We start from the raw sequence: 57,671 nt of genomic DNA, 5'->3' as shown, positions 1-57,671 counted from the left end.
GTTCTGGAATTTCGCGGTGCTGATTTCTCATCCACTGCAAGCCCGTCCAATGGCGTCTTTCGTGTGGATACGGACGGGGACGGTGTGGGCGATGGCACAGCGCTTGGCAATGCGCTGCAAAACTTCGTGGCAGGGATCGAAGGAACCGGCAGCACGCTGGATCTGACATTAACCACAAGCCTCAATTCGGGTGATGAGGATTTTGCAGCTGACAATCTCAGCGTGATTGGAACGTCGGGCGGCGCAGCAACACCTGCTGTAATTGCCGAGGCGGGCGACGGGATCAGTGTTGCCGAGGCAGGTGCGACCCTTGACAGCTTTACCTTGTCTTTAACGACAGAACCCACTGCAGCTGTGACCGTCACTGTAACGGCCCCTGATGCGCAGTCGTTGGTAAGCGTGGACGGTATAACCTTCGCCGCATCGGTGGATGTTATTCTAAATGATACAGCCCCGGCAACCATCAGCGTTCAGGCCGTTGACGATAGCGACGACGAGGCAAACCCACATCTAGGTGCGCTCAGCTTTACAATCAGCAGTGACGACCCCGAATATGCCGGGCTAAGCGTCAATGATCTTAGTGTGAGCATTGCGGATGACGATTTCAGTGTCTCGCTAATATCGGACATTCAGGGCGCAGGCGATGCATCTGAACTTGTTGGGGAGGAAGCAACGGTTGAGGCTGTTGTGACCGGTCTAATCACCGGCAGCAATGGTGCGGTATCCGGCTATTTTCTGCAGGAAGAAGATGCCGACCAAGACGGCGATACTGCGACATCAGAAGGGATATTTGTGTTCGCGCCTGGGGCAACCGTTTCCGTCGGCGACACGTTACGTGTCACGGGTGAGGTGTCTGAATTCAACGGTCAGACACAGTTGAGCAATATCTCTGCAACGGAAATGCTGTCCACAGGTACGCCGCTGCCGACCGTAACGCAGATCACTATCGGTATGAGTGAAAACTTCGAAGCTTATGAAAGCATGCGGGTTGAGCTTGTCACAGGCTCTGATGATCCGTTGACAGTGGTGACAAATTTCAACCTTGATCGCTTTGGTGAGGTTCAGGTCGCCGAGGGCAATCTGACGCAACCAACACAGCTTTTCGATGCGCAGACCCAAGCGGATGAAATCGCGGCTTTGACCGCACAAAATGCCGCGGCGCGCCTGACGATTGATGACGGAACAACGGCACAGAACCCGGACAGTTATCGTTTGATTGACAGCGGTGACGGCACACCTTTGGAGGTGGGTGACCCGATCACAGAAACAGGCCCAACCCTACGGTTGGGAAGCGAGATAACCTCTGTCACAGGTGTTCTGGATGAACGCTTTGGTGGATACCGTCTGCAGGCGGATGGCCCTCTTGATACAGTCGATGCCAACCCTCGTCCGCAAGAGGCGCCTGATGTTGGGGGTGATCTGAAAGTTGCCAGTTTCAATGTACTGAACTATTTCACCACGCTTTCAGGTGGTACGGGGCCTGATGGAACCCTTGACGTGCGCGGTGCGAGCACACCAGAAGACCTTGCCCGTCAGACGGACAAGATCGTAGCGGCCCTGACCGAAATTGATGCAGATGTTATTGCCCTGCAAGAAGTGGAAAACAACGGCTTTGGGGAAGGCAGCGCGATTGCAGCTCTTGTTGATGCACTCAATGCCGCAACGGCCCCCGGCACATACGCATTCGTTGATCCCGGTGTGGATTTTGTGGGGACTGATGCGATCACGGCAGGCTTAATCTACAAGACGGACGCGGTGTCGGTAAGCGGTTCATCGATCCTGACCTACGCAGAAACTTCCGCTGATACGACTTTTGCCACAGCGCAAGAGATTGCGGATGCGATCGAGGCGGCGCAGGGCAGCTACACATCCCCTGTGGGTGATTTTCAACGCAACCGTCCAGCCGTGACAGCCACGTTCGAAGATGCAGACGGGAATGAGCTGACAGTGACAGCGAACCATTTCAAATCAAAAGGCCCAAGCGGTTTGACCGAACTGATAGAAGACGCCGAAGCCGCCGGTGTCGATACTACGCTGATCGATGCTTTGCGCAATGATCCGAACTTTGATCTGGGTGATGGTCAAGCGTTCTGGAATCAGGTCCGTGCCGATGCTGCTGCCGAATTAACGGATTGGCTGGCGACAAACCCAACCGGGGCAGGGGACACAAGTAATTCTTTGATCCTTGGGGACCTGAATGCCTACGCACAAGAAGATCCGATCCAAACAATCGAGGAAGACGGATTTACCGATCTGGCCGAAACCCTAATCGGTGAGGATGCGTATAGCTTCGTGTTTGACGGACAACGCGGCACGCTAGATTATGGTTTGGCAAGCGACGGCTTGCTCGACAACATCACCGGGGCCGCCGAATGGCATATCAATGCGGATGAGCCTGATCTGTTAAGCTACAACTCTCGTTTTACGGATCCGAGCTTTTTCAACGCCGACGCGTTTGCGGCATCAGACCATGATCCGCTGATCGTTGGCATTAGCTTTGATGCGCCGGTTGCGACCGTTACTGCCCGGCTGGATTTTGAGGAACGTCCGGGTCGGGATGCGCTGACCTATTCGCTGGAGGGTGAACTCCAAGGTAGCCAGAGGCTTGGGTTTGTCCAAAGTCAGATACAGGTGGCTGATGCGGGCATCACAATCGATGGCGATGATGGGGAATTGTTCAGCCCGGATTATCTGACCACGGCAGGTAATGGTTTGGGTATCTGGTCCTTCTTCAAGGATAGCTTCTTCTCGGGGGAAACGCGCCGTGTGGATGACGCTGAAACGCTGACATTTGCCCTTGAAGATACTGATGGACTGGGGGCCGCGCTTGAGGTCGGGTTCGAATTCGCAACCCTCCGAGGAGATGGTCAGGTGTCTTTGTCTTTCTATTCAGACGATGAGCTGATCGAGACAGTCCTTTTGGATATCACCGATAATGCGGTGTCATATGATCTTGCCGGTGATGCAAGCTTTGACCACGTCGAATTGGGCGTTACGGACGATTTGGAATTTACACTTGATGCCGCAGAGTTCGTGCGGATCGAAGATGATATGTCAATTGTCTAGAAACCTTTAGGCCCCTCGCAAGGGGGGCTTGCTTAACCGCGCGGAATAATCGCGCCTTTTGTCCCGACGACGATCCGGGCCATATCGTGTCCGGCTTGCATGGCTTTTTGTTGGTCCTGATCTTGCAGGTAGGATGCCAAATACCCGCCGTTAAAACTGTCCCCTGCGGCGGTTGTATCGACGACATGGGCAGCACTTGCGTAAGAGTCATTGATAGGCATCCCCAAAGACGCAGGCCCTTGCGCCCCACGTTTTAACGCGCCCTCACGTATGCCGTAATTGCTAAACCGATTCAGTACGGCGGCTTCATCTTTATCGCCGAAAACGGCGATTTCATCATCGACAGAGGGTAAAGCAATATCTGTAAGCGCCCACATCCGCGCTATGGTATCTTGAGCTTCACGGGGACTGGCCCAAAGTGCAGGACGGTAATTGCTGTCAAACACGACCTTACCTTGGTAGTTGGGCAACCAGTCCAGAAGCCCCTCGCGGGCGGGCTGGGATAAGATGGCAAGGGTGATTGCAGAAAAATACAGGACGTCAAACTGTGCGAGCGGTACGAAGTCCTGAGCATGACCTGCACCAAACAGCTCCCGCGCAGCAGAACTGTCGCGCCAATATGCAAAAGATCGCTCGCCTTTGGCATCGGTTGAAATCGCATAGAGGCCGGGGCGCCGAGTCTCGCTGTGCCCGATTATATCGGTTTCCAAGCCCTCGCCAGCTATAAACGCGACCATCCTGTCCGAAAATGCATCACGCCCAAGGCGCGTGATATAAGACACATCAATATCAGGGGCGCAGCGTTTCAGATAAACGGCAGTGTTAAGTGTATCACCCGCAAAACGCACAGTCGCCTGATCCGATGGTGCAGGTTCTAGGGACAGCTCGACCATCGCTTCGCCGATACATGCAACTTTCATTGATGGCCCTCTTTCGTGTGTATGCCCCCGATCAAAGAGTTTGTCGCGCCGGCCACCCTAAACCGTCAATATCGCACAAATTTTGGGCTGTCACAGGGTAATGGCGTGGAATGGAAAGCGCAAAGAAATGCCCATGATAGCTGTCATGTCTTCGGTTATTCCGTATCTTCAATTTCAAGCTCAAACTCCATTTCGATCAAAGCAAGGCTGATAAGCTTGGCACGGATAATGCCGTCAATTGGGTGCAGTTGAACGCCACCGCCATGCATGGAAGATAGGCCATTAAGTCCTTCGCTTCCATCGGGCTGCAATTCTACAAGCCGACCACAATGGGGTAAACCCAAGTCGCTATTTTCAGGGACGGTGCATGTCTCTGGCGTTCGGTTGTCCGACGTGCCGAGTTCAAACCCAAAGCTTATCATCTTGGGCGTGTTTGTTTCGACGGTTATCAAATGCTCACCACCGGGTTGTAGCACGATTTTATTAACCTGCTCTGACGCGGAGTCTTCTTTGCAACTAACAAGTGCGAGCATCGCCAGCGTTGATATGACGGTGGTTTTCATCAATGTAGCCCTTTGAAAGTAATCCCTTTCCAAAGACTATTGCATGGTCGGTCTGTGAAAAGCAATTCTATGGTATTCAACCGACTGCCGTGTTTATCCCTGCAACGCCCTCACCCCTATATCTCCTTCAACGCGTTCGCGCATCGCCAAGGCGGCGGCATGTGATGCAGCGGCTGTCGTGAAATAAGGGATTTTGTCATAAAGTGCGACGGCGCGAATGCTCCTGCTATCCTCGACAGCAGCTGCGCCCTCGGTTGTGTTGAAGACCAACGAAATCAGTTTGTCTTTTAACTGATCCACCACATTGGGGCGACCTTCATACACCTTATTTACCGTCTCGCAAGCGATCCCTTGATCCGTTAGCCATTTCGCGGTGCCTCTTGTGGCGATCAGCGGGTGGCCGAGCGCGGTGATGATCTGCGCGGCTTCCAGCATCATCGGTGTTTTGTCAGCGTCCCGGATAGAGAGAAAGACCTTTCCTTCGCCGTTCTCTGGCAGGGTTGTTCCGGCACCCATCTGTGCCTTCAGGAAGGCGCGGGCGAAGTTGCGGTCCCACCCCATGACCTCGCCGGTGGAACGCATCTCGGGGCCAAGAATCGTATCGACACCGGGGAAGCGGGCGAAAGGCAGTACAGCCTCTTTCACGGAAAACCACGGGGTTTTCGGGTCGGCAAGGGTGAACGGATTGCCCAAAGGCAAGACGTCCATCGGGTTGTCCGAAGGCGCGTAGGGCTCTCGCAATGGGAAATTGCTAAGGGGTTCGCCCGCCATCAGGCGCGCAGCGATAGCGGCGACAGCAGAATCTGTTGCCTTGGCGACGAATGGGACAGTACGTGACGCGCGTGGGTTGACCTCGATCAGAAAAATCTCACCTGCTTTGACGGCAAATTGCACGTTCATCAGGCCAATGACATTCAAACCTTTTGCCAGGGCAACGGTCTGGGTTTTCAATTGGGAAATAATGTCGTCAGGCAATGAATGTGGCGGGAGCGAGCAGGCCGAGTCCCCTGAATGAACACCTGCTTCTTCAATATGCTGCATGATGCCCGCGACATGCACATCCTTGCCGTCTGATAGGGCATCCACATCAACTTCGATCGCACCGGCCAGATAGCTGTCGAGCAAAACGGGACTGTCCCCCGACACGACAACCGCATCGGAAATATAGCGTTCCAGCTGTGCCTGATCTCGCACGATTTCCATTGCGCGACCGCCAAGGACATAAGAGGGACGAATAACCAGTGGGAAGCCAATTTCTTTTGCAACCTCAAGGGCTTCCGCATCAGAATGAGCAAGTGCGTTATGGGGCTGTTTGAGATTGAGTTTCTGGACAAGCTGTTGGAAGCGCTCACGATCCTCTGCCAGATCAATCGCATCCGGTGAGGTGCCAAGGATCGGAATGCCAGCATCATTCAGCGCGTTTGCCAGTTTCAATGGCGTCTGACCGCCAAATTGCACGATAACACCATGGAGCGATCCGTTTTCCTGTTCCACGCGCAGGATTTCCATCACATGCTCGAAAGTTAGCGGTTCGAAATAGAGCCGGTCGGACGTGTCATAGTCGGTGCTCACCGTTTCCGGGTTGCAGTTGATCATGATCGTTTCATAGCCTTGCTCGGTCAGCGCGTAGCAGGCGTGGCAGCAGCAATAGTCGAACTCTATACCTTGGCCAATACGATTGGGGCCGCCGCCAAGAATGACCACCTTTTTGGCATCTGTTGGGCGGGCTTCACACTCGACCTCGCCCATCATTGGGGTCTCATATGTGGAATACATGTAGGGCGTCTGCGCCTCGAATTCGGCGGCGCAAGTATCGATGCGTTTGAAACAAGCCGTGACGCCAAGGTTGTGGCGGGCGTTGCGTACTTGCGACTCCTCGCGTCCTGTTAATTTGGCGAGTCGGGCATCTGTGAAGCCCATCATTTTAAGTGCGCGAAGCTGTTCTTCTTTAACGGGTAGGCCGTTTTTACGAATGTCAGCCTCTGTCTCTATGATATCGCGGATCCGGGCAAGAAACCACGGGTCAAAACTTGTGACTGCGTTGATTTCGTCATCCGACAACCCGTGGCGCATGGCTTGTGCGATAACTCGCAGCCGGTCAGGGGTCTGCTTAGCAAGCGCTTTGGTCATCGCAGCTTTTTCAGGCGCGCCTGATATTTCAATCTCATCGAAACCGGTTAATCCTGTTTCCATCGACGCCAACGCTTTTTGCAAGCTTTCATGGATCGTGCGGCCAATTGCCATCGCCTCGCCAACGGATTTCATCGCCGTGGTCAGATAGGGCTCAGAGCCTGCGAATTTTTCAAAAGCAAAGCGGGGGATTTTGGTGACAACATAATCAATCGTCGGTTCAAAGCTGGCAGGCGTGACCTTTGTGATGTCATTGTCCAATTCGTCCAGCGTATAGCCTACGGCAAGCTTCGCGGCGATTTTGGCAATAGGGAAGCCAGTGGCTTTGGACGCCAGAGCTGATGAGCGTGATACACGCGGGTTCATCTCGATCACGACCATGCGGCCGTCGGTGGGGTTTACCGCCCACTGCACGTTGGAGCCGCCGGTTTCGACGCCAATCTCACGCAGCACCGCGATCGAGCGGTTGCGCATGATCTGGTATTCCTTGTCGGTGAGCGTCAGCGCGGGAGCCACAGTGATTGAGTCACCAGTATGGACGCCCATTGGGTCCACGTTTTCGATGGAGCAAACGATGATGGCGTTGTCGGCTTTGTCCCGGACAACCTCCATCTCATATTCTTTCCAGCCCAGAAGGCTTTCGTCGATCAGGATCTGATTGACAGGGGAAGCGTCGAGACCGGATTTGCAAAAGTGTTCATAATCGTCACGGTTGTAAGCCACGCCGCCGCCGGTGCCGCCAAGTGTAAAGGCGGGCCGGATAATCGCTGGAAGGCCAATCGTTTCAAGGGCTTCCATGCATTCTTCGATGGTATTGGCGATGGTGGCTCTTGGATTTTCGATGCCCAGACGATCCATCGCTTCGCGGAAGAGTTTGCGATCCTCTGCCATTTCAATGGCATCGCGTTTGGCGCCGATCATCTCGACATTGAATTTATCGAGTATGCCCATCTCTTCCAACGCCAGTGAGGTGTTCAGCCCAGTCTGCCCGCCCATTGTTGGCAAAAGCGCATCAGGGCGTTCCTTCTCGATGATTTTGGCGACGACTTCCGGTGTGATCGGCTCGATATAGGTCGCATCAGCGAGGCCTGGATCGGTCATGATCGTTGCGGGGTTGGAGTTCACCAAGATCACCCGGTAGCCCTCTTCCCGGAGGGCTTTACAGGCTTGCGCGCCGGAATAATCAAACTCGCAGGCTTGCCCTATGACAATAGGACCCGCGCCAATGATCATGATCGACTTTATGTCGGTTCTTTTTGGCATGGCAGCGCCCCCGGTAATTTGCAAATTGTCGTGGGTTTAAGGGCGCGCGCGGATAGGTGCAAGGGGTGTTAGGCTTGTTCTTTGTTTTCTTTAGGCATCATTATAATAAATATACCGAAGAGAAGAACCGTCGCCGATCCAATGGCCGAGCTAAGTGGTGGTGAGTGAAAGGTTTTTATCACATAAATCATGAGCGGAATTGAGTTCAACGACAAAACTAAAAAGAAGGCGAAGGTTCCCCAGTGTGCCCATCCCATTCGTAATAGGGCGGGTGCAAAAGCTAGAGCAGTTAGAAAATGATAAGACCAACTCATAGGACTGAGGAATGATACAGAAATTATCCATAATGGCCAAATCTTTTGGTATAATGTTGTTTTTGTAGATCGATACGCAGTAATCATCATTATTATAGTTACAACTAGTAAGCATATTTTATTGATTGTATCAATCCAATTAGGTAATTTTTGAAAAGCTACTGCGGCAGTTTGGGGCGTATTTAGTGACCCCATACTATTTAGTAGAACTGATAAGTTATAACTTACATGAGAGGTTAGAATACTACTAGATATTAGGGATATTTGGTTTAGGAAAGCTTGATGTAACGGCCACCCTGCTAGGTAGATTGAAGTTAAAAAAATACTAAAAATTGTGAAGCCAAAAGATATGACAGATTTCCAATCTTTTCGCGCCACCCAGATTAGCACAAACAGAATAGGGTATATTTTGATAGATACAGCCAAGGCTAAAGAGATACCAGCTAGTATAGCTGATTCATTGTATGCACGTTCGATTGCAAGGATAATTAAGAAAGTTGTCAATATCTGTGGCTGTGCTTGGGAAAGAGCAATAAAACCAGAACTTGTACAAGTGTAGAAAACAAAAACAAGAATAACCCATATCTCTAAAGAGATTTGTGGCTGAAATATGCGCCATGTTAAAGTAGCTATTCCTGCAGTTAGAATTGAGTTTATAAGATAAATCGAAAAAAATATAGTATTATGATCTATATACGGCGCTATCCAGCTCATAAATACAGCCCATATAGGAGGATAAATAAATGGATAAAGTGTTATTTTATTTGAATCCACCCCTATTTTATTTGATAATAAATTCCAAGACTGTGGATATGATAAATTAAAGACGTCAGCTGGCAACGCATATATGCTGTCATAACTCCCTTTTGCATATTCTATTCCTGCAAAGTAAACAGCTAGAAAGTCATTTGGAGTGCTATGTCTGAAAAATACAGTTACACTGGTTATCAACATTAAAAAGACTAAGAGACTACGTAATATCATTACTAAAATTATGCTTTCTTTTAAATTTCCTAATATAATGATATTACGTATAGGAACTTATAAAATTAAAGTGAGTTTTTCACAGCCCGCGAAGCGCCGCTAATATCGCGGCCAACGCCCTCGACAGTTTCACAGGCGCTCAATGCTAGGATGGCGATGAAAGGCAAAAGGCGGGTCATTTGTGTCCTCATAGATCGTTTGTTTTAGGAAGCATATCTGCTGCTGCGAGGCCGGGCAAGCGGGGCTGTAGAGCCATATCTACATATCAAGAAATGCCCGAACCGCTGCCTCGAATTCACGCGGTTTTTCGGCATGAAGCCAATGTCCGGCATTGGGAATTTTGGCGAACTTGGCATTTGGGAAAAGGGGTTTGATGATCTGGCGATGTTTTGGCAAGACATAATCAGATGCGCCACCGGATAGAAAAAGGGTAGGGCCTTCAAAGCTGCCGGAAATAGGCGGGAATCCGACAATTTTGTCCATCTCTGCAGCCAGAACATCTAAGTTCAATAGCCATTTTCTCTGCTGTATATCAAGGGATTGAAGCAGGAAGGATTGAACGCCTTGGTCAAGGTTTGTCATCTGACTTGCGGCATCGGATCGTTTATCTATTTTACTAAGATCAACAGCCTTCATTGCGTCAATCGGTTCCATCTGGCTATGGGAATATCCAACCGGTGCGATGTCTGCGACGACCAGTTTGTTGATCAGATCAGGGTGTCGGGTCGCCAGCACCATCGCGGCCTTGCCCCCCATGGAATGCCCCAATACGTCGGCAGGCTGGCCAAGATCGCCCAAGGTCTTTGCCAAATCCGCGGCCATATCTTCGTAGGAATGCGTGCTGAACCACGGGCTGTTTCCATGATTGCGCATGTCGACAGCGATCACATGGCGGGTGTCCGAGAGCCGCTTGGCAATTACACCCCAATTGCGCGCAGAACCGAAAAGCCCATGGGCGATCAGCAGGGGCGGGGTGTCATTCGGCGTGCCATATGCGGTGAGATCAAGCATAATTTGGCCTAGCACCTGAAGCTGCCCGTGGAAAGTGCTAGAAAACCGCGATATACCGCCAAATCGGAGGGCTGATTATGGAACAGGTTGTAGCACGCCAGCTCGTAATACGGATTTACGAGCTATTGGGCGAACGGCTTTTGGCAAAAGGTGCGACGCTGGATGCGCGTGTGCGACACGCGGGGCGCATGTTGCCAAAGCATGTGCGTCGTGCGGCAGTACAGATGGTACAGGTCAGCAAGATGTCTGAAGACCCGAAGCTGGTTATGCAACTGGACTCCAAGGAGGTCAGCACCGCTTATGATGCGTGCGTGAATTACCTGACATCCGTTGATCCGAAAGAGCAGAAGGCAGATTGGCGCGTTGGGCTGGCTGCAAGCATTGGTATGAAAATCCTTTTCGTATCAGCCCTAGTGGTTGTCGTCATCTGGTGGCGCGATTTGATTTAATGCCCCGCTTTGATGAAGCTTCCATTGCGCAAATCTGCCATCGCCTGCTGAAGTTCCTGGCGTGTGTTCATTACGATGGGCCCGTGCCAGGCAACAGGTTCCTGAATCGGGCTACCCGAAATTAACAGAAACCGGATTCCATTCGGACCAGCCTGAACCGTGACCTCATCGCCAGTGCCAAATTGGATCAGGGTGCGGTTTCCCGATAGATCACGAATGTTTAATTCCTCACCCAAGACTTCTTTTTCCAGTAGAACACCTTGAGGTGCGGATGCATCAGTGAATTTCCCTGACCCATCGAACACATAGGCAAAAGCACGGCGATACGTGTCGATCTTGAAAGATTTGCGCAAACCGGCAGGGACAAAAATGTCGAGATATTGCGGGTCTGCAGCGATACCGTCGACGGGTCCACGTTTGCCCCAGAACTCGCCCACGATGACTTTCACTTGTGTACCGTCATCGTCTATGACTTCCGGAATGTCCTTGCCCTGAACATCCTGATAGCGCGGGGCAGTCATTTTCAGGCTGCCGGGCAGATTTGCCCACAGCTGAAATCCATGCATCTGGCCTTGTGCATTCCCTTTCGGCATCTCCTGATGAAGAATGCCGGACCCTGCGGTCATCCATTGCACATCGCCCGCACCAAGCGTGCCCTCATTGCCAAGGCTGTCACCATGATCGACTGTCCCGCTGAGCACATAAGTGATCGTCTCAATGCCGCGGTGGGGATGCCAAGGGAACCCGGCCGCATAATCTGCAGACGTTTCGTTGCGGAAATCGTCGAACAAAAGGAACGGGTCCAGCATATCGGGATTATGAAATCCAAACGCACGATGAAGTTTAACGCCAGCTCCTTCCAAGGTTGGTACGGCAGTGCTTTGATCGATGACGGGTCTGATGGACATGGAATTCTCCTTCGGCTTGATCTGTAAATAGGTCATATGAAACGAGCTGCCAATTGCGTCAGTGTGAACAAAATCCCTTCATCACCGCACAGATCACCAGAAGGTATCTGGCACTTTGTGGTTACTGCTTGTATGCACTGAAAAATTTTCCAACGGGGCAATCCTTCATGTCAGATATCATAGCTTCGATTACACCATCGCCAGCCCGACGGAGTTTTGGGGCAGGGGTGTTGTTTTTGTTGGGGTTCATATTGCTCTATATCGCTGCAGCGCGTCCTCCTTCGGAATTTCACTGGACGGTTGTGTTATTGGGCTGTGGGGCAGTATCTGTATTTGGTGGCTACAGGTTGTGGACCGCCACGGCCTGTGCGGTTGAGTTGACCGAAGCAGGTCTGCACCTGTCCGATGGAACAGAAATTTGCACCCTCGATCAGATCAAAAACGTGGATCGCAGCTTTTTTGCCTTTAAACCATCAAACGGGTTTCTGATCCGAACTCCGATCCAGTCATCCGCGGGCTTGGGGGCCTGGCCTTTGGTGGCGTTTCGGAAAATGGGTCGGGATTGGCGGTGTTACACGCGGCTCAGAAGCCAAGATGATGGCTGATGCGCTGGCCTTTCTTGTGGCCGAACGCGATGGCAAAATGGGTTGAACAAATTTGATCAGCCCCTGTTTATGGCGTGTTTTTTCTTCGCTACAGCCCTTTTGCGCGGTAGCTGTTGGCAACCCGATCAATCGACACCAGATAGGCTGCTATACGTAGATTATTGACGTCGTCGCGGCTGTGCCAAACCTCACGCATGGCCTGATAGGCGGTGCGCATCGTATCATCGAGACCGGACCTCACCAGCTCAATTTCGCCCGCGCCTTTGAGAAAACGGTTTTTGAAATCAGGGCTCAGTTCCCAACCAAGTTGTTTATCCGAAGACAGACGCTCCAATTCATTGATCAGCAGGTTGTGCTGCGCCTCTTCCTGACGCTTGCCCATTCGACCAAAGCGAATATGGCTAAGGTTCTTGACCCATTCGAAATAGCTGACGGTCACACCACCAGCATTGGCGTACAAGTCTGGGATAATTACTGTGCCTTTCTGACTGAGGATATCATCGGCACCGGCAGTAATCGGACCATTCGCAGCCTCTATGATGAGGCTTGCCTTAACCTCTTCCACATTGGACATGTTGATCACGCCCTCCAAGGCAGCTGGGATCAGGATGTCACAATCCGCTTCCAGAATTGTTGCGCCATCTTCGATATATGTACCATCCGGACAGCCTTTAACGCCACCATGCTGAGTGATCCACGCATGAACACCATCGATATCAAGACCAGCGTCATTCACCAGTGCACCATCTCGTTCGATAATCGCTGTAATCAGTGCGCCATCTTCCGTGCTGAGAAACTTGGCGGCATGATACCCCACATTGCCAAGGCCTTGAACAATGATGCGTTTGCCGTCAAGTGTTCCATCAAGGCCAGCTTTTGCGACATCCTCAGGATACCGAAAAAATTCTTGCAGTGCGTATTGCACGCCACGTCCCGTGGCCTCTACCCGACCCGCAATACCACCTGCATTAAGCGGCTTGCCGGTTACACAGGCGCGCGAGTTGATGTCTGTCGTGTTCATCCGTGCGTATTGATCGGCAATCCATGCCATCTCGCGCTCGCCCGTGCCCATGTCGGGGGCGGGTACGTTTTGCGACGGGTGGATCAGGTCGCGTTTGGCAAGCTCATAGGCAAAGCGGCGGGTGATCTGTTCCAGTTCGTGTTCATCCCATTCGCGCGGATCAATGCAAAGGCCACCTTTTGAGCCGCCAAAAGGCGTTTCAACCAGCGCACATTTGAAGGTCATCAGGGCGGCCAGCGCCTCAACCTCGTCCTGATTGACAGCCGATGCAAATCGGATACCGCCTTTGACGGGTTCCATATGTTCTGAATGGACGGCACGATACCCAGTGAATGTATGGATCTGCCCGCGCAGACGCACGCCAAAGCGTACCGTATAGGTCGCATTACACACTCTAATCTTCTGTTCCAGGCCGGGGGAAGGTCCATCAAACGGACTGCGCGGCTAAACATCAGGTCAACCGATTCGCGGAAGGATGGCTCATTTGGCTGTTTCATGACGGTTCCTATGTGAACAAAAGCTTAAGAAATGGAGGAATAGCTCCTAGATTCGTTTAATTGTTAACCGTTTGCAGAATGTTAAGCACGTTGAAACGAGACATGAGTCGGGCGGAATCGAGGCAAATTCGAGGGGATTCTTGCTATTTTGGAAACAAATAATCAAAAAAAAACCGATTTTGTGGGTGGTTGTTGATAAAACGTTGAGATTTAGACAGACTTTGCCCCATTCTTGCCATAGTGTTCTGGCCAATACAGAGTCTAATATTAGGGTAAATTCATTATACGCGTGCTGGCGTTATGGAAGGGCGATTATGAGTGACATGAACAAAACTGGTCTATGGAATACTGTATCACGTAAAGCGATGCGCATGGCGTCATGCTTCAAGCGTGATGAAAAGGGGTCAATGATGCTATTCAGCCTGCACATCTTCGTGCTGATGCTGATTGTGACCGGTATGGCGATTGATTTCATGCGCCACGAACAAACCCGCGTACGCCTTCAAAACGCGTTGGACCAAGGTGTGCTTGCCGCTGCGAATATCAATAACGATCGGACCGATGACGAAGTAAGACAGGTTGTTGAATCCTATGTGACGACAGAAGGTTTCGACAATTACGGGCTTTTTGACGTAAGAGTTTCAAATAACACAGCTGCATCGCGCACAGTTGAAGCTCAGATTGCAAGCACTGTTCCATCAATGTTCCTTAATATAATTGGAATTGATTACATAAACGCCCCTGCCAGAACGACGGCACAGGATGGATCCCCTGAAAAAGAGATTTCATTGGTTTTGGATATGTCTGGCTCAATGGGAGGCACTGCAGCCGGGACTAGCACAAGTAAAATCGAAAAGCTTAAAGATGCTACAGAGATTTTCTTTGATCTGGTTTTGACAGATGAAAATCGAGACCGGGTGTCGGTCAATCTGGTCCCATATACCGGTCAGGTGAATCCTGGTGCTGATATCATTCGGGCCGGTGGCTTCAATATTAACCGGAATCACCCGTATTCTGATTGTCTAATATTTAAGGATGATGACCTGTTCAGGGATACAGCAATTGATAGAACTGTTACATATGAACAAGAGCCTCATTACGATACAAGCGGCAATGCTTCTGGTTCGCCAAGAGGTGCTGCTGATGATTTTACCATCAAAAATCCACCATGTCGGACGGAAGACCATAATTCAATCATCACATATCAGAATGACAAAGATCTTCTGCAGCAAAGGATTGAGAAATTTGAACGTGCGAACACAACTGCGATACACTATGGTTTAAAGTGGGGTGTTGCTGTTCTTGATCCGAGTTTCAGAGATATTGCTGAGCAGCTGCGTGCGGACGGCGTAAATCCACCTGAGTTTTCTGGACGCCCGACAGATTTTGGCGGGAATGTCGATAAAATTGTCATTCTCATGTCAGATGGTGCAAACAATGGCACAAGAACCGTAAGAGACGATTACTATGACAGCCCCAGTAAGATATTCCATTGGAATAGATACGGCTTTAGGCGCTCTCAAAGTGTATTTGGCCTTGATAACAACGACTATGGCGCCAATAGAGCTTTTAATAATGGTGATGCTGACCGGCAGGCTGAGTTAATATGCGAAACAGCGAAAGATCAAAATATAACATTCTACTCTGTTGCATTTGCGGTTCCGGCAGGACACCAGGCCGCTCGGGTGGAGCGGCTGATGAGGACTTGCTCAAGCGGGCCTGATAAATATTTTGAAGCAACAAGCGGGGCTGAATTGGAAGATGCATTCAGAGAAATCGCTAAATCTGTAAACAAACTACGTTTGGTGCAATGATGGAGCCTAATATCGTTTTAGAAAGACTTAGGCGGTTGAAAAGCCGCCTCAAGTCTGAAGATGGTTCTTCTACGATCGAGTTCGTGCTTCTGTTTCCAATCGTATTTGTCATGTTCCTGACAATTTTCGAACTTGGTATGATCATGACACGGTATATGATGTTTGACCGCGCTGTCGAAATTGTCGTGAGAGATATCAGGCTTTCAAGTGGTACAGCATTGGATGTTGATGATGTAAGAAATAGCATTTGTGAGGAAACTTTGATCCTGGCAAGCTGTTACACCATTGATGCTGGTGGGGATGTAATATCCAGTAAACTCGTTGTTGAAATGATGCGAATAAAATCATACGACGATAATAATCCTGGTGCTGATACCCCGTGGGATTTCACACAGGTAGATGCGCCTGCACAGTGTATTGAGCGTGAAACAGGGGTAACACCTGTTACTCAACTGACTACATCCGGTGAAAGTGATGTGATGTTTTTGCGTGCCTGTATTGAAGTCGATACATTCTTTGGCTTCTCAGAATGGGCGCTTCAGATGCATCGTGATTTCACGGGTACATATTCTATGGTCGTCGAATCTGCATTTTCAGCCGAACCAAACTCAGGCTGATAGTGGGAATACAAAGGTATAATCATGTCTATAATTTCTACTATGATGCGTGAAAAAGTGTTGTCTTTTATACGTGATACACGTGCAACTGCGACAATGGAATTCGTAATAGTTTTCCCGCTTTTTGTGTTTTGGTTTGTAGCAAGTTTGGTTTTCTTTGACGCTTTCAAAAGCAGAAACCAGACTCAAAAAGCTGCGTATGTTATAGCGGATATCGTATCCCGGTCTCAAAGCCCGCTAACGGATAATGATTTTGACGGGTTGACGGAACTCTTTAACAGAATGGTTGTTACAAGCGGGCGAACCCGGCTACGTATAACTAGCTTCATGAGAGATGAGGAAGCTTCTCAGGAATATAATTTGCAATGGTCTCGATCATCAGATGTGGCTCTTCCGGAGCGGAGACAAGCTGATATGACCGCTCCAGGATTTGTAAGACGTCTGCCGATTATAGATAATGGGGAATTTGTAATTCTGGTTGAAGCATACAATGATTACAAAGTTCCACTGATTAATCTAACGTTTCTAGACGCAATGACTTGGGAAGAGTTCACTATAACGACACCGCGGCTCGTTCGCTGTGTTCTGTATGATGGTATTGTCAATACATGCCCCTTGCCAACGCCGCCTACGAGTTAGTCTGTCAATAAAGGCACATTGATTGCTTTAACTTCCTGGTTGCCAGTGTGACATAGAGACGTTGCGTGATGATAATGCCGCCAACTATCGACTCTGGTCGCGGAAGTCGTGATATTATCTCGCATGAGTCTGCCTCCTGGTTTTCTTGATGAACTACGCTCTCGAACTTCGATCGTGCAAGTGGTCGGGCGGAAAGTGGTTTGGGATGCCCGCAAATCCAATCAGGGCAAAGGGGACATGTGGGCACCGTGTCCTTTTCATCAGGAAAAGACGGCCAGTTTTCATGTGGATGATCGCAAGGGCTACTATTACTGCTTCGGATGCCACGCTAAAGGCGATGCAATCGGCTTTATAAAAGAGACGGAGAACGTCTCTTTCATGGAAGCCGTAGAAATCATGGCGCGCGAGGCAGGGATGCAGATACCTGCGCGTGATCCGCAGGCCCAGCAAAAGGCAGACCGTCGATCAGAACTTGCCAGCGTGATGGAACAAGCTGTGCAATTCTACCGGTTGCAGTTAAAGACCGGTGCCGCCACGGCTGCGCGGGATTATCTGGCCGGGCGTGGTTTAAAAAAGCCGACACTCGATCAGTTTGAGATCGGTTTTGCCCCGGATGGCTGGCAGGCCTTATGGGATCATCTGACTGGTAAGGGCGTTCAGGAAGAGCTGATCCTTGCCGCTGGTCTGGCCAAGCCATCCTCGAAAGGCGGCAAGCCTTACGATACGTTCCGCAATCGCATTATGTTCCCGATCCGTGATCCGCGCGGGCGCGCGACCGCATTTGGTGGCAGGGCCATGGATCCCAACGAGAATGCCAAATACCTGAACTCGCCTGAAACAGAGCTTTTTGATAAAGGGCGCAGCCTATATAACCATGGTCCAGCCCGTGAAGCTGCTGGCAAAGGCCAGCCGCTGATTGTCGCCGAAGGGTATATGGATGTGATTGCCTTGGTATCCGCGGGGCTATCTGCCGCCGTCGCACCCTTGGGAACCGCCATCACGGAAAACCAATTGCAGCTCTTGTGGCGCATAGCGCCAGAGCCGGTGATTGCGCTAGACGGGGACAAAGCTGGTCTGAATGCCGCCATGCGCCTGATAGATCTTGCGTTACCGCTGCTGTCGGCTGGGCAATCGTTGCGCTTTTGTATCCTGCCGGAAGGGCAAGACCCCGACGACCTGATCCGTGCACAAGGGTCTGAGGCCATGCGCAAACTGGTTGATGGTTCCAAACCTCTGGTGCAGCTTTTATGGCAGCGCGAAACCGATGGTAAAAGCTTCGATAGCCCGGAACGTAAAGCGGCTCTGGACAAGTCGCTGCGCGATGCCCTGCGCAAAATCGCGGACGCTTCGTTGCGAAACCATTACGCTGCTGAAATCAAGCAACTGCGCTACGATTTATTCACGGCAAACCGGCCTCGCAAAGAGCGTGGCAAATGGCAGCCGGGAGGACGTTTCTCAGATAAGGTTGCGCCGGTATTATCGACACGCAACTCGCTTCTGGCGCAATCCATGGATGTCGAAGAACGGGTGCGCGAGGCAGTCATTCTGGCCATTCTGGCGAACCACCCGTCGCTGTTGCAGGATTTTCTGGATGATCTGGAAACGCTTGAGTTTCACGGACAAGACCATCGCGCCTTGCTGGCGGGTTTGCTGCGTCATACGGATGAAACGGACGTTGATCGATTGCGCCATATTCTGGAGGCCGAGATTGGCACCGCACCCTTTGAAAAACTCTATTCCCTGAGCCATGTGCAGATTGCACCTGCTGTACGTGCATATGCTGATTTTGAGTTAAGCCGAATGACGTTGGCCGAAGAGTTGGCAAAGCTTGAAGCCCGACGTGGTGTACAGCGCGAGATTGAAGATGCGATCGAAGATATATGCGGTTTGGCAGATGAAGGGCTGACATGGCGGTTGGCTCAGGCAGCCGATGTTCGAAACCGCGCAGAAAGAAGTAAATTAGATGATGAAACAGGTGACGGCGAAGATCGCAGCGCTATGTCTCATTATCTACAGAGTCTCATCGATGGTGAGGTTTGGGTAAAGAAAATAAAGTAAACAGGCGTGCGAATCGATATGATTCGCGCTATTGATTCGAAAACGAATCACAGCGCGTCCGAATCCGCCCTTAAGGAGCACGAGATGGCCCCCAAAGATACAGATGATCAGAAGCAAGATCGTGAAGACGCGGAGTCCGGTCTGGACATGAGCCAAGCCGCAGTCAAGAAGATGATCGCTGAAGCGCGCACGCGCGGTTATATTACGTATGATCAGCTCAACCATGTGCTTCCGCCCGAGCAGGTCGCCTCGGAACAGATTGAAGATGTGATGTCGATGCTTTCCGAAATGGGCATCAACATCATTGAAGAAGAAGACGCCGAAGAGGAAGACAACAGCTCGGCCGCATTGGTCGAGACCTCTCAGTCCAAAGAGGTTGCGATTGCAACCACGACGACGGAGACGCTGGATCGTACCGACGATCCTGTGCGGATGTACTTGCGTGAGATGGGCTCGGTTGAATTGCTCAGCCGCGAAGGCGAGATCGCGATTGCCAAACGGATCGAGGCCGGACGCAACACGATGATTGCAGGGCTTTGTGAAAGCCCGCTGACATTTCAAGCGATTACAATCTGGCGCGATGAACTTCTGTCCGAAGACATCTTGCTACGCGATGTGATTGATCTTGAGACAACCTTCGGTAATTCGATGGATGAAGATGGGGTGGAACCTGTCGTTCCAACTGCCACAGCAGAGCCGGCCACTGCCACACCACCCGCTGCAAGCGAGGAAGAGCAGGAGCTTGACGCGGATGGTAATCCGATTGCCAAGGATGACGAGGACGATGAGGATGAGCAGGCCAATATGTCGCTTGCTGCGATGGAGGCAGCGCTAAAGCCGCGCGTGCTTGAAACGCTGGATACCATTGCAGATGATTATGCGAAATTGGCTGATATGCAGGACCTGCGGATCTCGGCGACACTGAACGAAGATGACAGCTTCACGAAAACAGAAGAGACCGCTTATCAGAAGCTGCGCAACGAGATTGTAGAGTTGGTGAATTCGCTTCATCTGCATAACAACCGGATTGAAGCTCTGATCGACCAGCTTTACGGGATTAACCGCCGTATCATGTCAATCGACAGTAACATGGTGAAATTGGCCGATCACGCGCGGATCAACCGCCGTGAATTCGTAGATGCTTATCGCGGGTATGAACTTGATCCGGGCTGGCTCGACCGAATTTCCGAGAAGACAGGACGGGGTTGGACGGCATTTGTCGAGAAAAGCCGCGACAAAATCGAAGATTTGCGTGCCGAGATGGCGCAGGTTGGTCAATATGTTGGTGTCGATATTACCGAATTCCGCCGCATCGTGCAGCAAGTCCAGAAGGGCGAAAAAGAAGCCCGTCAAGCCAAGAAAGAAATGGTTGAGGCCAACCTGCGGCTGGTGATCTCAATCGCTAAGAAATACACAAACCGCGGCCTGCAATTCCTTGATCTCATTCAGGAAGGTAATATCGGCCTGATGAAAGCGGTTGATAAGTTTGAATACCGTCGTGGCTATAAATTTTCGACCTATGCAACATGGTGGATCAGGCAGGCCATCACACGCTCCATCGCCGATCAAGCCCGCACGATCCGGATCCCGGTCCATATGATCGAGACGATCAACAAGCTGGTGCGCACGGGCCGGCAGATGTTGCATGAGATCGGCCGCGAACCAACACCAGAGGAATTGGCAGAGAAACTGCAAATGCCTTTGGAAAAAGTACGCAAAGTGATGAAGATCGCCAAAGAGCCAATCTCCCTTGAGACGCCAATTGGTGATGAAGAAGACTCGCAGCTTGGCGATTTCATCGAAGATAAGAACGCAGTTCTGCCGCTGGACTCTGCTATTCAGGAAAACCTGAAAGAAACGACAACTCGTGTTCTGGCCTCTCTGACGCCGCGTGAAGAGCGCGTGTTGCGGATGCGCTTTGGTATTGGGATGAACACGGACCATACGCTTGAAGAAGTAGGTCAGCAGTTTAGTGTGACCCGTGAACGTATTCGCCAGATTGAAGCCAAAGCGCTCAGGAAGTTGAAACACCCGTCACGGTCCCGAAAACTACGGAGTTTCTTGGATCAGTAAGTCCACAAACGGCTGATACAGCACGGCCTGAGCGCAGTAAGGCTGATCACGCGTCTCCTGCGGTTTTGGCGCCATTGCCTCAGAGCAGGATGCGACATTTTTACAGATGAAATGCATGCGCGTGCGACTTACTAATCGGATATGGCCAAACTCGCACCAGATCCCCATATCACCGCTCTTACCGAAGGGGCTGATGTCATCGTCTTTGACGGGGTCTGCGTGCTATGTTCGAGTTTTATGAGATTTATGCTGCGCCATGACCGAGACCAGAAATTTCGCTTCATCATCGCACAATCCGATCTGGGAGAGGCGCTTTATGCTCACCTGGGCCTCAAAGATGATGACTATTCCACCAATCTAGTTGTCGTAGATGGCCACATCTTCACCAAGATGGACGCTTTCATAGCCGCGATGACCCATATAGGTGGACTGTGGCGTGCTGCACAACTCATCCGTATTCTACCCGGACCTGTGCGTAATTGGCTTTATGACCACATAGCCCGCAACCGTTACGCGGTGTTTGGCAAGACGGATCAATGCTTGATACTGACACCTGATCTGAAAGCGCGTTTCCTTGGTTGAACGTGTCATTGTACTTGGCGCAACGGGGCTGTTCGGGGGGTACTTGGTACGCAGTCTTGCTGGGCGTAGCGGCATAAGCCTGATCATCGCGGGGCGAAGTGCCGGGCGGTTGGCACGTCTGGCAACAGAACTGTCTTGCGATTTCTGCGTAATGGATCGCGGCGACCTTACAGTTATCGCAAAAACTCTGGCAAAGCAGTGCCCCTTTGCAGTCATCGATTGTTCTGGTCCGTTTCAATCTTACGGTGCAGAACCTTATAGCTTTGCAAGATCAGTGATCAATGCAGGGGCCCATTACCTCGACATTGCGGATGGGGCAGAGTTTGTAGCGGGTATCGGCGCTTTGGATGCCGCAGCTAAGGCCAAAGGGGTTACAGTTTGGTCCGGGGTGTCCACAACGCCTGCGCTGTCTTCGGCCATCGTTGCAGATCTGTCAAAGGACATGGATAGCGTCGCATTCATCGAGACGTCCATCATCCCCGGCAACAAGACCCCGCGTGGCCTATCCGTCATGCGCGCTATTCTGGGACAAGTCGGGCAGCCGTTTGCACTGCGTATTGGCGGGCAGGCTATCACAGTGTTCGGATGGTCTGACGAAATCCAAGTTGCCCCGCATGTAGCGAGTGAGACTTTGTCGCCACGCAGGGCGTCTTTGGTGAATACGCCGGATGCCGCACTTTTCCCGGCGCATTTTGGGGCAAGTACTGTCATTGCGCGGGCTGGGTTGGAGCTGGGCCTGTTTCATCAGGCGCTTAACGTAGGACGCTGGGTTGTACGATACCTGCCTGTCAGATCGCTTGAGGGGCTGTCTAAACCGCTTTTCCACCTTTCCAAGTTATTCTCACCTTTTGGGTCTGATCGCGGCGGCATGCGTGTGCGGGTTCTAGGCCTTTCGCAAGGCCGCCTGGTGCAAAAAGACTGGGACATGATCATCGGTGACGGGCAGGGGCCGAAGACGCCGGTACAACCCGTTCTCATTCTGTTGGACAAACTGCTGGTGGGACAGCGCAAAGCGGGCGCGCATCCGGCCCTGACGGCCTTCACACGGTTCGAGGCCGAGGCGCAACTGGCAACGATTGGGGCGATTTGCGAAAGCCGTGAGACCGCGTGTGACCCGCTATTTCGCGAGGTTTTGGGTGCGGATTTTGACGCGCTGCCTGACGTTGTGCGCGCGCTCCATACGCCTTTGTATCGCGCGCGTTTCACGGGCACTGCAACAGTCACGCCTGCGACCAACTGGTTTGGTAAACTTGCAGCCCGGCTTGGTGGGTTTCCCGCCGTTGGTGGCATTGTTCCCGTGACGGTAACGATTACGGCGCAAGACACGCAGGAAATCTGGGTGCGAAAGATCGGCGCAAAGATATTCCGTTCAGTGCTTAGCCGCGACCGGCGCGATGGGGCAATGACTGAACGCTTTGGTCCATTCACGTTTCGGCTTGGGCTGCATAGGGACGGTGACCGGCTGATCTTTCCGGTAGAAAGCGGCAAGTTTCTGGGCCTCCTGCCAATACCGGGATTTCTTTTACCTGTGAGCGAAGCAGCGGAAAGCGTGGACCCTGATGGGCGCTTTCACTTCGATGTCCGGCTCAGCTTGAAAAGCGGTCCGCTGATCGTGCATTACAGCGGCAGTTTGGAGCCCATCGTATGAACCAGTTCACACTAAATACAAACGGCTCAGGTCTTTATGAGTTCACCCCTAGGTGTTTAGTCCCGGCATGTGGTGGTCTACTGATTTGTGACCATCAGAAGGGTGAACTATGGGACAAATTCTTCACGGGAGCGCCAAGACCACGCACGCCGTCCGAGCTCTCATACAGCGATCGCAAGCTTCGAACGCGGCGCTGAGTCGGGAACTGGGCATCAACGTCAAGACCGTCGCAAAGTGGCGCAAGCGTGACAGCGTTCAAGACGCTGCTATGGGGCCGAAGGAAGCCCATTCCACGGTTCTCAGCATCGAAGAGGAAGCCGTCATCGTCGCGTTCCGGCGGCACACGCTGCTGCCTCTGGATGATTGTCTCTATGCGCTGCAGCCCAGCATTCCGCATCTCACCCGATCATCATTGCATCGGTGCTTGCAGCGGCATGGGATCAGCCGTCTTCCAGATGTCGAGGGCGACAAGCCGAAGAAGAGGGCGACAAGCCGAAGAAGAAGTTCAAACGTTACCCGATTGGCTATTTCCACATTGACATCGCAGAAGTACGCACTGGAGAGGGGAAGATCCGTTTGTTCGTGGCCATCGACCGAACCTCCAAGTTTGCCTATGTCGAGCTGCATGAGAAGGCGGGCAAGATGATTGCCGCCCAATTCCTGCGCAATCTAATTGCCGCCGTGCCATACAGGATCCACACGATCCTGACGGATAACGGCATCCAGTTCACCAATCGCAAACAGGACACATCCGCATTCGAGCACATCTTTGATCGCGTTTGTCGCGAGCACGAGATCGACCACCGCCTGACAAAGGTGAACCATCCGTGGACGAACGGCCAGGTTGAACGCATGAACCGGACAATCAAAGAGGCGACGGTCAAGCGATATCACTATGACACACATTCACAGCTTGAAACGCACGTCACCGACTTCATTGCAGCCTACAATTACGCACGCCGATTGAAGACGCTGCAAGGCCTCACACCATTCGAATACATCTGCAAAATCTGGACAACCGAACCGGAACGCTTCAATGTCGATCCGACCCACCACATGCCGGGACTAAACAACTAGGGTCATTGAGTATGTGCGCGGGCAGGTCATGTCGGATGGTTTGCTGACCCTCTTTGTGCGCCACACATCTTGCTCGCTGCTTATTCAGGAAAACGCTGATCCCGAGGTGCAGGCGGATTTGAACAACTTTTTCAAGCGCCTTGTGCCACCAACAACAGACCCCAGCATGTCTTACCTGACACACACATATGAGGGCCCCGATGACATGCCCGCCCATATCAAAGCTGCACTTTTACCAGTCTCTGTATCAATTCCCATTGTGGAGGGTGCGTTGGCATTGGGCACATGGCAGGGCATCTATCTGTTCGAACACCGCGATAAACCGCATCACCGGCAAGTCATCGCACATATGCTCTAAAACTATATTTAGAGCCTAATTTCACCCCTACCCAAACTGTGGCGGCTGCCCTATAGTGATCGTGTACAATTGGGGATCAACACCCAAGACACAGAGATAAGGGGTAAGGCAATGCGTTGTCCGTTTTGCGGAAATGTAGATACACAAGTGAAAGATTCTCGTCCGGCGGAAGATCACGTTGCTATTCGGCGACGGCGCTTCTGTCCTGCGTGTGGGGGGCGGTTCACCACATATGAGCGTGTGCAATTGCGTGATCTGGTGGTGATCAAGACGAATGGCAAGCGCGAGGATTTTGATCGCGACAAGCTGGAACGCTCGATCCGAATTGCACTGCAAAAACGGCCAATCGATCCTGAAAGGATCGATCAGATGATTTCCGGCGTTGTGCGGCGTCTGGAAAGCATGGGTGAGACAGATATTCCATCGGCAACAATCGGTGAGATCGTAATGGAGTCTCTGGCGCGGATCGATACCGTTGCTTATGTGCGCTTTGCGAGCGTGTATAAGAACTTTCAGGCGGCAGATGATTTCGAGGACTTCGTGTCGGAACTGCGCCCGCCCAGTCCAAAAGAAGAAGACTAACTTTTGGGCCACGCGCCTGATAGGGAGCAGCGCTGGATGTCTCTGGCGCTTTCTCTGGGTGCGCGCGGTCTGGGGCAGACATGGCCAAATCCAGCCGTCGGTTGTGTGATCGTCAAAGATGACCGCGTTGTGGGGCGTGGCTGGACCCAGCCGGGTGGCCGTCCCCATGCAGAACAGATGGCGCTGGCACAAGCTGGCCTCGCTGCTGCCGGTGCGACAGCATATGTGACGTTGGAGCCTTGCGCCCATACCGGTCAGACCCCGCCTTGCACGCAGGCCCTGATCCGTGCGCAGGTTTCCCATGTGGTAATCGGGACCGACGATCCTGATCCAAGGGTGTCGGGGCTGGGCATTACCCAACTGCAAGACGCTGGAGTGAAGGTTACAACCGGTGTTCTACAGGCCGAGGCCCGTCAGGCCCATGCGGGATTTCTCAGCCGGATCACCCTTGGGCGGCCACTTGTGACGTTGAAACTGGCGGGCTCTCTTGATGGACGAATTGCGACCGCGACAGGCGAAAGTCAATGGATCACTGGACCGCTTGCGCGCCGCCATGTTCACGCCATGCGGGCGCGCCATGACGCGGTGATGGTTGGCGGTGGTACGGCGCGGGTTGATCTGCCGTCTTTGACTGTGCGCGATATGGGCGTGCAGCGCCAGCCAGTGCGTGTTGTCGTCAGCGCCAGCCTGTCCTTGCCAGATCATGGACCGCTGGCCGAAACGACGAAAGAAACAGCCGTTTGGCTGTTGCACGGGGCGGATGCGCCGAATGATAAGCGCCAGTTTTGGCAAGATGCGGGGGCCGAACTGATCGAGGTCGCAGAAACCTCAGACGGCCTTGACCTGCAGGCTTGCCTGACGGCTCTTGCCAGCAAAGGCTTAACACGGGTTTTTTGCGAAGGGGGCGGGGCACTGGCTGCCTCTTTGATCAAGGCCGATCTTGTTGATCGGCTGATCTGTTTCACGGCCGGATTAGCGTTGGGGGCAGATGGGACACCTCTGCTTGGCTCCGTTGAGGCTGATACACTTGATGCGGCCCCGCGCTATCAACTGATCGGTCAGAATAGGGTTGGCCCTGACCTGTTCTCGGAATGGCACCGAAGCTGACAAGCATTTATTCGCCGTAGTATTCCCGATACCATTCAACAAAATGGCGCACGCCGGTGCGCAAATCAGTCTTGGGCGCGTAGCCCGTCAATGTTTTCAACAAATCTGCCTTAGCCCATGTGGCGGGTACGTCGCCGGGCTGCATGTCCATGAAATTCTTCTGCGCTGTCTTGCCCGTAGCGGCCTCAATTGCTTCGATAAAGTCTAGCAGTTTCACGGGTTCGCCATTGCCGATATTAACCACCCGCCACGGGGCTACGGGCGACAGGCTGTCGCCGTCAGCAATTTGTGACGGGTCTTCCGGGCGCGTTGGTGCGGCATCCATCAGTAGCCGAATACCTTCGACCAGATCGTCTATATATGTGAAATCGCGACTCATATCGCCGTGATTGTAGACGTCAATCGGATCGCCCCTAAGGATCGCCTTAGTGAACTTGAAATATGCCATGTCAGGCCGACCCCATGGGCCATACACCGTAAAGAAGCGGAACATCGTTGTCGGGATGTCATAAAGATGCGCATAGGAATGCGTCATCGCCTCATTGGCCTTCTTAGTCGCAGCATAGAAGCTCATCTGTGTGTCAGCCTTGTCCGTTTCCGCATAAGGCATTTCTGTATTTGCCCCAAAAATGGAGGAGGTTGATGCCATTAACAGATGGTTGCAAGGTGTTGCCCGCACCGCTTCGAGCAGGTTGAACACTCCGATCAGGTTCGCATCCAGATAGGCACGTGGGTTCTCGATGGACCACCGCACACCGGCCTGCGCGGCAAGATGAATGATGATATCGGGGCGATGCTGTTCCAGAAGCTTGTGCAACAGCCCGTCCGTTTCCAGCAGCCCTTCGACGGGCGTAAAGCTGGACGATTGGGAAAGGTTCTGATGGCGTCGTTGTTTCAGAGAAACGTCATAATAACTGCTCATCCCGTCAAGGCCGATGACAGTGCATCCCTCTGCCAGCAAGCGTGTACAAAGGTGATAGCCGATAAAGCCCGCAGACCCCGTCACCAAAACTGTCTGTGTCATGCAAAATCACCTCTTGTCATTAGGGGCGTATATTGTGATCGCGGACCCGCGCCAATGGCACCCGGCAGATCACAGGCCATAGGACGAGGACATCAATCGGAAGAGCGACCCATCAAAGGGACGTAATACCGCTTAGGTGACGAACTCAAACCGTTTGCTCAGCGGCAATTCGCGAACGCGGACGCCTGTAAGGTCAAACACCGCATTGGCCAGTGCCGGGGCAGATGGGGGCAGGCCCGGTTCGCCAGCGCCACCCATATGCGTATTGGTCTCGCGAATCTCGACCTCGATTTCAGGCACCGTATGCATCCGCAGCGCGTCATAATCGGGGAAATTCTCTTGCTCGACTTCGCCGTCAGCGAAGGTGATTTCACCGTGGATAGCTGCAGATAATCCATAGATCAGCCCGGACGACATTTGCGCGCGAATGATGCCCGGATCAAGGGCAACACCGATATCGCATGCGATCCAGGCTTTGGTAACGCGGATAGCGCCGTCTTCGTTTTGTACCTCAATCACCTCTGCGACAGGGGTGCCAAAGGAATAGGTGAATGCCACGCCCCGCCCGATGCCCTCGGCTTTGGGGGTTGTCCAACCGGACATCTCCTTGACCCGTTGCAGCACCATAGCCGAGGGCTGGTGTTCGCGCGCGATCAGTTCCTGCCGGCATTCCAGCGGATCACGTCTTGCGGCATGGGCGACCTCATCGATAAAGCTTTCCATGAAGAACCCGTTGAATGAGTTTCCGACCGAGCGCCAGAAACCGACAGGAACATCCAGATCGGCGATATGACCGTTGATACGGAAATTCTTGATACCGTAAGGTTGATCGAACGCACCTTCCACATGACCTTTATCCGCGCCGGGTGGGGCAAACCCTGCCAGCCGGATAGAGCTTTGCCGCGTCACAGACGGGGCAGCAATGGCCCCGCTTAGAGTGGTGATCTGCCCCTCATCTACAACCCCGCTAAACCGGGCAATGGCAGCCGGGCGATAAAAGTCATGGCGCATGTCTTCTTCGCGCGACCATGTGACCTTTACAGGTGTATCGGGCATCTCTTTTGCGACCAGTGCAGCGTAGCGGGTGACGTCGAATTCGCCCCTGCGGCCAAAGCCACCACCAAGATAGGGCGTATGGACAGTGACATTCTCAGGCTCGAGCCCAACTGCTTTGGCGCAATGGTCGCGCTGTACCAGTGGCGCTTGATTGCCCGCCCAAACTTCAAGCCGGTCGCCAGTATAAAGCGCGGTCGCGTTCATCGGTTCCATCGTCGCATGGGCAAGCCATGGCACGTGATATTCGGCAGTGACCGGGGTTTTGGCCTCTTGCAAGGCCTTATCTACATCGCCATCATCGCGCATGCTTGAGTCCGGTGCATCTTCTAGCGATGCCGCAATAACATTGAAAAGCGCGTCCGTGGTTGGCGGGTAGGGGGCTGCCTCCCAGTTGATCTCGACCGCTTTGGCCGCTTCCATGGCAAGCCATGTGTTGCGTGCAACCACGGCGATACCGTTCCCCAGATCAATGACGCGCTCAACTCCCGGCATAGCTTCTGCCTTGATCGCATTATAACTGGCCATAACGCCGCCGAGCTTGGGGTTAATCCGAACCGTCGCAAATTTCATACCGGGCAGGTTGATATCGGCCCCGAATTCTGCCGTCCCAGTAGATTTTGCAACCTGATCTATGCGCGGCATTTCCTTGCCAAGATATTTCCAGCTTGTCGGATCGCGCAGCTCAATCGCAGAGGGTGGATCGATCTGTGCCGCCTCGGCCGCAAGTTCTGAATACCGTAGGGCAATGCCGTCAGGGGCGATAACCTGCCCTTCCTGTGTGGACAGATCACTAACCGGTATGTTCCATCTTGCCGAGGCCGCCAGTTTGAGGGTTTCGCGTGCTGTGCAGCCAGCCATGCGCATTTTCTCAAACCCGTCGATCATCGAGGTCGATCCGCCTGTAATTTGCAGCCCGAAGACTTTTGCCATGACCGATGATGTGTCCTTGATGCGGGTCTGCAATGGCGTTTCGGCATAGTCGCGGAAGGGCATTCCCAGACCGGGCAGGGCACCGTTGTAATAGGCTTGCGCGGCGGGGCCGTGGATCACACGAACCGACTGCCAGTCCACATCCAATTCCTCGGCGACCATAGCAGCAAGCGTAGTATGAACACCTTGTCCCATTTCAGCACGGGGCGCGATGATTGTAACACCATCCGCATCTATAATGAGATACGGGTTCAGACTTGTCTGCCCTTCGGCCACTTGTAACGGATTTTCGAGTTCCCGTTTTGCTTGATAGACGCCAAATGCAACACCCCCAGCAACGGCGGCTGTGCCCACCAGAAAGGCGCGACGGGTGAAGGTTTTAAGCTTGCCCATATCTATGCCCCCTTGATCATCTTGGCGGCATCTTTGATGGCCGCGCGAATTTTCGGGTAGGTGCCGCAGCGGCATAGGTTGCCTGCCATGGCTTCGTTAATATCTGCATCTGTCGGATTGGGTATCTCAGCCAAAAGCGCCGCTGCCTGCATGATCTGACCTGACTGACAGTAACCGCATTGGGCGACTTGATTATCGACCCAGGCCTTTTGCAACGGTGCCATGTTATCCGGTGTCCCGATCCCTTCAATGGTTGTAACACTTCCCCAGACATCCGACAGTGCCACCTGACAGGATCGCACAGCTTCGCCATCGATATGCACGGTGCAGGCCCCACAGGCGGCGACACCGCACCCGAATTTTGTTCCGGTCAGGCCAAGCTCATCCCGCAATACCCACAGCAGAGGCACATCATCCGGGAGATCAACATCATGCGATTTTCCGTTGATTGTCAGAGTTGTCGACATTGCATCACCCCCCGGGTGTCTAAACTATCTCGTTCAGTTTACAGATTTGGCGGGGTGAAATCTACATTAAAGCGCAGGCCCTAATAGCTTGGCTGGCCCGAAAGGGCTTTCGAATAGTACATAGTATAAAATGCCACATAGCCATTCAGCCCGCCGGAGAAGTAACCAATGGCCCAAAACATTTTTCCATCCTGAAATTGGTCAGGCTATGCCCATTGCGGGTGATGGTCTGGGTTTGCAACAAGCGCCAGCCCTGTCGAATGAAAAATGAGCGCGCAAGGTGGCTGGCTTCCGTCGTCAGCACGTCCAATCCCATGTTCCTGGCCTGCACTTCAAGCTTTTCATAAAGTTGTACGGCTATACCGGTTCCCATCATGTCCGGCAGCACAAAGGCCAGATCAAGATACCCGTCATTGCGCAGGCTCATAAAGCCGACCACGCGGCCTTCCATCTCGGCTATGAACGTGTGCTGATCAGTCAAACGGCGTGACCAGTTTGGCGGCATAACATCGCTGACCGCCCATGCTTCGCGCTGGAATTGCGTATAATGGCCAGCGGACCCTACGCGAATGGCCTCAAAAAAGACGTGATGTGTGGCCGTGGCATCGTCCGGGCGATAGCGGCGCAGCTTTACGTGACGCGGGCGTGGGTTTGGTACGCGGGGTTGTTCCAAAGGCGGCCCTCCATGACCTGATGCAGCATGTCTGCGGCGTGCCTGATATCGCTGTCATTAATGTAAAGCGGCGTTATCCCAAACCTCAAGATATCCGGCGCGCGGAAATCGCCAATCACCCCTTTGGCAATAAGCGCCTGCACAATCGCATAGCCGTCCGCGTGGGAAAACGACACCTGACTGCCGCGATCAGAAGGGTCGCGGGGCGAAACAAGTGTCAGGTCCGGACAGCGGGTTTCAACTTCTTCAATGAACAGCTCAGACAGCTCTATCGCTCGGGCGCGGACCTGATCCATGGAAACATGGTCCCAAATATCCAACGCCGCCTCAAGCGCTGCCATCTGAATAACAGAAGGCGTCCCAACCCGCATCCGCTCGATCCCTGCGCCGGGGCGGTAGTCCGGATCAAAGGCGAAGGGGGCTTCATGCCCTAACCAACCGGATAAGGCAGGGCGCACGTGATCAACATGTTTCGGGGCCACATAGATAAACGCAGGACCGCCGGGGCCGGAATTGAGGTATTTGTAGCTACACCCGACCGCGAAATCCGCTTTGCACCCGGCCAAATCAACAGGGACAGCGCCAGCGGAATGGGCCAAATCCCAGATCGTGATCGCGCCGACAGACTGTGCCTTCGCGCTCAGCGCTTCCATGTCGTGCATGCGACCCGTTCGGTAATCTACCTGAGTCAGCATCATCACCGCCACGCTATCATCAAGATGATCCGCCACTTCCTCTGGGCGGACAGTTTTCAAAGCCAAACCCCGATCTAGTGATCGAATGAGCCCTTCCGCCATATAGAGGTCAGACGGGAAATTTCCGCTGTCGGACAGAATGATCTTACGATTAAGTTGCATATCCAAGGCAGCCGCCAACGCCTGATAAACCTTGATCGACAAAGTGTCGCCCATGACGACATGACCAGGCTCCGCCCCAATCAGCTTGGCTACACGGTCGCCAACATGGGTGGGCTGATCCATCCAACCGGCCTTGTTCCAACCGGTGATCAGCATCTCGCCCCATTGTTCGTGCAACAGTGTCGCAACCCGTTCTGGGGCTGACACAGGTAGGGGGCCAAGGGAATTGCCATCAAGATAAGTTACTCCATCCGGTAAATGAAACATCGTCCGCGTTGCCTTGAAAATATCCATCATCTTCCTTCAAACACGGCCGCTCTTATCAGCGACGTTGAGGAAAGTTTACAGCACCAAACCGTATGGTCCAGCGGATCATCTTTATAAAATATGACGTAACGTCCGCGACACAATATTGCGCGCATAGGTCGCATTGGCTTGAGCTTTTGTCACGGCCAGTGATAGTAGCGGAACTGACCGGTAGTCAGAATGCTCGAAGGGGGACAGTATGAAAATTGGGGCACCAAAAGAGACATATGACGGTGAGAACCGTGTCGCCATGACACCTGAAAGCGCGATTCAAATCCAGAAACTGGGTCATGACTGCGTTATTGAAGCTGGCGCAGGCGCGCAGGCCGGTTTCAGCGACAAAGATTACAAAGAGGCTGGTGTCGAAGTTGTCAAAACCGCCGTTGCCTTGTGGAAAGCGGCTGACGTTGTTGTAAAAGTCCGCCAGCCCGATGTGACTGAAACCAGACGCATGCGCGAAGGCCAGACGCTGATCTCGTTCTTCAACCCGGCAGCAAATGACAAGATGATGGAAAGTGCCGCCAAGAAAGGCACTAATGTTATCGCAATGGAAATGGTGCCACGTATCTCACGGGCGCAGAAAATGGATGCGCTGTCCTCCATGGCCAATATTGCTGGCTACCGTGCTGTGATTGAGGCGGGTAATAACTTCGGGCGCTTCTTTACGGGCCAAGTGACAGCAGCGGGCAAGGTGCCGCCTGCGAAAGTTCTGGTAATTGGCGCAGGCGTTGCTGGATTGGCTGCGATTGGCACGGCCACATCGCTTGGTGCGATCACCTATGCGTTCGATGTGCGCCCCGAAGTGGCAGAACAAATTGAATCAATGGGGGCGGAGTTTGTCTTCCTTGAGTTCGAAGAATCTTCGCAAGACAGCGCTGCGACAGGTGGCTATGCGGCCCCGTCCAGCCCTGAATTTCGCGAAAAGCAGCTTGAGAAATTCCGCGAGATGGCGCCCGATATAGATATCGCCATCTGCACAGCCCTGATCCCCAACCGCGAAGCGCCAGAGCTTTGGACCGAAGATATGGTAGCCGCGATGAAGCCCGGATCCGTGATCGTGGACCTTGCCGCCGAGAAGGGCGGGAATTGCAAACTGACGGTGATGGATCAAAAGATCGTCACTGATAACGGCGTGACTATTGTTGGCTACACTGATTTTCCAAGCCGCATGGGTGCGCAGGCCTCCACGCTTTATTCGAACAATATCAGGCATATGCTAACCGATCTTACACCAGAAAAAGATGGTGTGATACAGCATGATATGGAAGATGACGTTATTCGCGGCGCGACCGTGACATATGATAAAGAAGTCACCTATCCACCGCCGCCGCCCAAAGTGGCGGCCATCGCAGCTGCCCCCAAAAAGGAAAAACCGAAAGAGCTGACAGCAGAAGAGAAGCGCGCGCAAGAAGTTGCAGAATTCAAGCAGCAGACCAAAACGCAAGTAACGCTAATCGCAGTCGGTGCAGCAGTTTTGCTGGCCGTGGGGCTGGCTGCACCAGCCAGCTTTATGCAGCACTTCATCGTCTTCGTTCTGGCCGTTTTCGTAGGCTTCCAAGTCATTTGGGGCGTCGCACATTCGCTACACACCCCGTTGATGGCGGTCACAAACGCCATCTCATCCATCATTATCCTCGGCGCGCTGACCCAGATATGGTCCGGCTCCGGCTTGGTGATCCTTCTTGCCGCCTTATCGGTCTTTATGACCGGCATAAACATCTTTGGCGGCTTCCTCGTGACACGGCGCATGCTCGCTATGTTCCAGAAATCTTAAGGGGGTAGGATCATGGAATACGGTTTCACCACCGCGGCCTATGTGGTCGCAGCAGTTCTTTTCATCCTGTCCCTTGGCGGGCTTTCTAATCAGGAAAGCGCTAAGCGCGCCGTCTGGTATGGTATCGCGGGCATGGCGCTGGCGGTACTGGCCACGTTGATCGGGCCGGGATCTGGCTATTGGCTTTTGTCGTTGATCCTGATCGCGGGCGGCGGGGCCATCGGCTACCAGCTGGCGACCAAAGTGCAAATGACGCAAATGCCCGAACTTGTGGCAGCCATGCACTCGCTTGTCGGTCTGGCGGCGGTTTTCGTAGGCTTTATCGCCCATTTCGAGATCGGCAATGCAGATCTTGGCGGCACTGATCTGGGGACTTTCGCAGCACTTATCGCCAAGAAATCGGCAGTCGAGATCAATATTCTTCGGGTCGAGCTGTTTTTGGGCATATTCATCGGGGCTGTGACCTTCACCGGCTCAGTCATTGCTTATGGCAAACTGGCAGGGCGCGTGGATTCAGCGGCGACCAAGCTGCCCGGTGGGCATATGCTAAATGCTGGCGCTGCGGGCCTGTCGCTCCTGTGCCTGATCTGGTATTTCAACACCGGCGGCTTCTTCCCGCTCTTTATCATGACGCTGGCCGCATTGTTCATCGGCTATCATCTTATCATGGGCATCGGCGGGGCAGACATGCCGGTCGTGGTCTCTATGCTGAACTCGTATTCGGGTTGGGCTGCTGCTGCGATTGGCTTCTCGCTGGGCAATGATCTTCTGATCGTGGTCGGCGCGCTTGTCGGTTCGTCCGGTGCGATCCTGTCCTACATCATGTGTAAGGCGATGAACCGGTCCTTTATCAGCGTGATCCTGGGCGGCTTTGGTGGCCCAGCGGGTGAGCAAATGGCGGTCGAGGGCGAGCAAGTTGCCATTGACGCCGACGGTGTGGCCACAGCGTTGAACGAGGCCGACAATATCATCATCATCCCCGGCTACGGCATGGCCGTCGCACAAGCGCAGTCGGCAGTGGCGGAGCTAACCCGCAAACTGCGGGCCAAAGGGAAAGAGGTGCGGTTTGCGATCCACCCCGTTGCCGGGCGCTTGCCGGGGCATATGAACGTGCTTCTGGCCGAGGCGAAAGTGCCCTACGATATCGTGCTGGAGATGGACGAGATCAACGAGGACTTCCCTAACACAGATGTGGCGATTGTTATTGGCTCGAACGATATCGTGAACCCGGCGGCGCAGGATGACCCGAACTCCCCCATTGCCGGGATGCCGGTTCTGGAATGCTGGAAAGCTAAACAGGTCTTCGTGTCCAAACGCGGGCAGGGGACGGGCTATTCAGGTATCGAGAACCCGCTGTTCTTCAAGGACAACACGCGGATGTTCTATGGCGATGCGAAGGCCTCGCTGGATGCGTTGTTGCCTAAGATCGACTAGGTGTTTGATCCCGAGGTTTGTTGGTTAAGACCCTTTAGCCAGAATGGAAAGAAGCACTATGGAACAACTTCGCCAAATAGCGGAAGCGTCAAAAGGTAAAATCGTGCATCACAGCACATGGTCTACGCGCCCGCAACGAAAGTTGTGGGCGGTTTTCGTTTGAACATCCGGGGCATGATCTATCTGTTAGCTGCAAAGGAGACTCGAATATGAAAGATGAATACACGCCCCCCAAAGTCTGGAAATGGGAACAGGAATCAGGTGGTACTTTTGCCTCTATTAATCGTCCGATAGCAGGTGCGACTCATGATAAAAAGCTACCTGTTGGCAAGCATCCACTCCAGTTGCATTCGATGGGCACGCCCAACGGGGTCAAGGTCACAATCATGCTGGAAGAACTTCTGGCCCTTGGGCATGAGGGCGCGGAATATGATGCCTGGCTGATCAAAATCGGAGATGGCGATCAGTTCAGCAGCGGGTTTGTGGAGATTAACCCGAACTCCAAAATTCCGGCCATGTTGGACACGACCAAAGGCACGCGGGTATTCGAGAGCGGATCAATCCTGTTCTATCTGGCAGAAAAGTTCGGGGAATTCCTGCCGACCGACCACGCAAACCGTACCGAGTGCATGAACTGGTTGTTCTGGCAAATGGGCTCGGCACCCTATCTGGGCGGCGGGTTTGGCCATTTCTACGCCTATGCGCCCTATAAGATGGAATATCCAATCAACCGCTTCACAATGGAGGTGAAACGTCAGCTTGACGTGCTGGATCGTCATCTGGCCGAAAATGAATATCTGGCAGGAGACGTGTATACGATTGCCGATATGGCAACCTGGCCCTGGTATGGCCGCACTGTTGCAGGTGAAAGCTATGACGCTGGCGAGTTTCTTGACGTGGGTATCTACAAAAATCTGGCCCGCTGGGAACAACAGATCGGCGCGCGCGAGGCTGTTAAGCGTGGTCGTATGGTCAATCGCACCTCTGGTGAGCCGCACGAACAGCTCCGCGAGCGCCATGATGCGTCGGATTTTGAACTCCGAACACAGGATAAGCTCGAAAGCTAGAAAACGGGCTATCCGCTATTCACGCGGCGCATTTCATGCTATCCTTTTCTCGTTTGGTTGAGAATGTGTGAGATGCAATCAAGCGACGTAACAGTTTTGATTGGCACCACGAAAGGTGCATTTCTGCTTTCTGGCGGGAAAGGTCGTGACGGGTGGGACGTCAGCGATCCGCTATGCGATGGCTGGCCTATTAACCATGTGATTGGCGATCCTGAAACCGGCACACTCTGGGCGGGTGGTGGCGGTGAGTGGAATGGCGCAGGCGTCTGGCGATCAGATGATGGTGGGGAAAGCTGGGACATTATCCGGCTGACCAAGGGCATGGCCGATGACTGGGCTGCCAATGATCCCGAGTTTGCGAAGATGATCGGATGGGCTGATACGCCACTGCCCTTTACGGATGAATTTTCCCAGATTTGGTCTCTGGGGCTTGCAGGGGGCAAGCTCTATGCAGGGGCTAAACCTGCCACGCTTCTTGTCAGTGACGATCAGGGCAAGACATGGGACCGGCTCGACAGCCTGACCGATCACCCGTCCGCCAAGGACTGGAATCCGGGTGCTGCGGGGCTTGTGCTGCACACGATCGTCTCGGACCCTTCGAACCCGCAAAAGCTTTGGGTGGGTATCTCGGCCGCTGGCGTTTTCGCGTCAGAGGATGGTGGAGCAAGTTGGGAGCGTCGCAACCGACTGTCCAACGCAGAAAATTGTGACCATCATGACCATCCCGCGGCCCCGCGTGACGGGGAAACCGGACACTGCGTTCACAACATGATGCGCGCGCCGGGGGAGCTCGATCTGCTTTATCAGCAAAACCACCACGGCGTCTGGCGGTCATCTGATGGTGGTCGCAGTTGGGATGATATTACCACCGGTCTGCCCTCAACCTTCGGTTTCCCGATCCGGGTGCATCCGCGCGACGCGGATATGATCTGGACATTGCCGTTGAACGGAGACAGCGCCGGTCGCTATCCGCCGGATGCAGCGGCTGCCGTCTGGAAATCCTGCGATGGCGGGCAAAGTTGGCAGGCCAAACGCGAAGGGCTGCCGCAGAAAGGTTGCTTTTTCACGGTACTCCGTCAGGCGATGTCCGGGGACACGCAGGACCCCGCCGGGCTTTATTTCGGCACCAATAGCGGCTCGGTCTTTGCCAGTTTCGACGAAGGCGAAAGCTGGGAAGAAATCGCGCGCCACTTGCCGACCATCCTTGCAGTTGAGGTTCTTGAAAGCAGCAGTCACTAAAAACTCAGCGATATGCATTTTCCATATTGCACCGAATCTCGAACAGCCCTAATGCGCAGGGCAGGACGCCAACGCACGCGCCTCTGGCCTGTAGCAGTCAACGCACACGTGTTTACGTAGCGACGGTAACGTCTCCCTTTGGAAGTGAGCGGTCTCGCGTGGGAAATCCCACTATGGCCGGGTCTATTTGGAGATGACGATGACTTTGCAATTCTCTGACGCTTTGGCGTCTACATCCCTACCTGTCCCATCCCGCCTAGAGGCGTTTATTGCTGCAAACAGCTTTGACAGGCCTACGTTGGTTATGGATGGGGATCTGGTAGCCCATCAGTTCCAGGCCCTGCAAGCGGGCCTTGGGCGCGCCCATATCCATTATGCTATCAAGGCCAACCCCACCCGCGAAATTATCGAACGACTGGTTCATCTTGGATCTTCCTTTGATGCAGCATCGCGGGGTGAGATCGAACTTTGTCTCAGCCTTGGCGCTGATCCTTCCAAGATTTCCTTTGGCAATACCATCAAGCGGGCCAGTGATATTGCTTTTGCTCATAGCGTCGGCATCACCTTGTTCTCGGTCGATGCAGAGGAAGAGTTGCACAAGATCGCGGCGCACGCCCCCGGCGCGCAGGTTTATATCCGTCTGATCGTCAAGGCATCCGAGGCCGATTGGCCTTTGTCCCGCAAATTCGGGTGTGACCGTGATATGGCATTAGGGCTTTTGCAGATGGCCCGCGATCTTGGGCTGGACCCGGTGGGGTTTTCGTTCCATGTGGGCAGTCAAACGCGTAAGGCAGAGATGTGGGCGCCCACGCTGGACGAAATGGTCCGTATCTGGACTGCCGCTCAGGATGCAGGTTTTGCGCTGGAACTTCTCAATATCGGCGGTGGTTTCCCCGCATTTCATGGCGAAGCCATCGATGCTCCAACGGATTATGCGGCCCGTGTTATGGAACTGGTGACAGCCCGGTTTGGCGATGTGCCGCGCATCATGGCTGAACCGGGTCGTGGACTGGTGGCAGAGGCTGGCGTCATTGTGTCTGAAGTTCTTCTGGTATCGCGCAAGTCAGACCGTGATATGCATCGTTGGGTTTACTTGGACATAGGCCGCTTTTCGGGGCTGGCTGAAACCGAGGGCGAGGCGATCCGCTATCAGTTCACGACCGATAAAGATGGCGGCGCAGTGGGGCCTTGCATTTTGGCCGGTCCGTCCTGTGACAGTGCTGACGTGCTTTATGAAAAGCGGCCCGTTAATATGCCCATGACTCTGAGTGCCGGCGACCGTGTGCTGATCCGAAATACAGGCGCTTATACGTCCAGCTATTCTTCTGTCGGGTTCAACGGGTTTCCGCCTCTGGATGTAGTGGTCATATAAGGTGGGTTTCATATCGGGTTCGGTATACAGTCGCACACCTCTAAGCATTTGTTTTAATGATATTTTTGCTTTACAGATGAGCTTTCGGCTCTAAGGTGTGTTTCATAATATAATGGGACGTACCAATGCCACCGATTGACGATCATCCCCTGCGATATGCTTTATCGAACGAGTTGCATGCCCGCCCCTTTCCGACACTAGAAGCACCATGTGGTGCCGTATACTTGGCCATCAAACGCCCGGAAAAAGCGGCTGCACGGGACAGGGGGCAGGACATCGCCCATCTGACGGCGCTGCTCGATCGTTTTGGTGCGCCGCATCCGCAACCCGGTGCCACCCATTGGTTCGGGGATCTGGGCAAGCATAAGCTGAAATGGGAACAGCACACCGAATTCGTCACCTACACGCTTTTTGTGCAGGGGTTGGAAACCCGCCCGTTCGATGCCAAAGCATTTGAGCATTTTCCCAAGGATTGGTTGGCTGAGGCCCCTGGTCAACGTGTTACATCGGCCCTGATCCGGGTCGAAGCTGTGACGGATGAGGTTAGCATTGTAGCCAATCTGGCTGATTGGTTTGTTCCTGAAAGCCTTGCTGTCAGCCGGGTGCTGGATGACAGCGCCATCATTGCAGGTGATTTCCGGATCGATGCTGCAGGTCATACCCGCTTTGCTGTGTTCATACAGCCTGACACAGGTGCGCGCCGGATTGGGCGCATTGTCCAGCGGTTGTGCGAAATCGAGACATATAAAAGCATGTCTATGCTGGGCCTTGCACGGGCGCGCGACATGGGCCCGCGTATGGCTGAGCTGGATAAAGAGCTAACCAGCCTCATGTCCGACATGACGGGTGACGTCTCGAAGCCTGATCAGACCCTTGCTGCACTTCTGTCCATTTCGGCTGAGTTGGAAAACCTGCTGGCGCAATCGTCTTTCCGTTTCGGGGCAACCGGTGCTTATGAGGCAATCGTCAACCAACGTATCGAGGTGCTGCGCGAGATGCGCTTCAAAGGCCGCCAGAGCTTTGCTGAATTCATGATGCGCCGGTTTGATCCGGCCATGCGTACCGTCAAATCGGCTGAGCGTCGATTGCAGTCTATGGCAGAGCGCGCAATCCGCGCCGGCGATCTCTTGCGTACACGGGTCGATGTAGAGCGTTCGGCGCTGAATTCCATGCTGCTGAAAAGCATGGACAAGCGGGCTGATCTGCAATTGCGATTGCAAAGGACCGTTGAGGGGCTTTCGGTCGTGGCAATCAGCTATTACGCAGTTGGTCTTGTGATCAACATGCTGGCCCCGATTGGTGACGCGATGGGCGTCTCGAAGTTGGTTCTGACTGCACTTGCCACACCGATGGTGATCCTTGGCGTGTGGTTCCTGGTCCGGCGTATCCGCGACAAGATGATTTAGCGCCCGCGAATACGAGGGTCGAGCGCATCGCGCAAACCGTCGCCCATATAATTGACGCTCAGCACTGTCAGCGAGATTGCAAGGCCGGGCCAAAGCACACGTTCAGGGTATTGCTGAAGATAATCCACACCGTCAAACAGCAACCGTCCCCATGTTGGGAAATCCGGTGGAAACCCGAGACCTAGAAAGCTGAGCGCGCTTTCCGTTATGATGGCATTGGCGATCCCCAATGTGGCAGATACCATGATTGGCGATAGCACATTTGGTAGAATATGCCGGGTGATCATGCGACGGTTTGGCGTTCCGATAGAACGGGCCGCCAGCACGAATTCCCGCTCTTTGAGCGCCAGAACATCGCCGCGTACAATACGGGCGGTCTGCATCCATGACGTGATGCCGATAGCGCTGACCATAAGGATGAAAATTCCGCCTTCGGGACCAAAAGAGGCGCTCAGCTTGTCACGAAACAGCATGATAATGACCAGCAGCAAAGGCAGCAGTGGGAGGGCCAGAAACAGATCAGTCAGCCGCATCAATAGCCCGTCCAGCCGCTTGAAATAGCCTGCAAGCACGCCCACCAATGTCCCAAGGACAAGGGCCAGCGCCATGGCTGTGACGCCCACGGCCATTGACACGCGCCCGCCTGCCAGAACACGCCCGAAAAGGTCACGGCCCAGTTGGTCTGTCCCCAAAGGATGCGCCAGACTAGGCCCCTGATTACGCGATCGGATATCGATCTGCGTCGGGTCCAACGTCCAGATCCACGGACCGAACAGAACGGCAAACAGGATCAGAGCAAAGAAGATGGTGCCGACCATCGCCCCTTTATGGGTCTTGTACTGATCCCAGACATCCCACCATTGGTTGCGGGGCGCGCGATTTGTTGTCACGTCAGTCATAGCGGATCCTCGGGTCAAGCAGGCCATAAAGAACGTCTGCGATGAGGTTGAACAGCACGATCAGCACAGCAAAGATGAACGTCAGTGTCTGCACTGTGGGCACGTCACCCCCTTGAATGGCGATGATCAAAAGCTGGCCGAGACCGTTTACCTTGAACACCTGCTCGGTGATGATCGCGCCGCCAAAAACCGTTGGCACACCCAAAGCGATCACTGTGACGACTGGGATCATGGAGTTGCGTAAGACGTGAAGTAGCACCACGACTTGTTCGGTCAGGCCTTTAGCGCGGGCGGTACGCACGTAATCCTGATTGAGATTATCCAGCATTGAGGCCCGCATAAAACGGCTGATCTGCGCAGCATTGAACAACGCCAGAACTGAGACGGGCATGATCATCTGTTTGACTTGGAACAAGAAGGACGACCAATCCGTGACCCGGTGCGTGGTATCATAGATCGATGGGAACCACCCCAGATTGACCGAAAAGACGACAATCAACAGCACGCCTGTAAAGAAGGTTGGCACCGAAAAGCCGATCATTGAGAAGAATGTCCCGAATTGATCGAACCATGAATATTGCCGGTAGGCCGAGATGATGCCAATGGGCAGCGCGATCAGTACACCCAGAACATAGGATGTGCCCACGACCCAAAGGGTCTGCGGCATACGCTGGATCACGATATCCATGACCGGCGACCGGGTCTGATAGCTGATAATGCGCGTCTCGCCCGCCATGCCCAGATCCCAGCCGAACGCGCTTTCAAGATAGTGGCGCGGCTCGTTCCAGAAAAACAGCTCTAGCCATCGGAGGTACTGAACAATCAGCGGTTTATTAACCCCCAAAGCTTCGCGGATTTGTTCACGGACTTCGGCAGGGATAGACAAGGGCAGGTTGGCTGTAGGGTCTGATGGGGACAGTTTGACGATCAGAAAAATCACCAGAGAGATGAACAGAAGCGTCGGAATGGTCAGGATCAACCGGCGTATAGTGTAGGTGAACATCGCGAAAGGCGCCTCGGTTCAGGTCTCTGGGAAGGATGCAGATATGCAGCCCCGGAACATACTGTCCGGGACTACAAAATCAGCTTAGTTACCGGTGCGATACCAGTCTGCTGCATTCCAAAGTTCGCTATCCCAAGTGTTCAGGACAACGCCGCCAAGGCTATTGGCATGGGCAGAAACGCGGCCACGGTCCACCAGCGGGATGATGACATATTCCTGCATCAGCATGTCATTCATCTCTTTCGCGATACGCGCCCGTTCGTTGATGTCGCCGGTTCCTGCCATCTCGGCGATAAGGGCCTCATAATCTTCTGAACAGAAGCGCATCATGTTATTGCCCTGCCACTGCGTTTCAGGGCGCGGGGCCTCATCGCACGCCCAGTTTGCCATATAAGCTTCGGGGTCTGTGCCGTCGAAGTTATTGGCGAACATTTCCAGATCTGCAAAGTTCTTCTGGAACGTGTCCGGGGATGCCGGATCGCCGCCAAAGAACACAGACGCATCGATATTGCGCAGCTCGGTTTCCACGCCAATCTCGCTCCACCACTGTTTGATCAGGGCTTGGAAATCCTGACGTACCGCGTTGGTCGAAGTTTGATAGAGAATGCTCAGCTCAACACCGTCCTTATCACGCGTTCCATTGCCATTTGTGTCAACCCAGCCAGCATCTTCCAGAACCTTATTGGCCCCTTCAATATCTTGTGTCAGGCAAGCATCATTGGCTGACGACGCATAGATCGCAGGCGCAGGCAGCACGTTACATGTTGGACGGCCAGCGTCGCCATAGCCGATCTCAACCAGCAGTTCGCGGTCAATTGCCATAGACAATGCCTGACGGACTGCTTTGTCAGTCATGAAAGGGTGGGGGTGGTCAACAGTGCCCCGACGATCCCCCAAAGATGGGTCAGGGTCGGTCAGGTTAACCTCAATCCGCTCGACCAGCGTGCCGAAAGCAGACACAACAGAACCTTTGCCAGCAGCTGCCATATTCGCCAACACATCGGGGGCCAGTTGCAGGTTCCATGCGTAGTCAAATTCCCCTGTTTCCAGAACCGCGCGACCCGCCGCTGTTGCATCGCCGCCACCTTTGAACGTTACGGTTGCGAAGGCCGGCTTGTTGGCATCGCGGTAGTTTTCATTTGCGGCCAGCGTGATCACGTCATTCGGCTTGAAATCGGTGACGGTGAACGGGCCTGTGCCCACTGGCATAAAGTTTGCATCAGTGCATTCGGGGGCTTTTGGTCCAAGGCATTCGGCAAATTGCGCTTTCTGAATGATCGGAGCCTGCGCGCCGACAAAGGGGCCGTAAGGGAATGGTTTCGCGACACCGAATTTGACGATTGCTGTCAATTCGTCCGGTGTTTCAACCGAAACAACGTCATTATATTTCTCGGATTGCGCGCAACCGCCGCCTTCGGCCGTGCAATATTCCCAACTGAACTTCACGTCTTCCGATGTAAGTGGTGTGCCGTCAGACCAGACAAGACCTTCTTTCAGTTTCCATGTAATCTGTGTCAGGTCTTCGGTCACACCGCCATTTTCGACCGTCGGGACTTCGTCCACAAGCCATGGCACCATATTGCCGTCTTGGTCGTAGCGGGCGAGCGGTTCGATCACCAGACTTGCGGCTTCAAGGTCCTTGGTGCCACCGGACAGGTAAGGGTTCATAATGGAGGGCGCTTGCCAGTAGATGATAGACACATTGCCATCACGGCCGCGTTCTCCTTCATGGCCATCGGCATAGGCCATTGGCACGAAAGCAACTGCAGCAGCTGCGCCCCAAAGGGCTGTTTTCAAAGTCATGTGGGTTCTCCTTGTTGAGTGCTCTCTTGTGCCTCGGTTGCTGCCATTTGGGCAGTCTGGTTTTGTGTTTGATGTAAATGGCAAGCCAGATATCGACCTGGCTCTACCTCTTTAAAATCTGGCTGCACGGTTTTGCAGATATCAATGACCTGTGGGCAGCGGGTGCAGAAATTACAGCCTTGTGGTGGATTGGACGGGGAGGGGACATCGCCTTGCAGAATGATCCGCTCTACCTTGTCTTCTATGTTCGGGTCTGGTTCCGGCACAGCGCTGAGCAGGGCCTGTGTGTACGGATGCAGAGGGCGTGTATACAGTTCATCACGCGATGCAAGCTCGGCAACCTGACCAAGATACATAACAGCCACCCGGTCCGCGATATGGCGAACCATGGACAGATCGTGCGAGATAAACAGATAGGTCAGGCCAAGGCTGTCTTGCAATTCCTCAAGCAAATTGACGACTTGTGCCTGGATCGAGACATCCAAAGCCGCAATCGGTTCATCGCAGACAATGAATTTGGGGTTCAGGGCAAGCGCCCGTGCGATGCCAATACGCTGGCGTTGTCCGCCCGAAAACTCATGGGGGTAACGGTTCGCGAATGAGCGGTTCAAACCAACCTGATCCATAAGCTCCAACACGCGATCTTCGCGCTGGGCACGCGACATTTTCTGGTGCTCCCGCAGGGGTTCGCCGATAATCTCGCTGACCTTCATGCGCGGGTTAAGCGAGGCCTGCGGATCCTGAAAAATCATCTGCATCACGGGTCGCATTTTGCGCAGGTCTTCATCGCCCATATCGGCGATGTTGCGATCATCGATCTGAATTGTGCCGTCCGTGGGTTGGTAAAGGCGCAAAAGCGCGCGCCCGACCGTTGATTTTCCGCATCCACTTTCGCCCACAAGGCCAAGGGTTTCGCCGGGATAGATATCGAAGGATACGCCATCGACGGCTTTTACGTCGCCGCGTTTGCGTTGCAGCAGGCCCCCGTAAATCGGGAAATGCATCTTCAAGCCTTGGACGCTGACCAGCGGTTTACGTACATCATCAAACATCGCGCGGCCCCCCGGTTGTAGGGTTCCAGAAACAGGCTGCGTCATGATCAGGTCCAACCGGGACACGGCTGGGGTTTTCTTTTTGGCAGCGATCAGATGAGACCGCACATCGATCATTGAACGGGCATGAACTCGGGGCCGCCCCAAGGATAGGGGCTGGCCTTCAATGACATTCAGCTTTTCGGTGCGCGCGCCCCGGACTGAGGGAACCGTTTCCAGCAAGGCGCGGGTATAGGGATGTTGCGGATTGCCAAACAATTCGCGTACTGGGGCATGTTCGACGATCTGCCCACCATACATCACAACGACCCGGTCAGCGATCCCGGCAATCACGCCCAGATCATGGGTGATCCAGACAATGGCCATACCAAGTTTCTGCCGTAAATCCTTTACCAGCTCCAGAATTTGCGCCTGAATGGTAACATCCAGCGCTGTTGTCGGCTCATCCGCGATCAGCACTTCCGGATCACAGGCCAGCGCGATGGCAATCATCACCCGTTGTCGCATACCGCCGGAAAACTGGTGCGGATAATCTTTCAGCCGTCGCTTTGCATCAGGGATGCCGACCAGCACTAGTAACTCAACCGCACGCTTGCCAGCCGCAGCTTTATTCATCCCCATATGCTTTCGCAAAGGTTCCATAATCTGGAAGCCCACGGTGAAAACTGGGTTCAGCGATGTCATCGGGTCTTGAAACACAAAGCCAATCTTGGCACCACGAATAGAGCGTAACGTGTTCACATCCGTTTTCAGCAGATCCTGACCATCGAACAGAACCTGACCTTCGCGAACATCCGCAGGAGGTGACGGTAAAAGGCCAATCAAAGACATCATCGTGACGGATTTGCCAGAGCCGCTTTCGCCGACCACACCCAGCAATTCCCCCGGTTTCACATGGAAGCTTACAGAATTTACCGCATGCACCTCGCCGGAGCGGGTCTTGAACACGGTCTTTAAATTCTTGACGTCAAGGACCGGCAGTGTCCCGTCAGGCATGAAAATCCCCTTGATCCCTGTTACTTATCGCTTTGTTTTTATGTTGCGATTCAGCTATCAAGGCAGGACGTTACCACGATTATTGACGCTGGCAATGCTTTTACCAACGACGCTGCGTAAACTACAGGCTTTTGCATAAAGCTTATGCGCAGGGCCTTGACCTTTGGCAGCCAGCGGATAACGCTTTTCCGATCTGTTTTCAGGTGAGGTACCCATGACGTCTTCGCTCTCTGCGCGCGATTTGCTGGATAAGCTTGTCTCTTTCCCTACTGTAAGCTCGGAAAGCAATTTACCACTTCTGGATTGGGTCGAGGATTACCTTGATCAGTTCGGCGTCAAAAGCACCCGCGTTTATAATCAGGATCGCACCAAGGCGAACCTCTATGCCAATATCGGGCCAGAGGTTTCGGGCGGCATTGTGCTGTCCGGTCACACTGATGTTGTGCCGGTAGAGGGGCAGGCGTGGGAGACGGACCCTTTCGTCGTGTCAGAGCAGGATGGCAAGTTGTTTGGTCGTGGGACATGCGACATGAAAGGCTTTGACGCTCTGGCGCTGGCCGCTGTCCCAATGGCGTTGGAACGCGGTATCAAGCGCCCGCTTCAACTTGCGCTCAGCTATGATGAAGAGGTTGGCTGCATTGGCGCGCCCTCGATGATCGCAGAAATGCGCCAGACCCTGCCGCCAGCAAGTGCGGTTATCGTCGGAGAACCCTCGATGATGAAAGCCGTCTCGGGCCACAAAGGGGGCACCGGCTTCAAGACCCACCTGCGTGGGTTCGAAGTACACAGCTCGATCATGCATACAGGCGTTAATGCGATTATGTATGCGTCCAAACTGATCGAATGGGCCAATCAGGTGAATGCAGAAAATCAGGCCAAAACGCCAAACACTCTGGCCGCTCAGTTCGAACCGCCCTTTACGACGGTCCATGTCGGCACGATCAAAGGCGGCACGGCACATAATATCACAGCTTTGGATTGTTGGATGGGCTTGGATTTCCGGTGTGTTCCGGGCGAAAGCCTTGACGATTACAAAGCGCGCTATCTCACAAAAGTGGCCGAGGTCGAGGCCGAGATGCAGGCCACCCACCCAAGCTGCTTTATAGAGCTGGATCAGTATTTTAACGTCCCGCCCCTGCAGCCCGAGCAAAACGGCGCCGCCGAGCGTCTTGTCCGCCAGATTACTGGCGACAATGGTACCCATGTGGTCAGCTACGGAACAGAAGCCGGCCAATTCCAGGCCGAGGCCTATTCCGCCATCATCTGCGGACCCGGTGACATCGCGCAAGCACATCAACCCAATGAATTCATCACAATAGACCAGTTCCAGAAGGGTGAGGTCTTCATCGAGCAACTTGTAGACCACCTTACTCAATAGGCCAGAGACGCTTGCAGGTTACACGACACACCATCACATAATCGCTTGACGCCAGTTCTGCGTGAACCTAATCAGTCATGGCTAACGGCGAGTTGGCGGAGTGGTTACGCAGCGGATTGCAAATCCGTGTACACCGGTTCGATTCCGGTACTCGCCTCCATTTAATTTCAAGCACTTAGCCATCTCCTTCTTGTGCCCCTAACGGGGCGTTTACAGTTGCGTTTACAATTTTGCCGTCGCGACGCTGCTTCTCGCGCTCCAGTAAGTCGAGGACTTCCGCGCTCTCGGCAGGCGAGACGGCGGCATAATGTTCGATGACGGCGGCCGCGTAGCGAAGCGACCACCCCATATGATTTGCGATCTGGTTGAGACCGAGACCTGCGCGGAGTAGCCTTGTCGCTGCCGTCCCGCGCGTACGGTCGCCGCGTATCGCAGCGACTAGCCCATGTGATTTACGATTTGGATCAGATATGTGGCGTGAAGATCAAAGCTACCTGACATTCAACAACATAGGTCCCGTTTGGTGGCCGATGGACTCACGGCAGCACTTTGCCGGGGTTCATGATGCCCTTTGGGTCAAGCGCTGCCTTGATCGCGCGCATTGTGTCCAGCGCGGCTTTGTCCTTGCGCCGAGCCATGCTGGGCTTTTTGCTGAGCCCAACGCCATGTTCCGCCGAGAAGCTGCCGCCAAGCTCCAGCGTCAGATCTTCGACCGCCTCCATCAACTGGTCTTTCAGGGCTGCGTCGTCGCGGGTGGGGTGGATCGTATAATGGATATTGCCGTCCCCCAGATGCGAGACAGTCATGCTGCCTGCGCCGGGGTCTAGCTGGGTAAGACGTTGCTCCATCCGGGTCACAAAGGTTTCAACACGGTCCAGCGGTACGGCGATGTCATTGTTGACCAGTGGCAATTGTCCCAAAGCAATTTCGGCGGCGGCTTCGCGTCTGGCCCATATTTCGGCCCGTTGCGCGTCCGATTGTGCGACCATAGCATCAAGGACCTTACCAGTGTCCAGCATTTCAGCCAGCAGCGTTTGCAGATGTTCGACGATCGGAATTGTGCTGTCCGGGGCCGGGTCTGCATCGCGGGCGGCGGTGGCCCCAAGCTCGACCAGAATATTCACGTCGTAAGATGCCTCAAATGGCGCGCGTGCTTTGGGGAATAGCTCCAGATGCTTTTCGATATAATTGCGAGGCATGTATTCAAATGCTTCGACAGCATTGCCAGTGCTGCCTTGCAAACGGTTCAGCAGGCCAAGCGCATCCCCCAGTGTTGGCACGGCAACCATCGCTGTGGCATAGGCGCGCGGTTTCGGGAAAAGTTTCAGCACTGTGGCAGTGATCAGACCCAGCGTGCCTTCCGCTCCGATCATCAGGTTCTTCAGATCATAGCCTGAGTTATCCTTATGCAGCGCACCCATCAAATCCATGATCTGCCCGTCAGGCAAAACGACTTCCAATCCCAAACAGAGGTTACGGGCACTGCCATATCGCAAAACATTGGACCCACCCGCATTAGTGGACAGACATCCACCGATCATGGCCGACCCGCGTGCGCCAAAGGTCAGAGGGAAGGTCAGATCATGTTGCTCAGCCGCGCTGTGCAGATTGGCAAGGATCACACCGGCCTCGACCACTGCCACGCGCGCGCCCGGGTGAATGTCTCGGATACGGTTGAGCCGTTCCAGCGAGATCATCACCGCATCTGGCGCATAGGTGCCACCGTTCAAGCCGGTATTGCCGGACACAGGGACAATCGCGGTGCCTGTCGCGCTGCACGCTTTGACGATGGCGCTGACCTCAGCCGTAGAGGTAGGCCGAACAACCGCAAGAGGCGTGGCCTGATATTGGTGCGTCCAGTCGTGATCATAGCCTGCGGTATCTTCACCGGTCAGAACATGGGCGGCGCCGGTGATTTTGATGAGTGTTTCAAGCAGTTCCATGCACTCTGTTCTCATATATCGGATCACGGCAGGCAAGGGATAAAGATTCCTGCTTGACGTACCGGGCCGCGGCGCATAGATCAGGCTTCGTTTTCGGCGGTGTAGCTCAGCTGGTTAGAGCAGCGGAATCATAATCCGCGTGTCCGGGGTTCAAGTCCCTGCACCGCCACCAAAATTTCTTTATGAAAACAAATGTTTGAATTTTTAAGCAAGAAACCACTTGTAGATATGTACGGACTCGCGGGACACTTCCAGAAAAGGTGAGAATTGGTCATGTTTTCGAAGTTGTCCAGAAACCTGGGTCAGAAGCGCCAAAGTCCTTGGGACCAGCTTTTCACCATGGAAAAACCAGTGCGAAGAACATTCGAACCGATGTCGGCCCCTGAAAATGCTGATGATAATCTGCGAAAATTCTTCGAATTAACTGAGGCATTTCAGCCTTACCTAAATCAGGTTATCGGAGGCGAATGGAGCTACGATGAAAACACCTCGGGTTATGTGAGCTTAGGCACATACGATGCTCCAGACTATGGCCGGAATTTTTCGGTTTTTTACAATGCAGCTAGTGTGGGGGAATTGGCGATTGTACCGAATATGTTTCCTGAACACGATGGATGGGCCGAACTGCGACTTCGGCTGCAATATCCTGTAGAGCTACTCCCAGCGAATACAGTCTTCCATCTGCTGCAAATGATGGCTTCGACGGCACTAGATTTAGACGAAAAATCAAACGGTGGCGAACTTGCAAGGAACATTGCGACGCAAGCAATGACCATGGGACTTTGGGACGTAAAGCAAAACGATAACTCTACGGTTGTAGAAATGAATGTCTCTGGATCGTTTGGTTTCTACCACTCTCACATCGACCATTGGAGTAAAAATGGAATCGATCCATGGAAGAGGTTTGAGCCCAAGCGTGATAATGAGTCCTCACAAGAGATTTCCAAAAAAAATGGTGCTGAGTGATGGTAGCGATTTTGCGGATTACTGGTTGGTTCGGCTTAGCGATCTCTACATTCAATGCAGGGATCAAGATATTCGCCGATGATGATGCTTTGCTCAGGTATGCAGGACAAAGCAGGAATTTAGACCTCAATATCTCAACATGTGCGTTTTGCCTGCTGTTTCTAGCTCTAGCCTCCATCTTGTCCGAAGTTCGAAAAATTAACCATTCCAACGATGGTGCAGGTGATGAAGGCTAGAGTGGCGGGGGTGGTAATCGGTGTGCTGATCGGGACGATCATCGGTAGTGGTACTGGAATTGTTGGTGGGCCGTTCGAGGCTATGGCAGGAGCCTCAATCTTCATGATCGGCGGGGGCATATGAGGCCTTAGTGCTGGTCCTGATATTTCTAAACAGATTGAAAAACGGTGGACAAAATGACTCCCCGGAAAGGGGTTAATGAATGAGTGTTGACCAATGCGATCAGTGTAACGGCCTATATTCGTGGGCGCGCATGGGGCCGGCTGTGCCAGGTGGCAAAGAAAGGAAAGAGGTCGCTTGCCCCCACTGCGGCGACGTCAAGTTTTCTGAGATGACAAGCCAATTCTTCTTTGTTCGAGCGGCAAGCGATGAAAAAATCCGCAGTTGGGAAATGAATAATTCTGACCTGCTCCCCTATGACAATTCTGTCCAGTAAACTTCGGTGGGCTCCAGTGTTTTTCCATCAAACGCAACCGGTGCGGCACTGTAGTTGAAGGCGAAGCGGTGGGTTGCCGTGCGTCGCAGGCGCAGACCATCGGGCAGGGGGATTGTCTCAAGGCCCAGCTCGGCACAAGTGATTTGCAGAATGCGGGCCAGCGCTGTTTCTTCCAGCCAACCGGCCACGTAGCGCAAGGGGCCTGCGCCGATCAAAAGCGGCTCACCTTCTGCCGTCTGTTCCAGAATCTGGGCGGTCGTCTCGATATGCTCAAACCAATGTCTGATCGTGCCGCCCTTGGCCACAGCGCGGGGCATATCTTCGCGGAAGGTTTCCACATGGGTCACGGTGGCCTCCAGCCCCGGCAGGTTGGGGGGCAGCGGGGTAGGGATCGTAAGCTCCGCCGTTTTGGAGTTGCTGCGCGGCCCGATCAACGCGACGCCTTTGAAGCTTTGCAGTGCTTTTTGCAATGGCTCGGGCAGGGTCAGCAGACCCGATGCGAGCACAAGCTTATAGTCCGACAGATCGCGCGTGTCGGGTGGAAGGATATCAATATCAAGACCCAGCTTGCGTAAGCCCCGATAGACCTCAAAGACCAGTCGGAAATAGTCGAAACTCCGCCCTTGCGGCTGGACATCCCACGCCCAGGCAGAGGCATAGTCGAAGATCAGCGCGACCTTTGCTTTTGCGGTGCTGACATCGGGTATCTGCGCAATTTCCTGTGCGACTTGGGCAGCTTCCGCCAAGGCCGGCGCTGGCGCGCTGTCGGGCCTTAGCAATCCGGCATGCATCTGTTCCTGCGCGAACGGGGCCTGTCGCCAGCGAAAGTAGCAGACCGTTTCCGCACCATGGGCGAAGGCCTCCCACGCCCAAAGGCGACACATGCCGGGCAAAGGGGCGGGGTTGACCGGGGCCCAATTCACAGGGCCGGGCTGTTGTTCCATGATCCACCAGCGGCCACGCCCGACAGTGCGGTAAAGATCGTGGTGGAAGGCCTGAAAATCCGGATCGCCCTGTTGAGCATAGGCGCGTTTGTGTTGGGGGCCGTCTTCCATACGGTCCTCAAGAAAGCCCAGCGGGTAGCTGTCCCAAGAGGCGATGTCGAGATCAGCGCCCACGTCGAAATGGTCGAAATCGGTGATCCGGCCCATATAGTTATGGATGATCGGAGCATCCGTATGGGCACGAATTATCGCGGCCTGTTCACGGTTGAACCGAACCACCTGATCCGAGGAAAACCGCCGAAACGCCAGCGCGTGGGACGGGTTGGGTTCTGTCACGGTCAGGTTGGGCAGGTCGATCTGATCGAAGCTGTCATATTCCATCGACCAGAATACATTTCCCCAAGCGCGATTGAGCGCGTCAGGCGATTGATATTTCTGCGCAAGCCAGTCGCGGAACGCGTGTTTTGCGGCGTCGGAATAGGACAGTGTCGTGTCATGGCAGCCATATTCATTATCGGTTTGCCATGCCGCGATATGGGGGTTTGCCCCATAACGCTTGGCAAGTATTTCAGTGATCCGACGGCTTTCAGAAAGATAGCCCTCATGGCTGAAGCAATAATGACGGCGCGAGCCAAAACCACGCATGCGGCCTTCTTCATCCAGTGCGAACATATCCGGGTGCTTGTCTGCCATCCAGCGCGGCGGTGTCGCGGTGGGTGTGCCAAGGATCACCTTTAACCCGGCACTGCCCAAAACATCGATCGCCCGGTCAAGCCAGTCGAGTTGCAGATTGTCCGGTGCAGGTTCCAGCCGCGACCACGCGAATTCACCAATGCGCACCCAGCTTAAGCCCGTCTTCACCATGAGGGCAGCGTCTTCGGTCCATTGGCCTTCCGGCCAATGTTCCGGGTAGTAACAGACCCCAAGGGTGCGCTTCACAAGATCACCTGTGGCTCAGGTATGCCTTTCACATCGGTGTCCGTGGCAAAGGTCATTCCGGCCTGTGGCTCTGCCGCAAGCTGTTCGTCCGTCATATCCTGTTGCGCTGAGGTCGCAAAAAGTGTGGTCAGGTCCGCACCACCCAACGCAGGGCAGGAAATCTCGTTTGCCGGAAATGCGTAGGTCTGAAGCAATGTGCCTTCGCTATCATATCGCGCCACGCGGAACGCACCCCATTGGGCGTTCAGCACAGATCCGTCAGCGGCGGTGATTGAGCCATCAATGCCAAACGCCTCGTTCGTACAGTCAATGAAAACCTCAGGCTCTGCATTAGGCCAGCCTGCATTATCCAGCGTAACACGCATCATTTTCTTGCTGGCCGTATCGGTATAGTAGGCGCAGCTGCGGTCCGGGGCAAAGCAGATCGAGTTGCTGATCGTTATGGGGCTGAATAGCTTGCGCAGCTCACCGCGATAGTAGCGGTAGATCGCCCCAAGGCCGGGCTCGGCGCGTTTGCCCATGGTGCCGATCCAGAACCCGCCAAACGGGTCTGCGCGCCCATCATTCGATCGGGTCAGGGGCATATCTGCCTCTAATGGCATGACATCCATGCGCGCCCCTGTCTCGGTATTGAACTGAAATAGCGCGGTCTCACTGGCAATAAGAAGGCTGTCTTCGTCAAGCCAACCTGCGGCAGAGACATGTTCATCAAACGCCCATTCAGCCCCGTCATCACACATCAACTTGCAGCCGATAATATCGAACCAATACAGCTGCTTGCGTAAAGGGTGCCAAAGCAACCCTTCCCCCAGAAGGCATTTGCGCTGATCAAGAACGCGCCATGTCATACGAAGGCCTCGTCATAAGCGGCGACCATATCGCGGGCAATGGGTGTGATCTCGGCGGCAGAGCGGCCGGGTTTATAGAGCGCTGAGCCGATGCCAAACCCATCTGCACCTGCGGCTTTCCAGTCGGCAAAGCCGTCTGGGCCCACGCCCCCCACCATATACATCTGAACCGATGCAGGGATGACAGCGCGCACGGCTTTCAGACCGTCAATGCCCATCTGAAATGCCGGGAAGACTTTCAAACCAGTCGCGCCGGCTTTCAGGGCCGCAAAACATTCGCTTGGTGTAAGCACGCCGGGCCAGCTTTGCAGACCCGCCTTGACAGTCGCGACGATGACGTCTGTATCTGCGTTGGGCGATACGATCAGTTTGCCGCCGGTTTGTGCGATTGCAGCAACGTCCTGAGTGCTGAGCACTGTGCCCGCGCCAATCAGCGCAGTGTCGCCAAAGCGTTGCGCCATCGCGCCGATACTGTCGAGCGGTGAGGGGGAGTTCATCGGAACTTCGATCTTGGTAATACCTGCATCAATCAAGGCCTCACAGACGGGCAAGGCCTCGTCAGGGGTAATGCCGCGCAAGATGGCGATGAGGTTTCGGCTCATGATATCAAGTCCTTATAAGCAGCGGTCAGCCCTTTCAGGGTCATCGGGTCGCCATCATGCTGGGTCAGGGTCAGGCCCTGCGCTTGCAAGGCAGCAGCATAGATTGCGTTGAGTTTAGGGGCGCCCACCAGCGCTATGTTCTGACCCAGCCAGTAAGGGCGTGTGGCGGCAAGTTCAGCCCCCAAAAGCGCGCCAGACAACCGTGCGCGTGATGTACCGCAAGATACGCCCTGCAACAGATCACCTGCCCGGATCTGGAACAGGCGGGCCGCCATGGTTTCGGGTTTTGACAAGGTATCACTGACGGCCTCGACAAAGGCGTCTTCGTCCCAATCGCTTCCATCACCCACAGAATGGCGTAGCACCGAGGACTTGGCGAGCAGGTTGAACATCTCGCCTGTCAGAAAAGTCTGGAACGACACGACCTCGCCTGCACTGATATGGACCCATTTGGCATGGGTTCCGGGCAGGCAGATAACGCCATCAAATTGCGGTTCACTGGCCAGAAATCCGGCAATCTGGGTTTCTTCGCCGCGCATAACATCCGGCGGGTCGTTTTGCTTAAGCCCTGGCAATATATACATTTTGATGCGCTGGTCCGCGCAAGGTGCTTCATGCAAAACAGCATGGGGCTTGGTCGGGACGCTGTTGTAAGGGGCCTCTGCCCATCCTTGACGTGACCCTACCATGCCACAGGCAATGATTGGTGTTTCAGGTTTGCCAAGCCACGGCTCGATAAGGGCCAAAAGTGTGGGCTCAAACTGGTCTTGCGTCAGTCCCGCCATGCCCTTGTCGGAAGTTGCCTGATCATAGGCCTGACCATCTGATTGCATCGCCCATGCGCGCAGATTGGTCGTGCCCCAATCAACCGCGATCCAGTCGGCATATGTAATAGCGTCGCTCACCCGGTTGTCACCACGCCACCATCAATGACAAGCGCTTGACCTGTCATCATTTTGGAAGTTTTAGAGGCAAGAAAGAGTACACCGTTGATCATATCATCGGGGTCGAGCGTGTCTTTCAGGCATTGACGCTCCAGATGTGTGTTCAGGCCTTCTTCTGTGACCCACATGTCCTTTTGCTTTTGCGTCAAGACCCAGCCAGGGGCCAGTGCGTTGACGCGAATGCGGTCGGGGCCAAATTCGCGGGCCAGCGAACGCGTCATGCCGTTGATGCCGGAATTAGATGTCGTGTAGATCGGGTATCCCGCATTGCCCATCATGTAGCTGATCGAACTAAAGTTAATGATCGAGCCGAAGCCTGCCTGTTTCATCATCGGAATGACGGCCTGACAGGCAAAGAAATAGGCTTTCAGGTTTACGGCAATCATCCAGTCCCAGAATTCGCTGTCCACGTCTTCGGTCGTGTGGCGCTTATCATTGGCCGCATTGTTCACAAGGCAGGTGATGGGACCATGCGCTTTGGCAGAGGCCTCTATCGCGGCACGCAGCGCTTGTGTGTCGGTGATGTCGCCCTGAATGAACAAGGGTTTTCGCCCATGCTTCTTTTCCATCTCGGCCACGAATTCTGATGCGTCGGAGCGACCGATGAAAGCGACTTTCGCACCTTGCTCAAGAAACCCATCTGTCAATGATGCGCCAATGCCGGAGCCACCACCTGTGATGAACACAGAGGCACCGTCAAGGTCGTGGAAGGTGGCGGTTTTGGTCATGTCTGTCCCCGCAAGAATATCGGATTTTTGTCATGGTTAGCTTGTGCGCGCGCTTTCATATCTTTTGCCCTTCAAGAACCCACATGGTTTCGGGGAAAGACCATGGCAGGGTGAGGCCATGATTCATCAGGTAGGCACCGGACAGGTCCACTGGGTTCTCTTTCAAGACCGGGGTTCCACGCGATAGTCCGGACGCATTTGCACGGTTGATCAGGGTAATGCGGTAGGTCGCACTTGGATCAAGGCGGGTGAGCCGCAGTGGACGGGGCGCGATTTGCGCGCTGGTCGTGGCCTTACCAACAAAGGTGACGAACTTGGTGCCATCCTCTGCCATCTGTTGCTCGGCAATCACAGCGGGATCAGCACTATCAAGCCGCAGGATATCGGCGCGCAACATCCAGGTGCGGTTATATTTCCACCAACTTGTGACTTCGCGCAGCACCGTTTCCTCTTCTAGTGTCAGTTCGCGCGGATCCATCTCGAACCCCATATGGCGTTGGGCAGCGACCCAGGCGCGGAATGATATATCAAGTGTTCGGCCAGAGGTATGGCAGCGCCGGGGTCCCACATGCGAACCGGTTATAGCCGCAGGCAGAAACAGCGCGGCGTTGTGCTGCATCTTGAGCCGTTCCAGCGCATCGTTTGAATCAGACAGCCAGATCCGTTGCGTGCGGCTGAGGATACCAAAGTCGATCCGCCCACCCCCTGACGCGCAGCTTTCAATCTCGACCTTAGGGAAGGTGGTCCGTAGTCGGTCAATCAACGCATAAGACCCGCGGGTCTGTGCGGCGTCAGGGGCGGGCAAAACCCTGTTATGATCCCATTTGATATAATCGATGTCATGGGCTGACAGGACAGCAGACATGCGTTCATAGATAAAGTCGCGGACCTCGGGAAGCGCCATGTTAAGCGCTTTTTGTTGGCGGCCCAATGTCTGATCCTCTGAGCCCAGCGCCCAGTCGGGATGAGCGCGATAGAGGTTGGATTCCGGGTTGATCATCTCGGGCTCGAACCAGATACCGAAGCTCATGCCAAGGTCGTGGACATGGTCGATCAGCGGGTCCAGACCATCGGGATATTTGCGTGGGTCCACCTCCCAATCAGACAGGGAGGTCGTGTCATCATCGCGCTGCCCAAACCAGCCGTCATCCAGCACAAAACGCTCTGCCCCCAAATCGGCCGCCCGGTCAGCGATGTCCTTGAGGATTGGCAGTTTATGGTCAAAATAGACGGCTTCCCAACAATTGTAATGGACCGGACGCGGGCGTGCCGGGTTTGGGAATTGCACAATGCGGTCACGCAAGTGGCGCTGGAAGGCAACGGCGCATCCGTTTAGTCCATCGACCGAGAAGGTCACATAAAGCGGCGAGGTTTCGAACCGTGTCGCGGGCGATGTTTCCATCCGCGCCGCATGACCAAACTGTATCTGGCGTCGGCCATCGGGCAGCTCTTCGGCGATCATCTTGTGACCACCGGACCAGCCATAGTGGAAAGCATAGGCCTGCCCTTGTGTGTTGGTCGCGCCTTTGCAAGGCACGATCAGACCGGGGAAATGTTCGTGGCCAGTCCGGCCGGTGCGGTTTTCGCGGTAGCGCATTCCGGCAGACCAAGGTGTGCTGGCAAGTTGGAATTCCCCGCACCAGCGACCATGCACATCAATCATTTCGTC

45 protein-coding genes, 2 tRNA genes and 4 pseudogenes (2 of these 51 cut by a window edge) are annotated in these 57,671 nt (G+C 53.9%); 26 read left to right on the top strand and 25 right to left on the bottom strand.

Going from position 1 to position 57,671, the window contains the following annotated elements:
• Positions 1-3,066, top strand: the 3' portion of a protein-coding gene (locus tag ACZ1HF_RS07295; RefSeq protein ID WP_472656868.1) for an ExeM/NucH family extracellular endonuclease. 447 nt of this gene lie to the left of the window's left edge; the window shows 3,066 of its 3,513 coding nt (coding positions 448-3,513); its start codon lies beyond the left edge, outside the window; the stop codon is at positions 3,064-3,066.
• A gap of 32 nt (positions 3,067-3,098) precedes the next feature.
• Here ACZ1HF_RS07295 and ACZ1HF_RS07290 read toward each other — a convergent pair whose 3' ends face one another.
• The 5 genes from ACZ1HF_RS07290 to ACZ1HF_RS07270 form a co-directional block, all read right to left on the bottom strand.
• A complete protein-coding gene (locus tag ACZ1HF_RS07290; protein WP_472656867.1) occupies positions 3,099-3,986 on the bottom strand; it encodes a sugar kinase in 888 nt (295 codons plus the stop codon).
• A 155-nt stretch (positions 3,987-4,141) separates the two neighbouring features.
• Positions 4,142-4,549: a hypothetical protein gene (locus ACZ1HF_RS07285; protein ID WP_472656866.1), complete on the bottom strand. Its 408-nt coding sequence runs from the start codon at positions 4,547-4,549 to the stop codon at positions 4,142-4,144.
• A gap of 93 nt (positions 4,550-4,642) precedes the next feature.
• Positions 4,643-7,942: a carbamoyl-phosphate synthase large subunit gene (gene carB, locus ACZ1HF_RS07280; RefSeq protein WP_472656865.1), complete on the bottom strand. Its 3,300-nt coding sequence runs from the start codon at positions 7,940-7,942 to the stop codon at positions 4,643-4,645.
• A 68-nt stretch (positions 7,943-8,010) separates the two neighbouring features.
• A complete protein-coding gene (locus ACZ1HF_RS07275; protein ID WP_472656864.1) occupies positions 8,011-9,210 on the bottom strand; it encodes a glycosyltransferase family 87 protein in 1,200 nt (399 codons plus the stop codon).
• A gap of 288 nt (positions 9,211-9,498) precedes the next feature.
• Positions 9,499-10,251, bottom strand: coding sequence for an alpha/beta fold hydrolase (locus ACZ1HF_RS07270; protein WP_472656863.1), 753 nt, complete (start codon positions 10,249-10,251; stop codon positions 9,499-9,501).
• Between the two features lie 77 nt (positions 10,252-10,328).
• Between ACZ1HF_RS07270 and ACZ1HF_RS07265 the strand changes: the two genes are divergently transcribed.
• A complete protein-coding gene (locus tag ACZ1HF_RS07265; RefSeq protein ID WP_472656862.1) occupies positions 10,329-10,700 on the top strand; it encodes a hypothetical protein in 372 nt (123 codons plus the stop codon).
• Here the strand turns inward: ACZ1HF_RS07265 and ACZ1HF_RS07260 are convergent.
• Complete coding sequence (locus ACZ1HF_RS07260) at positions 10,697-11,608, bottom strand: pirin family protein (RefSeq protein WP_472656861.1); 912 nt, start codon at positions 11,606-11,608, stop codon at positions 10,697-10,699. The genes ACZ1HF_RS07265 and ACZ1HF_RS07260 overlap by 4 nt on opposite strands.
• 167 nt (positions 11,609-11,775) lie before the next feature.
• Here ACZ1HF_RS07260 and ACZ1HF_RS07255 point away from each other — a divergent pair, with 167 nt between their 5' ends.
• Positions 11,776-12,213 (top strand): hypothetical protein, encoded by a 438-nt coding sequence (locus tag ACZ1HF_RS07255; RefSeq protein ID WP_472656860.1) that lies wholly within the window; start codon positions 11,776-11,778, stop codon positions 12,211-12,213.
• Positions 12,214-12,301: 88 nt separating this feature from the next.
• Here ACZ1HF_RS07255 and ACZ1HF_RS07250 read toward each other — a convergent pair.
• Positions 12,302-13,731, bottom strand: a pseudogene (locus ACZ1HF_RS07250) (Glu/Leu/Phe/Val family dehydrogenase).
• 314 nt (positions 13,732-14,045) lie between these two features.
• Here ACZ1HF_RS07250 and ACZ1HF_RS07245 point away from each other — a divergent pair.
• The 11 genes and pseudogenes from ACZ1HF_RS07245 (at position 14,046) to ribD (ending at position 26,286) form a co-directional block, all read left to right on the top strand.
• Entirely contained in the window at positions 14,046-15,545 is a 1,500-nt protein-coding gene (locus ACZ1HF_RS07245; protein ID WP_472656859.1) for a TadE/TadG family type IV pilus assembly protein, read from the top strand.
• Positions 15,542-16,162 carry a TadE/TadG family type IV pilus assembly protein gene (locus ACZ1HF_RS07240; RefSeq protein ID WP_472656858.1) on the top strand — a complete coding sequence of 207 codons (621 nt, stop codon included), beginning with the start codon at positions 15,542-15,544 and terminating at the stop codon, positions 16,160-16,162. The genes ACZ1HF_RS07245 and ACZ1HF_RS07240 overlap by 4 nt, the downstream gene beginning before the upstream one ends.
• A 24-nt stretch (positions 16,163-16,186) precedes the next feature.
• Positions 16,187-16,801 (top strand): TadE/TadG family type IV pilus assembly protein, encoded by a 615-nt coding sequence (locus ACZ1HF_RS07235; RefSeq protein ID WP_472656857.1) that lies wholly within the window; start codon positions 16,187-16,189, stop codon positions 16,799-16,801.
• Positions 16,802-16,924: 123 nt separating this feature from the next.
• A complete protein-coding gene (gene dnaG / locus ACZ1HF_RS07230; protein WP_472656856.1) occupies positions 16,925-18,859 on the top strand; it encodes a DNA primase in 1,935 nt (644 codons plus the stop codon).
• Positions 18,860-18,943: 84 nt separating this feature from the next.
• On the top strand, positions 18,944-20,932 hold the full coding sequence (gene rpoD, locus ACZ1HF_RS07225; RefSeq protein WP_472656855.1) for an RNA polymerase sigma factor RpoD: 1,989 nt from the start codon (positions 18,944-18,946) through the stop codon (positions 20,930-20,932).
• A gap of 141 nt (positions 20,933-21,073) precedes the next feature.
• Positions 21,074-21,514 carry a thiol-disulfide oxidoreductase DCC family protein gene (locus ACZ1HF_RS07220; protein WP_472656854.1) on the top strand — a complete coding sequence of 147 codons (441 nt, stop codon included), beginning with the start codon at positions 21,074-21,076 and terminating at the stop codon, positions 21,512-21,514.
• Positions 21,507-23,162 carry an SDR family oxidoreductase gene (locus tag ACZ1HF_RS07215; protein WP_472656853.1) on the top strand — a complete coding sequence of 552 codons (1,656 nt, stop codon included), beginning with the start codon at positions 21,507-21,509 and terminating at the stop codon, positions 23,160-23,162. Before ACZ1HF_RS07220 ends, ACZ1HF_RS07215 begins: the two co-directional genes overlap by 8 nt.
• 109 nt (positions 23,163-23,271) lie before the next feature.
• Positions 23,272-24,239: pseudogene (locus tag ACZ1HF_RS07210) on the top strand (IS481 family transposase).
• Positions 24,240-24,243: 4 nt separating this feature from the next.
• Positions 24,244-24,597 (top strand): secondary thiamine-phosphate synthase enzyme YjbQ, encoded by a 354-nt coding sequence (locus ACZ1HF_RS07205; protein WP_472659002.1) that lies wholly within the window; start codon positions 24,244-24,246, stop codon positions 24,595-24,597.
• Between the two features lie 111 nt (positions 24,598-24,708).
• A complete protein-coding gene (nrdR, locus tag ACZ1HF_RS07200; RefSeq protein WP_472656852.1) occupies positions 24,709-25,179 on the top strand; it encodes a transcriptional regulator NrdR in 471 nt (156 codons plus the stop codon).
• 3 nt (positions 25,180-25,182) lie between these two features.
• A complete protein-coding gene (gene ribD, locus ACZ1HF_RS07195; protein ID WP_472656851.1) occupies positions 25,183-26,286 on the top strand; it encodes a bifunctional diaminohydroxyphosphoribosylaminopyrimidine deaminase/5-amino-6-(5-phosphoribosylamino)uracil reductase RibD in 1,104 nt (367 codons plus the stop codon).
• Between the two features lie 7 nt (positions 26,287-26,293).
• Here ribD and ACZ1HF_RS07190 read toward each other — a convergent pair whose 3' ends face one another.
• The 5 genes from ACZ1HF_RS07190 to kynU all read right to left on the bottom strand — a co-directional run bounded on the left by ACZ1HF_RS07190 (position 26,294) and on the right by kynU (position 31,980).
• A complete protein-coding gene (locus ACZ1HF_RS07190) occupies positions 26,294-27,310 on the bottom strand; it encodes an SDR family NAD(P)-dependent oxidoreductase (RefSeq protein ID WP_472656850.1) in 1,017 nt (338 codons plus the stop codon).
• Between the two features lie 132 nt (positions 27,311-27,442).
• On the bottom strand, positions 27,443-29,689 hold the full coding sequence (locus ACZ1HF_RS07185; protein WP_472656849.1) for a xanthine dehydrogenase family protein molybdopterin-binding subunit: 2,247 nt from the start codon (positions 29,687-29,689) through the stop codon (positions 27,443-27,445).
• A 2-nt stretch (positions 29,690-29,691) separates the two neighbouring features.
• Entirely contained in the window at positions 29,692-30,156 is a 465-nt protein-coding gene (locus tag ACZ1HF_RS07180) for a (2Fe-2S)-binding protein (RefSeq protein WP_472656848.1), read from the bottom strand.
• A 145-nt stretch (positions 30,157-30,301) separates the two neighbouring features.
• A complete protein-coding gene (locus tag ACZ1HF_RS07175; RefSeq protein ID WP_472656847.1) occupies positions 30,302-30,829 on the bottom strand; it encodes a GNAT family N-acetyltransferase in 528 nt (175 codons plus the stop codon).
• On the bottom strand, positions 30,787-31,980 hold the full coding sequence (gene kynU / locus ACZ1HF_RS07170) for a kynureninase (protein WP_472659001.1): 1,194 nt from the start codon (positions 31,978-31,980) through the stop codon (positions 30,787-30,789). The genes ACZ1HF_RS07175 and kynU overlap by 43 nt, the downstream gene beginning before the upstream one ends.
• Before the next feature lie 211 nt (positions 31,981-32,191).
• On the opposite strand from kynU, the gene ACZ1HF_RS07165 reads away from it, so the two are divergent.
• From ACZ1HF_RS07165 to ACZ1HF_RS07140, 6 genes are all read left to right on the top strand, one after another.
• The gene (locus tag ACZ1HF_RS07165) at positions 32,192-33,766 is read left to right on the top strand and encodes a Re/Si-specific NAD(P)(+) transhydrogenase subunit alpha (RefSeq protein WP_472656846.1); all 1,575 of its coding nucleotides are present in this window, start codon (positions 32,192-32,194) and stop codon (positions 33,764-33,766) included.
• 12 nt (positions 33,767-33,778) lie between these two features.
• Entirely contained in the window at positions 33,779-35,200 is a 1,422-nt protein-coding gene (locus ACZ1HF_RS07160; protein ID WP_472656845.1) for an NAD(P)(+) transhydrogenase (Re/Si-specific) subunit beta, read from the top strand.
• A 209-nt stretch (positions 35,201-35,409) separates the two neighbouring features.
• On the top strand, positions 35,410-36,267 hold the full coding sequence (gene yghU / locus ACZ1HF_RS07155; protein WP_472656844.1) for a glutathione-dependent disulfide-bond oxidoreductase: 858 nt from the start codon (positions 35,410-35,412) through the stop codon (positions 36,265-36,267).
• Between the two features lie 72 nt (positions 36,268-36,339).
• Entirely contained in the window at positions 36,340-37,506 is a 1,167-nt protein-coding gene (locus ACZ1HF_RS07150; RefSeq protein ID WP_472656843.1) for an exo-alpha-sialidase, read from the top strand.
• A gap of 199 nt (positions 37,507-37,705) precedes the next feature.
• Positions 37,706-38,878 carry a type III PLP-dependent enzyme gene (locus tag ACZ1HF_RS07145; RefSeq protein ID WP_472656842.1) on the top strand — a complete coding sequence of 391 codons (1,173 nt, stop codon included), beginning with the start codon at positions 37,706-37,708 and terminating at the stop codon, positions 38,876-38,878.
• A 125-nt stretch (positions 38,879-39,003) separates the two neighbouring features.
• Positions 39,004-40,284, top strand: a complete 1,281-nt coding sequence (locus tag ACZ1HF_RS07140) for a DUF3422 family protein (protein ID WP_472656841.1) — start codon at positions 39,004-39,006, stop codon at positions 40,282-40,284.
• Here the strand turns inward: ACZ1HF_RS07140 and ACZ1HF_RS07135 are convergent.
• From ACZ1HF_RS07135 to ACZ1HF_RS07110, 6 genes and pseudogenes are all read right to left on the bottom strand, one after another.
• Positions 40,281-41,183, bottom strand: a complete 903-nt coding sequence (locus ACZ1HF_RS07135) for an ABC transporter permease (RefSeq protein WP_472656840.1) — start codon at positions 41,181-41,183, stop codon at positions 40,281-40,283. The genes ACZ1HF_RS07140 and ACZ1HF_RS07135 overlap by 4 nt on opposite strands.
• Positions 41,176-42,186, bottom strand: coding sequence for an ABC transporter permease (locus ACZ1HF_RS07130; RefSeq protein WP_472656839.1), 1,011 nt, complete (start codon positions 42,184-42,186; stop codon positions 41,176-41,178). Before ACZ1HF_RS07130 ends, ACZ1HF_RS07135 begins: the two co-directional genes overlap by 8 nt.
• An 84-nt stretch (positions 42,187-42,270) precedes the next feature.
• On the bottom strand, positions 42,271-43,989 hold the full coding sequence (locus tag ACZ1HF_RS07125) for a peptide ABC transporter substrate-binding protein (protein ID WP_472656838.1): 1,719 nt from the start codon (positions 43,987-43,989) through the stop codon (positions 42,271-42,273).
• A pseudogene (locus tag ACZ1HF_RS07120) lies at positions 43,986-45,017 on the bottom strand (ABC transporter ATP-binding protein); the annotation flags it as partial. The gene ACZ1HF_RS07125 and the pseudogene ACZ1HF_RS07120, both read right to left, overlap by 4 nt.
• Positions 45,018-45,033: 16 nt before the next feature.
• A pseudogene (locus ACZ1HF_RS07115) lies at positions 45,034-46,037 on the bottom strand (ABC transporter ATP-binding protein).
• A 57-nt stretch (positions 46,038-46,094) separates the two neighbouring features.
• Positions 46,095-46,253, bottom strand: coding sequence for a hypothetical protein (locus ACZ1HF_RS07110; RefSeq protein WP_472656837.1), 159 nt, complete (start codon positions 46,251-46,253; stop codon positions 46,095-46,097).
• On the opposite strand from ACZ1HF_RS07110, the gene argE reads away from it, so the two are divergent.
• Positions 46,252-47,415, top strand: coding sequence for an acetylornithine deacetylase (argE, locus tag ACZ1HF_RS07105; RefSeq protein ID WP_472656836.1), 1,164 nt, complete (start codon positions 46,252-46,254; stop codon positions 47,413-47,415). The genes ACZ1HF_RS07110 and argE overlap by 2 nt on opposite strands.
• 86 nt (positions 47,416-47,501) lie before the next feature.
• Positions 47,502-47,575, top strand: a tRNA-Cys gene (locus ACZ1HF_RS07100).
• A gap of 376 nt (positions 47,576-47,951) precedes the next feature.
• Here ACZ1HF_RS07100 and ACZ1HF_RS07095 read toward each other — a convergent pair.
• Positions 47,952-49,358, bottom strand: a complete 1,407-nt coding sequence (locus ACZ1HF_RS07095) for an FAD-binding oxidoreductase (protein ID WP_472656835.1) — start codon at positions 49,356-49,358, stop codon at positions 47,952-47,954.
• A gap of 95 nt (positions 49,359-49,453) precedes the next feature.
• Here ACZ1HF_RS07095 and ACZ1HF_RS07090 point away from each other — a divergent pair.
• From ACZ1HF_RS07090 to ACZ1HF_RS07075, 4 genes are all read left to right on the top strand, one after another.
• Positions 49,454-49,530, top strand: a tRNA-Met gene (locus ACZ1HF_RS07090).
• 167 nt (positions 49,531-49,697) lie between these two features.
• Positions 49,698-50,324, top strand: a complete 627-nt coding sequence (locus ACZ1HF_RS07085) for a hypothetical protein (protein WP_472656834.1) — start codon at positions 49,698-49,700, stop codon at positions 50,322-50,324.
• Complete coding sequence (locus ACZ1HF_RS07080) at positions 50,324-50,560, top strand: hypothetical protein (protein WP_472656833.1); 237 nt, start codon at positions 50,324-50,326, stop codon at positions 50,558-50,560. Before ACZ1HF_RS07085 ends, ACZ1HF_RS07080 begins: the two co-directional genes overlap by 1 nt.
• Positions 50,550-50,684, top strand: a complete 135-nt coding sequence (locus tag ACZ1HF_RS07075; RefSeq protein WP_472656832.1) for a hypothetical protein — start codon at positions 50,550-50,552, stop codon at positions 50,682-50,684. Before ACZ1HF_RS07080 ends, ACZ1HF_RS07075 begins: the two co-directional genes overlap by 11 nt.
• Positions 50,685-50,975: 291 nt before the next feature.
• Here ACZ1HF_RS07075 and ACZ1HF_RS07070 read toward each other — a convergent pair whose 3' ends face one another.
• The 6 genes in view from ACZ1HF_RS07070 to ACZ1HF_RS07045 are tightly spaced (at most 55 nt apart) and all read right to left on the bottom strand, a layout consistent with a single transcriptional unit that may run on beyond the window.
• Positions 50,976-52,880 (bottom strand): beta-galactosidase, encoded by a 1,905-nt coding sequence (locus tag ACZ1HF_RS07070; RefSeq protein WP_472656831.1) that lies wholly within the window; start codon positions 52,878-52,880, stop codon positions 50,976-50,978.
• Positions 52,877-53,728, bottom strand: a complete 852-nt coding sequence (locus ACZ1HF_RS07065) for an SMP-30/gluconolactonase/LRE family protein (protein ID WP_472656830.1) — start codon at positions 53,726-53,728, stop codon at positions 52,877-52,879. Before ACZ1HF_RS07065 ends, ACZ1HF_RS07070 begins: the two co-directional genes overlap by 4 nt.
• Positions 53,725-54,330 carry a 2-dehydro-3-deoxy-6-phosphogalactonate aldolase gene (locus ACZ1HF_RS07060; protein ID WP_472656829.1) on the bottom strand — a complete coding sequence of 202 codons (606 nt, stop codon included), beginning with the start codon at positions 54,328-54,330 and terminating at the stop codon, positions 53,725-53,727. Before ACZ1HF_RS07060 ends, ACZ1HF_RS07065 begins: the two co-directional genes overlap by 4 nt.
• Complete coding sequence (locus ACZ1HF_RS07055; RefSeq protein WP_472656828.1) at positions 54,327-55,235, bottom strand: 2-dehydro-3-deoxygalactonokinase; 909 nt, start codon at positions 55,233-55,235, stop codon at positions 54,327-54,329. Before ACZ1HF_RS07055 ends, ACZ1HF_RS07060 begins: the two co-directional genes overlap by 4 nt.
• On the bottom strand, positions 55,232-56,002 hold the full coding sequence (locus tag ACZ1HF_RS07050; RefSeq protein WP_472656827.1) for an SDR family NAD(P)-dependent oxidoreductase: 771 nt from the start codon (positions 56,000-56,002) through the stop codon (positions 55,232-55,234). The genes ACZ1HF_RS07055 and ACZ1HF_RS07050 overlap by 4 nt, the downstream gene beginning before the upstream one ends.
• 55 nt (positions 56,003-56,057) lie before the next feature.
• Positions 56,058-57,671 carry the 3' portion of an alpha-galactosidase gene (locus ACZ1HF_RS07045; protein ID WP_472659000.1) on the bottom strand. 516 nt of this gene lie beyond the right edge of the window, so only the last 1,614 of its 2,130 coding nucleotides appear in the window; its start codon lies off the right edge, out of view — the gene reads right to left on this strand; the stop codon is at positions 56,058-56,060.

Source organism: Litoreibacter sp. GN1-5 (genome assembly GCF_055693805.1).
This window is presented reverse-complemented; position numbering and strand designations above follow the sequence as displayed.

Excerpts from the sequence above, each read along its gene's own strand:
- carB (WP_472656865.1), bottom strand. The coding sequence starts at position 7,942 with ATGCCAAAAAGAACCGACATAAAGTCGATCATGATCATTGGCGCGGGT.
- ACZ1HF_RS07060 (WP_472656829.1), bottom strand. The coding sequence starts at position 54,330 with ATGAGCCGAAACCTCATCGCCATCTTGCGCGGCATTACCCCTGACGAG.
- kynU (WP_472659001.1), bottom strand. The coding sequence starts at position 31,980 with ATGGATATTTTCAAGGCAACGCGGACGATGTTTCATTTACCGGATGGA.
- ACZ1HF_RS07190 (WP_472656850.1), bottom strand. The coding sequence starts at position 27,310 with ATGACACAGACAGTTTTGGTGACGGGGTCTGCGGGCTTTATCGGCTAT.
- ACZ1HF_RS07255 (WP_472656860.1), top strand. The coding sequence starts at position 11,776 with ATGTCAGATATCATAGCTTCGATTACACCATCGCCAGCCCGACGGAGT.
- yghU (WP_472656844.1), top strand. The coding sequence starts at position 35,410 with ATGAAAGATGAATACACGCCCCCCAAAGTCTGGAAATGGGAACAGGAA.
- ACZ1HF_RS07075 (WP_472656832.1), top strand. The coding sequence starts at position 50,550 with ATGAAGGCTAGAGTGGCGGGGGTGGTAATCGGTGTGCTGATCGGGACG.
- nrdR (WP_472656852.1), top strand. The coding sequence starts at position 24,709 with ATGCGTTGTCCGTTTTGCGGAAATGTAGATACACAAGTGAAAGATTCT.
- ACZ1HF_RS07085 (WP_472656834.1), top strand. The coding sequence starts at position 49,698 with ATGGAAAAACCAGTGCGAAGAACATTCGAACCGATGTCGGCCCCTGAA.
- ACZ1HF_RS07165 (WP_472656846.1), top strand. The coding sequence starts at position 32,192 with ATGAAAATTGGGGCACCAAAAGAGACATATGACGGTGAGAACCGTGTC.
- ACZ1HF_RS07275 (WP_472656864.1), bottom strand. The coding sequence starts at position 9,210 with ATGTTGATAACCAGTGTAACTGTATTTTTCAGACATAGCACTCCAAAT.
- ACZ1HF_RS07160 (WP_472656845.1), top strand. The coding sequence starts at position 33,779 with ATGGAATACGGTTTCACCACCGCGGCCTATGTGGTCGCAGCAGTTCTT.
- ACZ1HF_RS07140 (WP_472656841.1), top strand. The coding sequence starts at position 39,004 with ATGCCACCGATTGACGATCATCCCCTGCGATATGCTTTATCGAACGAG.
- ACZ1HF_RS07050 (WP_472656827.1), bottom strand. The coding sequence starts at position 56,002 with ATGACCAAAACCGCCACCTTCCACGACCTTGACGGTGCCTCTGTGTTC.
- ACZ1HF_RS07185 (WP_472656849.1), bottom strand. The coding sequence starts at position 29,689 with ATGGGCAAGCTTAAAACCTTCACCCGTCGCGCCTTTCTGGTGGGCACA.
- ACZ1HF_RS07110 (WP_472656837.1), bottom strand. The coding sequence starts at position 46,253 with ATGGGTACCTCACCTGAAAACAGATCGGAAAAGCGTTATCCGCTGGCT.
- ACZ1HF_RS07270 (WP_472656863.1), bottom strand. The coding sequence starts at position 10,251 with ATGCTTGATCTCACCGCATATGGCACGCCGAATGACACCCCGCCCCTG.
- ACZ1HF_RS07290 (WP_472656867.1), bottom strand. The coding sequence starts at position 3,986 with ATGAAAGTTGCATGTATCGGCGAAGCGATGGTCGAGCTGTCCCTAGAA.
- ACZ1HF_RS07065 (WP_472656830.1), bottom strand. The coding sequence starts at position 53,728 with ATGACATGGCGCGTTCTTGATCAGCGCAAATGCCTTCTGGGGGAAGGG.
- ACZ1HF_RS07135 (WP_472656840.1), bottom strand. The coding sequence starts at position 41,183 with ATGACTGACGTGACAACAAATCGCGCGCCCCGCAACCAATGGTGGGAT.
- ACZ1HF_RS07180 (WP_472656848.1), bottom strand. The coding sequence starts at position 30,156 with ATGTCGACAACTCTGACAATCAACGGAAAATCGCATGATGTTGATCTC.
- ACZ1HF_RS07130 (WP_472656839.1), bottom strand. The coding sequence starts at position 42,186 with ATGTTCACCTACACTATACGCCGGTTGATCCTGACCATTCCGACGCTT.
- ACZ1HF_RS07125 (WP_472656838.1), bottom strand. The coding sequence starts at position 43,989 with ATGACTTTGAAAACAGCCCTTTGGGGCGCAGCTGCTGCAGTTGCTTTC.
- ACZ1HF_RS07080 (WP_472656833.1), top strand. The coding sequence starts at position 50,324 with ATGGTAGCGATTTTGCGGATTACTGGTTGGTTCGGCTTAGCGATCTCT.
- ACZ1HF_RS07240 (WP_472656858.1), top strand. The coding sequence starts at position 15,542 with ATGATGGAGCCTAATATCGTTTTAGAAAGACTTAGGCGGTTGAAAAGC.
- ACZ1HF_RS07095 (WP_472656835.1), bottom strand. The coding sequence starts at position 49,358 with ATGGAACTGCTTGAAACACTCATCAAAATCACCGGCGCCGCCCATGTT.
- ACZ1HF_RS07220 (WP_472656854.1), top strand. The coding sequence starts at position 21,074 with ATGGCCAAACTCGCACCAGATCCCCATATCACCGCTCTTACCGAAGGG.
- ACZ1HF_RS07260 (WP_472656861.1), bottom strand. The coding sequence starts at position 11,608 with ATGTCCATCAGACCCGTCATCGATCAAAGCACTGCCGTACCAACCTTG.
- ACZ1HF_RS07285 (WP_472656866.1), bottom strand. The coding sequence starts at position 4,549 with ATGAAAACCACCGTCATATCAACGCTGGCGATGCTCGCACTTGTTAGT.
- dnaG (WP_472656856.1), top strand. The coding sequence starts at position 16,925 with ATGAGTCTGCCTCCTGGTTTTCTTGATGAACTACGCTCTCGAACTTCG.
- ACZ1HF_RS07235 (WP_472656857.1), top strand. The coding sequence starts at position 16,187 with ATGTCTATAATTTCTACTATGATGCGTGAAAAAGTGTTGTCTTTTATA.
- ACZ1HF_RS07145 (WP_472656842.1), top strand. The coding sequence starts at position 37,706 with ATGACTTTGCAATTCTCTGACGCTTTGGCGTCTACATCCCTACCTGTC.
- ACZ1HF_RS07265 (WP_472656862.1), top strand. The coding sequence starts at position 10,329 with ATGGAACAGGTTGTAGCACGCCAGCTCGTAATACGGATTTACGAGCTA.
- argE (WP_472656836.1), top strand. The coding sequence starts at position 46,252 with ATGACGTCTTCGCTCTCTGCGCGCGATTTGCTGGATAAGCTTGTCTCT.
- ACZ1HF_RS07245 (WP_472656859.1), top strand. The coding sequence starts at position 14,046 with ATGAGTGACATGAACAAAACTGGTCTATGGAATACTGTATCACGTAAA.
- ACZ1HF_RS07150 (WP_472656843.1), top strand. The coding sequence starts at position 36,340 with ATGCAATCAAGCGACGTAACAGTTTTGATTGGCACCACGAAAGGTGCA.
- rpoD (WP_472656855.1), top strand. The coding sequence starts at position 18,944 with ATGGCCCCCAAAGATACAGATGATCAGAAGCAAGATCGTGAAGACGCG.